A 57539-nucleotide genomic window follows, 5' to 3' on the forward strand; every position below is an offset into this window, starting at 1 on the left:
TGGACCGACGTTATCTCCGCATGCCGCACAGCGAGCGCGGCATGGTCGTCGGCCTGTTCGGCGGGTCGTTCAATCCGCCGCATGAGGGCCATGCGCTCGTCGCCGAAATTGCCATCAAGCGGCTCGGTCTCGACCAGCTCTGGTGGATGGTGACTCCCGGCAACCCGCTGAAAAGCCGCAATCTTCTCGCGCCGCTTGCCGAGCGCATTGCCGAAAGCGAGCGTGTCGCCGCCGATCCGCGCATCAAGGTCACCGCTTTCGAGCAGGCGCTCGGCATCAGCTACACCGCCAATACGCTCGCCCGCGTCAGGGCGCGCAATCCGCATGTGCATTTCATCTGGATCATGGGCGCCGACAGCCTGCAGACCTTCCACAAATGGCAGAAATGGCAGGAGATCGCTCGCACCTTTCCGATCGCGGTGATCGACCGGCCTGGCGCCACGCTCTCCTACCTCTCTTCGAAAATGACGAGGACCTTCGATTTCGCCCGCATCGACGAAGACGACGCGCGTGTTCTCTGGAAGAAGCGAGCGCCGGCCTGGACCTTCATCCACGGGCCACGCTCCGGCCTGAGCTCGACGGCCATCCGCAACGGCGCATTGCCGGGCGCGGTCGGATAGCTGATTTTCAAGGAAATCCGGAAACGAGAAAGCCCGACGGGGGAGGAGATCCGTCGGGCTTATAAACTCGATCGACAACTGGGAGGAGGAGTGTTGCCGATCCTGTCGAACGGCTATGGGAGGAGGAGAAAGCCGTTTCGATGGATGTGTTGTACCATATTCTGCGGGAAGATGAATATCATTTTGTGCAATGCAGCAATGCGGACCATGCAATACTGCGGCTGCGAGCGCTGGAACGCTGCCGTTTTAATCGGCAAGCCCTGAAAACAGCGTCTTTGCCTCTGCGGTCCTCTGGCGGACCGATCGCGATCCGCAGCTCATTGCAGCCCATCTTCTTCTCAGAAAGCAATGCACGAAAAGCTAAGGCCGATTGTCCATCGATACGGTTATATTTTCTTGGATACATCCCTAGCCAAACCGTGAGAGTCGTTATATTCCTTAAAATATTTCGAATCCTGGTGAGTGAATGCATGCAGAACCGCGGCCGATGGATGAACCTGGCAACCGCCGCGATCGCGGCTCTCTGGTTAGGCGCGGCAGCGCTGCCGGCGCCGGCCGCAGCCGCCGAAAAACTGACCGTCTTCGCCGCGGCGAGCCTCAAGAATGCGCTCGACGCCGCCAATGCCGCCTGGACCAGGGAGAGCGGCAAGGAAACCGTCGCCTCCTATGCGGCGAGCGGGGCGCTTGCCAAGCAGATTGAAAACGCCGCCCCGGCCGATATCTTCATTTCGGCCGATGGCGATTGGATGGATTATCTCGCCGAGAAGAAGCTGATCAAAGCCGGCACCCGTTCGGACCTGCTCGGAAACCGAATCGTACTCGTGGCCGAAAAGGACAAGGCAAAGCCAGTAGAGATCAAACAGGGTTTCAATCTCGCCGATTTGCTCGGTGACGGCAGGCTTGCCATGGGTGAGCCGAAATCGGTTCCCGCAGGCAAATACGGCATGGCCGCACTGGAAAAACTCGGCGTCTGGACATCGGTCGAAAGCAAGGTCGCCGGCGCCGAAAGCGTGCGCGCCGCCCTCGCCCTGGTCTCCCGCGGCGAAGCGCCTTACGGCATCGTCTACCAGACCGACGCGGCGGCCGATAAGGGTGTCGCGATCGTCGGCACCTTCCCGGCCGACTCCCACCCACCGATCATCTATCCGGTGGCAATTCTTGCCGACAGCAAGAACCCGGATGCAGCAGCCTATCTCGATTTCCTGAAATCGGACAAGGCAGCCGCTTTCTTCACGGCGCAGGGCTTCACTATCCTGAAGTGATTGAGAAGCTGAGACGATTGCGGAATCAGGGGCGACAGCTTAGCGTCAAGGCTGCTGACCTACTATTTTGGCTGCCCACTTCGTGCGGATGGTTGCCCCTCACCCCAACTCTCTCCCCGCTCGCGGGGAGAGGGGACGTGCCCTGCGAGACGTTAGTGAGGGACGGAGAGGTTGCGGCGACCCCCCTTCGCCCCGCGAGCGGGGTCCGAAGGACGGGTCGAGACCCGTGGCTCTCCCCCCGGCGGTGCCGGCAGGCGGATGAGGGGCAGGCGTCGGGTGATGCCGGATTTTCAAGGGAGACAATCGCAGTTGAACATATTCGGCCTGAGCAACGAAGAATGGACGGCGATCCTGCTCAGCCTGCGCGTCTCGATCGTCGCGATGCTGGCGAGCCTGCCCTTCGGCATCCTCGTTGCCCTGCTCTTGGCCCGCGGCCGCTTCTGGGGCAAGTCGGTGCTGAACGGCATCGTTCACTTGCCGTTGATCCTGCCTCCCGTCGTCACCGGTTTTCTTCTTCTCATCCTCTTCGGCCGCCGCGGTCCGATCGGCAGCCTGCTCGACCAGCATTTCGGCATCGTCTTCTCCTTCCGCTGGACGGGCGCCGCACTTGCCTGCGCCGTCATGGCCTTTCCGCTGATGGTTCGCAGCATCCGCCTGTCGATCGAGGCAGTCGACCGCAAGCTGGAGGAGGCGGCCGGAACGCTCGGCGCCGGCCCTGTCTGGATTTTCCTGACGATCACCCTGCCGCTTACTCTGCCCGGCATCATCGCCGGCATGATCCTCTCCTTCGCCAAGGCGATGGGGGAATTCGGCGCGACAATCACCTTCGTCTCCAATATTCCCGGCGAGACCCAGACCTTGTCGTCCGCGATCTACACCTTTACCCAGGTGCCGGGCGGCGATGCCGGCGCGCTGCGGCTGACGCTGGTCGCCATCGTCATTTCCATGGCTGCCGTGCTCGCCTCCGAATTGCTCGCGCGTCTCGCCGGCCGAAGGATCGATCCGGAATGACCCTGATCGTCCAGGCAAAACAGAGACTCGGCGCCTTTTCGCTCGACGCCGCCTTCACCTCCGAAGGCGGTGTGACTGCATTGTTCGGCCGCTCCGGCTCCGGCAAGACCTCACTGATCCGCATCATCGCCGGTCTCGCCCGGCCGGATGAAGGTCGCGTCGTGCTTGACGGCGAGCGCCTCACCGAAACGACAGCTGGCATCGTCGTCCCGAAACACCGCCGCCGTTTCGGTTATGTCTTTCAGGAGGCACGGCTGTTTCCGCATTTGAGCGTCCGCGCCAATCTTACCTACGGCCGCTGGTTTGCCCCAAAGGCGGCGCGCCGCGAGAATTTCGATCATATCATCGACCTGCTCGGCATCGAGCCGCTGCTGGAACGCAGCCCGGCAAAACTTTCCGGCGGCGAAAAGCAGCGGGTCGCGATCGGCCGCGCCCTTCTCTCCTCGCCCCGGCTGCTTTTGATGGACGAGCCGCTTGCCGCCCTCGACGAGGCGCGCAAGGCCGAGATCCTGCCCTATCTCGAGCGGTTGCGCGATGAGACCGAAATCCCGATCGTCTATGTCAGCCATGCGATTGCCGAGGTGGCGCGGCTGGCAAACCAGGTCGTCGTCATGCACGACGGCAAGGTGCAAGCGACCGGCCCGGCCGTCGACATATTGAGCCGCCCGTCTGCGGCCGCCGACCGGAAAGAGGCCGGCGCGCTGCTCGAAGGCACCGTCGAAAGCTTCGATGCGCGTCACCGCTTGTCGACCGTCACTCTGAAATCCTCTCAACTGCATATTCCGAGCGCAGTGCTTACGCCCGGCAGACCAGTGCGCATCCGCATCCCGTCGCGCGACGTCATGCTGGCGACCGCCAGGCCCGAGGGCCTCAGCGCGCTAAACATTCTCGAAGGCAGGATCGAAGCGATATCGTCGGGCGAGGACGGAACGGTCGAAATCCGGATCGATTGCGCCGGCGACGCCATTCTTTCGCGTATCACCGCACTCTCCTGCGAGCGCCTTAATCTTCGGCCAGGCAAGACCGTCTTCGCCATCATCAAGACCGTTGCCCTGGAAGGCTGATCAGCCGCGCTCGCCAGGCGGCAGATTTCGCTTGGCTTCGAGCCAGGCGAGATCCTCGGCAAGGCTCTCCCGCACCGTCTTTTCCATCCGGCGAAAACGCGCGAGCAATTCTTCGCCGAATGGCGTCAATGCCGCACCGCCGCCCTTCTGTCCGCCGCGTTGCGGCTCCACCACCTGTTCTGAGAACATCCGGTTCATCTCGCTGACGAGCAGCCAGGCTCGGCGATAGGACATGTCCATCGCCCGTCCGGCCGCCGAGATCGATCCGGTCGCGCGGATATGCTCCAGCAGTTCCATCTTGCCGTGACCGAGGCGGTGCTCATTCGGGAAGCTGATTCGCAGGACGGGAACAGGTGCTTTTGCGGCTGGATCGGTCATCGAATCGAAAAATCGAGGAATTTGCGGCACTTTACGCCGCGATACGGAAACTGTACACCGACCGCACAAGCAGCCTGGGCGGCAATATTCTTCAATTCGGGCGCCAGATCGGATTTTCGGCCGCTCTGTACCTTAGCACGTCTTGAAACATTAGTGGTTTGATGCCTATCTTAACCATGATCCGGTCGTGATCGGATCTCGTGTTGTGCATGGTTTGTCATTCCAGGAAAGGGAAAAAACTGACAACAGTACACGCCAAGGGAAAAACGCTCGCCGTTGTCCCGAAGAGTGCGGAACGTGGCGCCGATGCCGCTGCCCGCGCCTTAGAAGCCGTCCTCACCAGCCTTGAGGACTCCAAAGCTGAAGATATCGTCACCATCGACATTGCCGGAAAATCGGCGCTTGGAGACTATATGATCGTCGTCTCCGGTCGCTCGAACAGGCATGTCCTGGCGATCTCGGATCACCTGCTCACCGATCTCAAGGACGAAGGCTTCGGTTCAGCCCGCGTCGAAGGTCAGGAAGGCGGCGACTGGATCCTGATCGACACCGGTGACATCATCGTGCATGTGTTCCGCCCCGAAATCCGCGAGTTCTACAACATCGAAAAGATGTGGGCGGCTCCGGATATGGATGAAGAAACACGGCACTGACAGGCGAACTGGCATCGTCCGGCGTCTGAGATGCGGCATTTGACTGGCCGGGAAGATAAGAAGCCGGCTGCGGTGCATCGTGCGCCTGAAATGCCGTCACGAGCAGGAGCGGGGAAATGCGAATTGGCCTTTTTGCGGTGGGACGGCTGAAGTCCGGCCCCGAAAAGGATCTTGTGGCCCGTTACCTCGATCGTTTCGCCAAGGCCGGCTCTGCTGTCGGTCTCGAATTCACCCGTGTTGCCGAAGTCGGCGAAAGCCGGGCCTCCAATGCGGAGACCCGCAAGCGCGAAGAGGCGGCGATGCTTTTGAAATCGCTAGCCGAGGGCAGTGTTCTCATTCTTCTCGATGAACGCGGCAAGGCGCTCGACAGCGAAGCCTTCGCAAACCTGCTCGGCACCTATCGTGACCAGGGAAAACGCGAGCTGACGATTGCGATCGGCGGAGCCGACGGCCTCGATCCCGCCCTTTACGACCGGGCCGACGCCACACTGTGCCTCGGCAAAATGACCTGGCCGCACCAACTTGTGCGCACGCTGATCGCCGAGCAGCTCTACCGCGCCGTCACCATCTTGTCCGGCCACCCCTATCACCGCGTCTGACCATTCCGGCTCGGTCCATGGCTTTGGCGATGCGTCGCATTGTCACGCAGCCGTGTTTTGCGCAGGCAGGCTTTCTCCTGCAAACTTTCTGGCAAAGCGTGCCAAATCAGCTTAGTCTCCGCGCGATTTGAGAGAGTGCCCGGACACGCATGACGACGATTTCAACCAGGCGACACCGCATGATTCTGCCGGCACTTGCGGCCGGTTTGGGTGTTGCGGTCATACTCGTCTCGACAAGCCCGTTTTCGGTCCGGGCCCAGGATGCCGCCCCGGAAGCGGCGCAATCTTCAGACCCGCCGCCCGCCGAGGCGCCGCCGCCCGATCCGGCCGCCGAACTTGCCGCCAAACGCGATCAGACCCGCGCCGAACTCCAAACCCTCTCGAAGACCATCAGCCTGTCCTCGGACAAGGTGAGCGAACTCCAGCAAAGCATCAGCAATCTGGAAAAGAGCACGCAGAGCATTCGCCAGGCGCTGATCGATTCCGCCGCCCGCCGCAAAGGCCTGGAAAAGCAGATTCTCGAGAGCGAGAAGAAGCTTGCCGATCTCGGCGTCAAGCAGGATGGCATTCGCCGTTCCCTGCATGAGCGCCGCGGCCTGCTAGCCGAGGTGCTGGCGGCACTCCAGCGCATGGGCCGCAATCCGCCGCCGGCTTTGCTCGTCACGCCCGACGACGCGCTTGCTTCCGTGCGCAGCGCCATACTGCTCGGCGCCGTCGTGCCCGGTATCCGCAAGGAAACCGACAAGCTCGCCGCCGATCTCGCAAGCCTGGCTGCGCTGCAGACGGCAAGCGCCGCCGAGAAGACGCAGCTTACGGCGACGATGACCGATAGCATCGAGGAAGAGCGGCGCATGGACCTGCTGCTTGCCGAAAACGATAAGCTCAGCCGCAGCAACGCCGCCGAACTGGAGGCCGAAAGGAAACGCTCGCAGGAACTCGCGGGCAAGGCGACCAGCCTCGAAGGCCTCGTCGCCTCGATGGAATCCGAGATCGCCTCGGTACGCGAAGCGGCCGCCGCCGCCCGCCAGGCCGAGGAAAACCGCAAGCTCTTGACCGACGAGCAGCGGGCTCAGGCGAAGGCGCTGGCCGAGAGCGGCGTGCCCGATAAAAACCGCATTGCGCCCGCATATCCCTTCGCAGAATTGAGGGCGAAATTGGAACTGCCGGTGGCCGGCGATATCCTGCGCCAGTTCGGCGATGCCGATGGCACCGGGCATGAAGCCATGGGAATGACGGTCGCCACCAATCCGGAGACAGTGGTGACGGCGCCTGCCGATGGCCTGGTGGTTTTTGCCGGCGCTTTCCGCAGTTACGGTCAGATGATCATTCTCGACGCGGGCGACGGATATCACCTGGTTCTCTCGGGAATGGATGCGATCAATACCCGTCAGGGAAAATTCGTTTTCTCCGGCGAACCGCTCGCCGTGATGGGAGCGAAAAGAGTGGCGAGCGCAACTGCATTGGCGCTGGAAACGGACCGGCCAACGCTTTACATTGAATTTCGAAAAGACGGTAAACCGGTCGATTCCCGACCGTGGTGGACCGCCAAGGACACTGGAAAGGCACGCAATGATTCGTAGGGCTTCTCTTGTTCTGGTCGGCGCATTGATGGGTGCGACCGCGATGAGCGTCATTTACTCGGCAGGTGTGCCGGCAGAAGCAGCCGGATCCTCGACATACAAGGAACTCTCGGTATTTGGCGACGTCTTCGAACGCGTGCGTGCGCAGTACGTCACGCCGCCGGCCGAAGACAAGCTGATCGAGAATGCCATCAACGGCATGCTGTCCTCGCTCGATCCGCATTCGAGCTACATGAATGCGAAGGACGCCGAAGACATGCGCACCCAGACGAAGGGTGAGTTCGGCGGTCTCGGCATCGAAGTCACGATGGAAGACGAGCTCGTCAAGGTCATCACCCCGATCGATGACACGCCCGCCGCCAAGGCCGGCGTTCTCGCCGGCGACTACATCTCCGAGATCGACGGCCAGTCCGTTCGCGGCCTGAAGCTGGAAGACGCCGTCGAGAAGATGCGCGGCGCCGTCAACACGCCGATCAAGCTGACGCTGATCCGCAAGGGCGCCGACAAGCCGATCGAACTGACGATCGTCCGTGATGTGGTCGCCGTCCAGGCCGTCAAGTCGCGCGTCGAGGACGATGTCGGTTACCTCCGCATCATCTCCTTCACCGAAAAGACCTATCCCGACATGGAGAAGGCGATCAAGAAGATCAAGGACACCGTTCCGGCCGACAAGCTGAAGGGTTACGTCCTTGACCTGCGCCTCAACCCGGGCGGTCTGCTCGACCAGGCGATCAACGTCTCCGACGCGCTGCTGCAGCGTGGCGAGGTCGTTTCGACCCGCGGCCGCAATCCCGATGAAACCCGCCGATTCAATGCCGGTCCGGGCGATCTGACCGATGGCAAGCCGGTCATCGTGCTGATCAACGGCGGTTCGGCGTCCGCATCGGAAATTGTCGCCGGCGCCCTTCAGGATCTGCGCCGTGCCACCGTTCTCGGCACCCGCTCCTTCGGCAAGGGTTCCGTCCAGACGATCATCCCGCTCGGCGAAAACGGCGCGCTGCGCCTGACTACGGCGCTCTATTACACGCCGTCGGGCCGCTCGATCCAGGGCACCGGCATCACCCCCGACATCAAGGTCGAGGAGCCGCTGCCGGAGGAACTTCAGGGCAAGATGGTGACCGAAGGTGAATCCAGCCTGCGCGGCCACATCAAGGGCCAGAGCGAAACCGACGAAGGTTCGGGCTCCGTTGCCTATGTGCCGCCGGACCCGAAGGACGACGTTCAGCTGAACTACGCGCTCGACCTTCTGCGCGGCAAGAAGACCGATCCGGCCTTTCCGCCGAACCCGGACAAGGCCGTCGTCGCCAAGTAATCGATCATTGCAAGGCCGGGCACTCGCCCGGCCTTGACCCTTTCTGCTGTTTCCCGGTTTGGAGCGGGCGAGAAAATTGGGAACGGACCTGCATGCGCCTTTGGGGCGCAACCGCAAAACCGGCAGCCGGCGGCCGGGAGTGCTGCGCCTTGGCCGCATCGCCGCCAGTCTGTGCCTTTTCGCGATAGGCGGCTTCTCTCTCTATACGGCGTTTCGCGGCGACGGGCTCGAACGCAAAAAACCGCCGACAACCGAGCAAGCGGCAGCGCCCTCTTCCAGCACGTCTCAACCGGCACAGACGCCGGCCGGCCAGGCGGCGGATGGCATACCGCGCGCCGAACCGCGTTCGGGCGCCAATGTCGAGCAGATGGTCACCGGTGACGGCTCCATCGTTACCAAGTACAGCCCCCGTCCCCGCGACGGCAGCGGGCCGGTATTGGTCGATGCCATGCAGATCGGCCAGGATCCGCGCATGGCGGCGCTGCCGAACGAGACACTGCTTGAGGATTCGGCCTATGGCAGGCTGCCGATCGTCGGCCCCGACGGCCGACGGCCGATGGATCAGTATGCCCGTCCCTCGTCCGGCGCCCGCGGTGTGCGCGTTGCCATTGTCGTCAGCGGCCTTGGGCTCAGCCAGACGGGAACGCAGCGCGCCATCGCCGAATTGCCCGAGGAGATCACGCTGGCCTTTGCCGCAAGCGGCAACAGCCTCCAGCGCTGGATGCAGGAGGCTCGCCGCGGCGGCCATGAAATCCTCCTGCAGGTGCCGCTGGAACCCTTTGATTATCCGGCCAACGATCCAGGACCGGAGACCCTGCTCACCTCCAAGCCGGTCGCCCGCAACATCGAGAACCTGCACAAGGCGATGGGCGAGATCACCAACTACACCGGCATCATGAACTATCTCGGCGGCCGTTTCCTTTCCGACCCTGCCGCCATGGAACCCGTGATGCGCGATATCGGCAAGCGTGGCCTGCTCTTCCTCGATGACGGGACGTCGGCGCAGTCGAAAACGGCTGATGTCGCCAAGGGGACCGAACTGCCCTATGCCTTTGCCGATCTGCAGCTCGACGGCCAGCTTGACGTCAACGCCATCCTGAAGAAACTCGACGAGCTCGAACGCATCGCTCGCAAGAACGGCCAGGCGATCGGCATCGCCTCGGCTTTTGACGAAAGCGTCGACGCCATTGCCAAGTGGAGCGAAGAGGCTTCGATGCGCGGCATCGAGATCGTCGGCGTCGCGTCGCTTTCCAACGACCCCAGAAACCCCTGAGATGATGTCCTCAACGGAGAAGAAGATGAGCCAGGCGACCGTGAAAGCCGAGGATCTGCCCTATCGCCCATGCGTCGGCGTGATGATCCTGAACCGCGATGGCCTGGTCTGGGCCGGCCGGCGTATCCCTGACGGCAATTCCGAATATGACGGCTCGCCGCAGCTCTGGCAGATGCCACAGGGAGGCATCGACAAGGGCGAGGATCCGTTGGACGCCGCCTATCGCGAGCTCTATGAGGAAACCGGCATCAGCACGGTGACGCTGCTCGCCGAAGCAAGCAATTGGATCAATTACGATCTGCCGCCGGCGCTGATCGGCATCGGGCTGAAAGGGAAGTTTCGCGGCCAGACGCAACGCTGGTTCGCCTTCCGCTTCGAGGGCGACGAGAGCGAGATCGCCATCAATCCGCCGCCCGGCGGCCACGATCCCGAATTCGATGCCTGGGAATGGAAGCCGATGCAGGCACTGCCAGGCCTGATCGTTCCTTTCAAACGCGCTGTCTACGACCAGGTGATCGCCGAGTTCCAGCATCTGGCGGCGTTGCAATCGGAAGGCTGATCATGCCGGGATGCTTCCGTTTTGTGCGCGGCGAGCGCAGGAGTGCCGGCCGCTCTGAAGCGGCCGACATCCAATAGGAGCTTATTCGGCTTCGTCAGCGGAATCGGCGTTGAGCTGGCCGTATTTGCTTTCACCGATTTTTTCGAGCAGATCGAGCTGCGTTTCGAGGAAGTCGATATGGCCTTCTTCATCGGCCAGCAGCTCTTCGAACAGCTTCATCGAGACGTAATCGCCGGCGTCATAACAGATATCGCGCGACTTCTTGTAGGCCGTGCGGGCGTCGTACTCGCCGGCGAGATCGGCTTCGAGGACCTCCTTGACGTTCTGGCCGATGCGCAGAGGGGCCAGAGTCTGCAAATTGGGATGGCCTTCGAGGAAGATGATGCGGGCGACGAGCCGGTCGGCATGATGCATCTCTTCGATGGATTCGGCGCGTTCCTTCTTGGCGAGCTTGGTGTAGCCCCAATCCTCGAGAAGACGATAGTGAACCCAATATTGGTTGACCGCCCCGAGTTCGAGGAACAGTGCCTCGTTAAGCCGCTCGATGACCTTTTTGTCGCCTTTCAATGTCCGCTCTCCTGTTTTCCTCATGGAATTGCTTCAAGCGCGACATGAAATCAAATATTTCAGCTTCCGTCGAGTGGCGGCGGGCGTGATAATCCTCGGTTGTACGGATAATGATGTCGACCACATTTGGGAAGCAGCCGCAGCAACGGCCTCGCTTTTCCATCGCATGATAGACCTTCGCAGGCACGATAAGCTGCCAACAATCTTCGTCGAGAAGGTTGATGATAACCTCCCGGATTTCCTTGTCGGTTATGTAATTGCAGCTGCAGACAAGCACGTCTTCATTTCCAAACATGACACTGACTATCGTGTTTTCTGCTAAAGAAGATGGCGGCTGTCAAGAAAAAATTCGAATCCGACGGCATCGATTGGAAGCGATGGGCGCGGCCTGTTGCAGATTGACTGAAACTGTGCGGCGATCGCACGATGAGGCATGCCCCGGTCGATCCGACTGCTCAATGAAAGTTCCGCCCGCGCGGCATGACCCCGGCGGTTTCCGCCGCACCGGCATGGCGGTCCGCGGCACCCGCCTGCCTTTCCAATTCCACACTTTCCTGCGCATTCGCAAGCCTTCTCTGTCGTGGATCGACCCCTGGCCTCAGCACCTCGTCGGCGCGCTCGCAGGCGCCGAAGCGTCGGGCCTCGCGTTGTAGGATGCCAAGTGCCGGCGTCATATCCTCGATATGCTCGACGACCGTATGGATTACGCCGCTATGGCTTTGCAGCCTGCCTCGGATTTTCACGAGCCGGGCGCCCATGACGACCGCCCGGTATTTGTCGAATATCTTGCTCCAGACAATAGCGTTGGCAACGCCGGTCTCATCCTCCAGCGTCATGAAGATTACGCCCTTGGCCGAACCCGGGCGCTGGCGCACCAGCACCAGACCGGCGATAGTCACCCTCTTTCCGTTCGGCACCGTCAGGAGATCGACATTGCGCGTGATGCCCATCTTTCGGAATTCCTCCCGCAGGAAAGACACCGGATGCGCCTTCAGCGACAATGACAGATAACGATAGTCCTCGATCACCTGCTCGCCCGGCGGCATATCAGGCAGACTGGTCTTCGGTTCGACCTGCAGATCGATATGGTTCACCCGATCGAACAGAGGCAATTTTTCAGGAGCGTATTTCGTATCCAATGCCCTTGCAGCCCAAAGCGCCTCACGTCTCGACAGGCCGATCGAGCCGAAGGCATCGGCATCCGCCAGCCTTTCGATATCGGCTTTGTCGAGACCGGACCGCAGCCAGAGATCACGAACCGAGCCATAACCATCGCCCCTGTTGGCGAGAAGGCTCTCCAGCGCTTTCTCGGACAGACCCTTGACCTGCCGAAAGCCGAGGCGAACGGCTCGCTTTGCCTTGATGATGGCTCGCATATCGGCATGCCGCCTATCGACGGCAGTTCTGTCGAATACCGCCTCTTCGAGATGGCAATCCCAATTGGATCTGTTGATGTCGACGGGTCGGACCTCGACCCCGTGTTCCCTGGCATCACGAACAAGCTGCGCCGGCGCGTAAAAGCCCATCGGCTGCGAATTGAGCATGGCAGCGCAAAAGACGTCGGGATAATAGGCCTTGATCCAGGACGAGGCATAGACCAGCAGGGCGAAGGAAGCCGCATGGCTTTCCGGAAAGCCATATTCGCCGAAGCCTTCGATCTGGCTGAAGCAGCGTTCGGCGAAATCCCTCGGATAGCCTCTGCTGGTCATGCCATTGATCAGATCATCCTTGAACGCGTTGACCTTTCCCAACCGCTTGAAGGTCGCCATCGAGCGGCGCAGGCGGTCGGCCTTGGCAGGCGAGAATCCCGCCGCCGTAATCGCGATCTGCATCGCCTGTTCCTGAAACAGCGGGACGCCAAGCGTCCGCTTGAGGATCGGGATCATCTCGTCTTTCGGATAGTCGATCTTGAAACCGGGAGAATGCGACTGCTCCCGTCGCGTCAGGTAGGGATGGACCATATTGCCCTGAATTGGTCCCGGACGGACGATCGCCACTTCGATCACGAGATCGTAGAATCGTCGCGGCTTCAGCCGGGGCAGCATGCTCATCTGCGCCCTGCTTTCGATCTGAAAGACGCCCAGCGTGTCGGCCCGGCACATCATGTCATAAACCGGTACGCCCTCGTCTCCGTGTTCCCTATTGCCGAGATCGGCAAGGGTTTTCTTCACGTCGTAATGCAGTTCGAGCAGCGAGAAAGCTTTCCTGAGACAGGTCAGCATTCCGAGCGCCAGAACATCGACCTTCAGGATCTTGACATTGTCGAGATCGTCCTTGTCCCATTCGATCATGTAGCGATCCGGCATCGCCGTCTTCATGATCGGCACGACTTCATCGAGCCGGTCCCGGGTGATGACGAAGCCGCCGACATGCTGGGTCAGGTGACGCGGAAATCCGAGGAGCTCGGACGCATAGCGCAGAACGTTTAATGTCACCGGGTCCGAAATATCGAGCCCCGCCGCCTTGGCATCCCGCTCCGACAGATTATCCTCCGACCAGCCCCAGACCAGGCTGCTGATCGCCGCTTGGACGTCCTCCGAAAGCCCGAAGGCCTTGGAGACCTCGCGGCCGGCGGAACGGGTGCGATAGGTGGTGACACCGGCCGTCAGCCCGGCATGCTCCTTGGTATATTTTCTGTAGATGTGCTGGATGACGTCTTCGCGTCGGTCGTGCTCGAAATCCACATCGATGTCAGGCGGCTCGTCACGATCCATCGAGATGAAGCGGTCGAAAAGCAACGTGCTTTTGGTCGGATCGACTTCCGTGATCTCGAGGCAATAGCAGATGACCGAGTTGGCTGCAGAACCGCGGCCCTGGCACAGGATCTTCAATTCATAACGTGCATGCTGGATAAGCTTGTGGACCGTCAGGAAATAGGGCTCGTATTTCTTCTCCCGGATGAGATTGAGTTCATAGTCGATCTGGGTCTGGATTTGAGCAGGAACGCCATCCGGATAGCGCTTCACAGCGCCCTCCTTCGTCAGACGCTCGAGGGTTTCATAAGGCGTCTCGCCGGGATCGTTTTCCGACGGGTAATTGTGTTTCAGCTCATCGAGCGAAAACGAAAGCCTGCCGAAAAATGTCCCGGTATTGGCAATCGCCTCCGGATAGTCGCGAAACAGCCGGGCCATTTCACGTGGGTCCTTGAGATAACGCTCGGCATTCGGAGCAAGAAGAAATCCTGCCTCGGCGATCGGCACATGCTCCCGGATCGAGATGACGATATCGGAAAGGGGGCGGCGATCCGTATGGTGATAGAGCGGCTGGTTGGTCGCGATGACAGGAATGCGGTGGCGGGCGGCGATCACGGAAAGTGCCGCGAAAACCTGCCTGTCGCGGCCATCATAGGCAGGCGCCAGCGCCACGTGAAACGCCTTGCCGAAACGGTTCCGGAACCGGGCGAGACAGGCTTCCAATTCCTGCTGGGCGACAGGCTCGATGGCAGCCGCCTGGCCGGGAACGAGGGCAAGCATCATCTTGTCTCCCCATTCCATGATATCCGCCTCGTAAAGCAGGCAGGATCCCTTCTCCGCTCTCAAATTTCCCGCACTCAGCAAACGGCAGAGATGCGCCCACCCTTGCCTGTTCTCAGGATAAGCAAGGATATCAGGCGTTCCGTCCGAAAAAACGAGACGGGCGCCCGGCTGAATCCGGATCGGATCGAGAACCTTCTCTTCCTCTCTGCCGTCGAGGTTCTTCTCGTGCCTTCTTCTGAATTTCTCTTCGATCTCCTGCGCCTGCGCATGCGCCCGAACGACGCCGGCTACCGAATTCCGGTCGGCGATTCCAAGACCGGAAAGTTTCAGCGCAGCGGCCTGCACCACCATTTCCTCGGGCTTCGAAGCACCCTCCAGAAAGGAGAAATTGGTGCGGGCGCCGATCTCGAAAAATGCAGGTGCCGCACTCATGCGAAAATCCCGTGCATGAACCAGCGCGGCGGCGGCTCTTCACCGTAAAAGCCTTCGCGATAAATCCAGAAACGATGCCCGGCATTATCCTCGACACGGAAATAGTCACGCGTTTTGGCGTCGGCGCCATCGATCCACCACTCCATGGCAAGCCGTTCCGGGCCTTCGCTGCGCAGAACCTGATGCTGCATACGGCGCCACCGGAAACTTTGCGGCGGCCCTTCCGGAACTTCGGCAAGCAAGGCCTCCACCGGTTCCGGTCTGGCAAAAAGCCTCAGGGGCCGCTCGCTGCGAGCTGGGGAAAGACGGCATCCCTCGCTCCTGCGATGCGCCGGAAAACTTTCCATGAACGGGCTTGCAATAGCGGCACGCTCCGGCACGTGGCTTTCGCGGAGCTGAAAGCTTTGGAGACAGTCCGCGCCAAGGCGGGCCGCGACGCGGTCGACGAAAGCTGCAAGCGAGACCTCTCTTTGCCGGCCGCCGTCGAAGTCACCCTGTGTGCCTTCGAAGGGCTCATGGCGCACGACATTCAACCGCAGGATCTCGAAACCATATCCGGCATCGAGATCATCATGAATTGCCTGCAGACGCTGGGAAAAAAGATCCGCGATCCGCTTCGGCTCTCTGAGCGGCCGTGAAGCGCCGACCGAAATCCGGAAAACCCGGCCATCGACCCGAAACAGCACGAGTTCGAAGACGCGGCCACCGGCGCCGCGAGCTTCCAGGGAGGGTTTCAGCGACACGGCGATCTGGCCGGCAAGGGCAAGAATATCCTCTTCGGTGCCGATCGGCTCGGCCAGCCGCCGCTCGGCCGAAAGGCTCGCAACCGGCAGGCGCGGCGAAACCGGTTCCTCGTCATGTCCGAGCGCCTGATCGAGCCGCAAAAGCAGGCTCGCTCCAAAACGGCGGGTCAACGGCGCCCGCGGCGCATTCATGACATCGCCGATATATTTCAGCCCGAGCTTCTTCAGCGATGCCACGGTGTCTTCGTTCAATCGAAGCGCGGCGACCGGCAGCGGCGCCAGCACATCCTCCATTTCCTCGTCTTCGATGACGCCGCCATTGCCGAAACGAGCGATGGCCGAGGAAAGGCCGGGGGAAGAGGAGATCGAACCCTGGACGTCGAGCCCCATATGGAAAAGCCTGAGGAGAATATCCTTCAGCAACGCTCTCTCGCCGCCGAAAAGATGGGCACAGCCGCTAATGTCGAGAAACAGCCCGTCCCGTCCGTCGATCGCCACCAGCGGCGTATAGCGGTCGCACCAGTCGGCGATGGCTTCGAGCAGCCGCGCATCGGCGGCCGAATCCTCCTCAACGATATCGAGTTTCGGATGCATGGCGCGCGCTTCCGCGACACCCTGACCCTTCTTCAGGCCAAGCGCCTCCGCGGCCTCGTCCAGCGCCGTCAGCCGCATGGCATTTTCGTACTTTCCGGCGCAGACGATCGGCGCAGCCTCAGGACGCCCTCTCGAACGCCAGGAAAGACCCCATTTTCTGCGGGCGATCCTGTCCGTCGAAAGATGCGGAAAGCTGAGCGCCAGGATGCGCTGACCGTTCGTCTGGAGTAAGAGCGCGCCTTGGCTTGTCGATGGGGAAAAACTGACGTTCATGGGGGTTCCACTCCAGAAGAAGGGAGAGCGGAGCCGGGTTGCGGCTCTTCTCCAGGCTGAGATGAAAAACCGGATTGCCGATACTGCCGGCAAGTCTCGATCCATCCGGCAGAGCCCGCATGCCGGAGGGCGCGGGTTCGGCAAGCAGCCGGAAGGCGGCGCTGCTCGCCTCCTCCTCTCCGGCCTGCCGAAGCAGGAAGAGGGGCCGGCCGGCCGCCTTGGCGCGAAGACCGAGCCGCCGGCTCTCGGTCAGGCCGAAATGCGCAGGATTGCCCCTGATCTCCAGGATGACCACCGAAAAGGCGCCGCTTTCCACCGCGGTTTCCGCAAGCCAGAGCGCCTCGTCGAGCTTGCGCGGCAAAGCCTGCAGGAAACACTCGGGCCGCAGGCCGAAATCCTGCAGACCCACTGCATAGGGAAGACCGGCTTCCATCGTCGAGATCGTATCGCCGATCCAGAGTATTGGCGAACAATCGCTCGCCTCCTCCACTCGCTGTAGCAGCGCTGCGGCCGCAAGGGCGAACCCACTGGCAGCTCCCGCATCCCGGAAAAGCGTCGAACGGATTTCCGTTATCGCATCGAGCGGCAGCCCGCCTTCCATCGCTTCGTCGAGCGATGTCACGCCAAACGGCAGGCGCTGTGCGCGCCCATTCCGTTCCGCATCCTGCCGCCCGGCCTCACCCGAAGCCAGGGCTTCCCGCTCCGCTGCCGCAAGCGCAGGCGCAGGCTTTCCTTCCAGCTTGGCAATGGTTTCGCGGAGCGCAAAAAGCCGCTCGCGCGCCAGGGCGTTCTGCGCCATGGCGTTTACTCCATCCGTCTTGTTCCTGTTATGTTCTTATGGATTCCAGAGAGCTGAAGAAGAGTCAACAACCATTTTCTATGAATTTATTCCTGCCTTTGATTCCGCACTCGAAAATCGGCGGCAAAGGTTCTATATGGGCCCGCAAAGGAAGGAATATTCATGGCCCGCATAGACCAGAGCGATGATTGGCAGGACCGCCATGCGCCGACGATCAGCACCTTCGAGTCGCTGGCCATGGAGGCTTACAGCCATCTACCGGATGAATTCCGCCAGCTAACGACCAATCTCACGATCGAGATCGAGGATTTCCCCGATGACGACGTTTTCGAGGACATGGCGCTGGAAACCCCTTTCGATCTGCTCGGCCTTTTCGAGGGCAGGGGAATTTCCGAACGTTTCACCGTGGAAACCGGCGAGATGCCGAACCGCATCCGTCTCTACCGCCGCCCCATCCTCGATTATTGGGCCGAGAACGACGAGACGCTCGGCGATATTATCACTCACGTCCTGATCCACGAGATCGGCCACCATTTCGGGCTGAGCGACGAGGATATGGAGCGGATCGAGGCCAGCGCCGAGGAAGCTGCCGAGCGCTGAAACCGTGCGTTCGGCAGAAGGTCCTATTGCTCGGAGAGCTTCATCTCCGGATCATAATCCTTGCCTTCGACAGTCTTGACGACGGCCTGTCCGCACTGCATCGCGCCGGTTGCGGCATTGAAGGCATAGGTCGGCGAACCCTCCAGCGACCAGCCCTTGTTGAGGGCGGCGGTAACCTTGTGGCAGAAGGAAGCGTCGTCGGGGCCGGTCAGGAAGCGGTAGAGTTTCATCAGGCGTGCTTTCTTGCAGAAATCAGACGCGCTTTATGAACCAGAGCTTCGGCCTGGACAAGATGCAGCCGCTCGATCATCCGCCCGTTCGCATTGATGACGTTGAGGCCCCTGGCCGCCGGATCAGCAAAGGCTGATATGATTGCCTGCGCCTCGGCAATCTCCTCCGCGCTCGGGCCGAAATGCCGGTTGGCGGCCGCAATCTGCGCGGGGTGGATCAGCATCTTGCCGGCAAAACCGATGGCGCGTCCCTGCCCGCATTCGACGTCGAAACCTTCGCCATCCCGGAAATCGTTGAAGACGCTGTCGAGCGCATCGAGCCCATAGGCCTTGACCGCCAGAATGATCTGCATCAGCCAAGGCACGAGAAAGCTTCGCCCCGGCTGCGGCAGGACGCCGGTTTCCTTGCGCAGATCATTGAGGCCGACGACGACGCAATCGAGCCGCGCCCCCGGTATGCAGCCGGCTTCGGCGATCGCCCCGACATTCAGCACGCCACGCGGCGTCTCGATCATGGCCCAGATGCGCAGCTCCTCCGGCGCATTCGCATCGGCAAGCAGATCGCCGATGTCGGTGACATCCTGGGGGCCATCCACTTTCGGCAGGAGAACGGCGTCGGGCAAAAGCGCTTTGACCAGATCGAGATCCGCCGCCCCGAATGCGGATGACAGAGAATTGATGCGGATGATCCTTTCCTTGCCCGCAAGCGGCGGCCCGGCAAAAAAAGCCCGCAGATTTTCCCGCGCCTGACCCTTGTTCTCGGGCGCGACGGAATCCTCCAGATCAAAAATAACCGCATCACAATCAAGGGAACGGCTCTTTTCGAGCGCCCGGAGATTGATGGCCGGGACACTCAGCACCGAGCGGCGCAGACTTGAGGAACGCAGAGGTGTAGTTTGCTTCATCAGCCATTAGTGCCAAGCTTCGCAAAGCCCGGCAAGACAACAAAAAGCCATGCTTGCCTTGCAGAGAGGAAAAGGAAGGACCACATTCCTTTCTGTAGAAAGGTCTCAAACCCATGCAGAACATTCGCTCCATCTTCTTCATGCTGGCCGGCGCCACCTTTTTTGTCGCCATGCTGCTTCTCACCTTCTCGGTGACGCTTGCCGTCGGCGGCATCCTGACCGTGCTCATGGTCGGACGCGCGCTTTCGATGAAGATGAAGCCTGCTCCGGTGCGCGCCAAGGCAAACAACGGCAAGCCGGAGATGCGCATCTGGAACGACGGTCGCGGCACGATCATCGATCTCTGAGGCCTGCTTTCAAAAAAATCGCCGACACTGTCGCATCATGCTTCCATGATACGTCTTTGAAGCAGCCGGGCATTCTGCCGGCGCTCAAAAACGATGGAGGACGAGCATGGATACGACGGAAAACAAGCCGGCCAAGTTGCCGCCGGTGAAGAATGGCCTGCTGCCCTATCTGACCGTCGATGGCGCGGTGAAGGCCGCGGAATTCTACAAGAAGGCCTTCGGTGCCGAAGAGGCCCACAGGGTGCCGGTCGATGAAAGCGGCCGGACGATGCATATTCATCTCTATATCAATGGCAGCTCCCTCATGCTGGCGGATGCCTATCCCGAATACGGCCATCCCTTCAAAGGTCATGAAGGCTTCGCCATCCAGCTTGTCATCGACGATATCGATTTCTGGTGGGATCGTGCCGTGGCCGCCGGCGCCGAAGTCGTCATGCCGGTCGAACTGATGTTCTGGGGTGACCGTTACGGCCAGCTTCGCGACCCGTTCGGCGTCCTCTGGGGTTTGAACGCGCCCGCCAAATAACGCGGCGCGTACCGTTGCCAGGCCACGCGAAACGCCGCGTGGCCACCATTTGAAAGCATGTCGCGCAAAAGTGTGCAGCGGTTTTGCGAGAACGACATGCGGCAGACCAGACCTAAAGCGTAGCAAGCGAATCTGAAAGATCGCGGTACGCTTTAGAAAGATTCTCCTTCATTTCGGCAAAAAACTGGACTAGATGCACATTCAGGAAAGTACATTTGCTGAAATGGAGCATGGGTCATGGATAAATTCGTGAAGCTCACGGGCGTTGCAGCCCCCCTGCCGGTCGTCAACATCGACACCGACATGATCATTCCGAAGGACTATCTGAAGACCATCAAGCGCACCGGTCTCGGCAAGGGCCTTTTCGCCGAAGCCCGCTACAATGAAGACGGCTCCGAAAATCCCGATTTCGTGCTGAACAAGCCGGCCTACCGCGATGCCAAGATCCTGGTCGCCGGCGACAATTTCGGCTGCGGCTCCTCGCGCGAACACGCTCCCTGGGCGCTGCTCGATTTCGGCATCCGCTGCGTGATCTCGACGAGCTTCGCCGACATTTTCTACAACAACTGCTTCAAGAACGGCATCCTGCCGATCAAGGTGAGCCAAGAAGATCTCGATAAGCTGATGGACGACGCCTCGCGCGGCTCCAACGCCATCCTGACCGTCGATCTTGAGAACCTCGAGATCACCGGCCCCGATGGCGGCTCGATCAAGTTCGATCTCGACGAGTTCAAGCGCCACTGCCTGCTGAACGGCCTCGACGATATCGGCCTGACCCTGGAAAAGGGCAAGGCGATCGACGAATTCGAAAAGAAGAACGCCGCTTCGCATCCCTGGGCCGCTTAACCCTGACGAACTGCCGATCGATCAAGCCGGGCTTTCGCCCGGCTTTTTCTTTATAGCGGCGCGCATCTCACGCGCGCAAAGGACGCTGTAACTGCCGCAGCTCAGAGAAATTTCTCTTTCCAGAGCCTCAGCTTTTCCAGCGACACGCCGATGCCGCCGCAGACTTCGATCAGCGGATTGTCGAAGCGGGCAAGCAGCCCGGCATGCACATCGGCAACGGCAAGGGCAGCACCGCAGGCCGGCTCGACTAGGATGCGCTGCGCATCGGCAAATTTCAGACAGGCGGCAACGGCGTCGGCGTCGCTGACGAGAACGCTTTCGATCGGATGCCGTTTCGGCAGGTCGAAGACATGCGGGGCCACCTGCCGCGCGCCGAGCGATGTGGCGATCGAGGTGATTGCGGGCAGGGCGATGCGCTCATTTGCCTTGAGGCTCTCATGCAGCGAAGCTGCCCCTTCGGTTTCGACGGCAATCACAGGCACGTCGGGCAGCCCGTTTCGCTTCAGCCCCTCGACAATGCCGGCAAGCAGCCCGCCGCCGCCGACGCTGGTGACGACACAGTCAAATTTTGCACCCTTCGCCACCACTTCGTCGATCAGCGTCGCATGGCCATCCCACAGAAGCGGATGGTCGAAAGGATGCACATAACTTGCCTTGCGGCTGCGGGCGAGTTCGACCGCGTGGGCATTGGCTTCGTCGAAAACAACTCCGTGCACGAGGACATTGGCGCCGGTTGCGGCAATCGTCTGCCGGACATCGGCCGCCGTCGTCTCCGGCACGACGATCGTGACCGGCACGCCGAGCGCCCGGCCGGCATAGGCCGCGGCAATACCGGCATTGCCGCCGGAAGCACAGAAGATCTCGCGCGCGCCATTGTCCACCTCGTGCCGGCAAAGCCGGCCGACGCCGCGCAGCTTGAAGCTGCCGGAGGGCTGCAGTGCATCGAGCTTCAGCCAGAGCGGCTTGCCGCTGGCGCTGTAATCAGGCGCTGTTCGAGCCAGAGGCGTGTCGAGATGAAGAGGCGCTGAAGGCATGGAAACATTCCGGAAATAAATGCTGGAGCCCACCGTTCTATTCCAGTTGAAGGCGTCGGAGCAACCGTCGGCGCTGAGAGAGCGAAGCGTACCGATTCACCCGTTCTCTCGCTTGAAATGCCCATTTCCGGGGTCTAAGAAGCCGCAGCTTGTTTTTCCAGGAGGGCTCCATGACAGCGCGCAATCTTTTCCTGCTGCCGGGTGACGGCATCGGTCCCGAGGCCATGGGCGAGGTCCGCAAGATCATCGCCTATATGAACGAGGCGATGAATGCCGGTTTCGTCACCGACGAAGGCCTTGTCGGCGGCTCCGCCTATGATGCCCATGGCGCGGCGATCTCGGAAGCCGACATGCAGAAGGCGCTTGCCGCCGACGCCGTTCTGTTCGGCGCCGTCGGCGGCCCGAAATGGGATAGCGTGCCTTATGAGGTGCGCCCGGAAGCCGGCCTGCTCCGCCTGCGCAAGGACCTGCAGCTCTTCGCCAACCTGCGCCCCGCCATCTGCTATCCGGCCCTGGCCTCAGCCTCGTCGCTGAAGCCGGAACTGGTCGAAGGCCTCGATATCCTGATCATTCGCGAGTTGACGGGCGGCGTCTATTTCGGCGAACCGAAGGAGATCATCGACCTCGGCAACGGCCAGAAGCGCGGCATCGACACGCAGGTCTACGATACCTACGAGATCGAACGCATCGCCGGCGTCGCTTTCGAAATGGCCCGCACAAGGCAGAACCGCGTCTGCTCCATGGAAAAGCGCAACGTCATGAAGTCGGGCGTGCTGTGGAACCAGGTCGTGACCGAAACGCATAAGGCGAAATATTCCGACGTTCAGCTCGAACATATGCTGGCCGATGCCGGCGGCATGCAGCTCGTGCGACAGCCCAAGCAGTTCGACGTCATCGTCACCGACAATCTTTTCGGCGACATGCTTTCCGACGTCGCCGCCATGTTGACCGGTTCACTCGGCATGCTGCCCTCGGCTTCGCTCGGCGCGCCGGATGGTAAAACCGGCAAGCGCAAGGCGCTCTACGAGCCGGTGCACGGTTCGGCCCCCGACATCGCCGGCAAGGGCATTGCCAATCCAATCGCCATGATCGCCTCCTTCGCCATGTGCCTGCGTTACTCCTTCAACCTGGTGAAGGAAGCCGACGATCTGGAAAAGGCGATCGCCAACGTGCTCGACAAGGGCATCCGCACCGGCGACATCATGGCCGATGGCGCAAGGCAAGTCGGCACCGCCGAGATGGGCGATGCGATCCTCGCCGAGTTCAAGGCGCTTTCCGTCTGATATATTTCACGTGAAACAGTTTCCCGCCCTTCGCATCACGCATGCGGAGGGCTTTTTCATGTGAGGCCGAGCAGCCGCAGCCGGGTCGGCCGAAATATCCGAAACGGACTATTCTCAGCCACAATCTCGTGTATTTTTGCGCCGAATTTTAACCCGGCAAAATCGAACGGACGACAGGATGCGGGCATTTTGGGCTTCCCTTGATAGGCGCTGGCGCCGCGGCAGCGTTGGCATGCCGCCCTTGCGCTGGCAGGCCTGCCTCTTCGTCACCATCAATGCCGTGGCTCTTTCCATGCTGCTCTTCGATGCCCCGGTCGGCGCCAGCGAACGCCCTGCGGCGGTGAAGCAGCTCGGCCAGCTGCTGACCGGCTTCGGCGATTCTGCCTGGCTGATCTGCATCAGCATTCTGCTCTTCTTTCAGGGCAGGGCGGGTTACAAGCTTTTGAAGAGCGCGCGCTCCAAGGCGCAGGCACTTTATGTCAGCTGGATCGGCGCCTATCTCTTCACCACGGTCGTCTTCTCCGGACTTCTCGCCAATCTCCTGAAACGGGCGATTGGAAGGGCGCGTCCCGACCATTTCCACGATTACGGCATGTTTTCTTTCACACCCTTTTCGGGCCATGCCGCTTTCGAAAGCTTTCCGTCCGGCCATTCCACCACGGTCGGCGCCTTCTTTGCCGCTTTTGCGCTTCTGTTTCCGCGCTACCGCATTCTCTTCATCGCCTGCGCCATCTGGCTTGCCATGACGCGCGTCATGGTCGGTGCGCACTATCCAAGCGACGTTATCGCCGGCCTCGCACTCGGCGGCTGGTTCTCGCTACTGACGGCAATCGTCTTTGCCCGCTGCGGCCTGCTCTTCAAACTGGCGCCGGATGGCTGGCCGCTCGCCAAGCGCCTGTTCCCCGACGTGAAAAAGCCCGGCGTCTTGTGAGCGCCGGGCCGTTTTCTCGAGCATGTCAGACGCGAACGCGTCATCAATCCAATGCGTGGATATCCCTGTTCTTCGTTTCCGGCAGGAAGATCACGCCGATGACAAGGGTGATCGCCGCAAAGACGATCGGATACCAGAGGCCGTAATAGATATCGCCTGCGGCAGCGCTCATCGCGAAGGCCGTCGCCGGCAGCAGGCCGCCGAACCAGCCGTTGCCGATGTGATAGGGCAGCGACATGCCGGTGTAGCGGATGCGGGTCGGGAAGAGCTCGACCAGAAGTGCCGCGATCGGGCCATAGACCATCGTCACATAGATCACGAGGACGAACAGGATGGCGATCGTGCCGATCCAGTTGACGCGATTCGGGTCGGCGACCATGGCGAAGGTGCCGCCATTGGCGATGTTGTAGACCGCCATATCGGTGACGCCATTGGCTTCGTCCGCCGTCAGCAGCTTGCCTTCGACCAGCTTGGCTGCCGGCATGGTTTCCTTCTCGCCGGTGCGTACGGCCTCGGCATTGAGCGCAAGTTCCGGATTGGCGGCGATAAAGGCATCGAGCTTGGCATCCGGCACCTTGGCGACGCCGCGCTTCAGCGGGTAGCCGGCATCGTGAAGAGCAATGTTGACGCCCTTTTCAAAAGCGGCGGTCATGCCCTTCGCCTTGTCGCCGGCGGCAGCGGCGTCGAAGCTCGGGACCGTCGCGTTACCGACCTTCACCGTCGCCGGCTGTCCGGCGGGGCCGGGCACGACGTCATAAGGCACCGAGTTCTTGGTCAGGAACGCCGTCGCCACGTCGCAGGAGCTGGTGAACTTCGCCGTGCCCGTCGGGTTGAACTGGAACTTGCAGTCCGCCGGATCGGCCGTAACTGTTGCACGGATCGAGGCCTGCGCTTCGGCAAGTGCCGGGTTTGCCGTCCAGGTCATCGCCTTGAACAGCGGATTATAGGTCACCGCCGCGATGAGAAGGCCCGCCATGATGATCGGCTTGCGGCCGATCTTGTCGGAAAGGCCGCCGAAGATGACGAAGAATGGCGTGCCGAGGAAGAGCGCAACAGCGACCATGACATTGGCCGAGAAGAGGTCGACCTTCAGCACGTTCTGCAGGAAGAACAGCGCATAGAACTGGCCGCCATACCAGACGACCGCCTGGCCCATGGTGGCGCCGAGAAGCGCGATGAGTGCGATCTTGGCGTTCTTCCACTGCCCGAAAGCTTCGGTCAGCGGCGCCTTGGAGCCCTTGCCTTCCGCCTTCATGCGCTGGAATGCCGGCGATTCATTCATCTTCAGGCGAATCCAGACCGAAATGCCGAGCAGGACGACCGAGACCAGGAACGGTATACGCCAGCCCCAGGCGGCGAATTGAGCCGGAGCCATCAGCGACTGAACGAGAATGATGACGATCAGCGACAGGAACAGGCCGAGCGTTGCCGTCGTCTGAATCCATGAGGTGAAATAGCCGCGACGGCCGTTCGGCGCATGTTCGGCGACATAGGTCGCCGCACCGCCATATTCGCCGCCGAGCGCCAGACCCTGCAGCAGACGCAACCCGATCAGAATGATCGGGGCGGCGATGCCGATGCTGGCGGCACCCGGCAGGATACCGACGAGGAAGGTCGACATGCCCATGATCAGGATCGTCACCAGGAAGGTATATTTGCGGCCGACGAGATCGCCGAGACGGCCGAACACCAGGGCGCCGAACGGACGCACCAGAAAGCCGGCGGCAAAGGCGAGCAGCGTAAAGATATTGCGCGTTGCCTCGGGATATTGGGTGAAGTAGGTCGCGCCGATATAGGTGGCGAGCGAGCCGTAGAGATAGAAATCATACCATTCGAAAACGGTGCCGAGCGAAGAGGCGAAGATGACCTTCTTCTCTTCGCCCGTCATCGGACCGGCCTTCGCGCCGTCGATGCTTGCGACATTTGCCATTGTCTGTCCTCCACAGAGTGATAAGCAACGCGCGCAGCCTACTCTCCTCAAAGCATACCCCTGGCCGCGACACGCCTGACGAGAGTGTGCCAGAAAAGACAGGCCGCAAAGAGAGATGCTTTGGGATTATGACTTTAGTCTAACGAGGCCGCGTTCCGTCACGCGCATCGGGGCGTTGCTCAGCCCTCCTGCCCGGGATGACATTGGCGGCGGGACGGTTTCGGCCGGTTTGCGAAAGGGAACCTGCTACGCCCTCAGCGCCTGCGCCGGCGATTGCCGGTAGGCAAGCACCGCCGGCAACGCGGCGAGAACGCCGGCAAAGGCAAGCAACACTCCCATAAGCCCGGCATCTTCCCGGGCGAAGCCAACCGGCATGGCGATGCCGCTGGTCTGGGAGAGCATGCCGGACAAGGTCAGCGCCGCGGCGAAACCGAGTGCAAATCCAAGTGCTATGCCGACCGCCACCAGGAAGAAGAATTCCAGGAAGACGATTCCGAAGATCGCGCCGCGCGGGGCTCCGAAGGCTCTGAGCGCGCCGATCTGACGACGGCGCTGGCCGATATGGATGACCGTGACCAGCACCAGCGAGGCCGCGACGAGAGCTTGCGCGCCGGAAGCGACCGCGACAAGGATCTGCTTGGCGTCGCCGAGCGTGGCGTAAAGATTGGTCAGGACCTCGCCGGGGAAGACGGCGATGGTATTGCCGTTGCGATAGTCCTGTCGAAGCTTATAGGCATCGGCGATCGTTTTCGGTTTGACGAGGATAGCCGGAAGGCCTGGAGCATCTGCGGCCCAGGTCTCTTTCAGCACGGCTTCCGGATCGAGCTTCCCATGATGATCATGCGCGTCATGATCGGCGCCGGCATGATCACGATCGTGTCCGCCCTCCTCGGCGCCTTCCGCATGCTCCTCGGCGTCCAGCCCGTGAATGTGCCAGACCGCCTGAATGGGAACGAGAATCGCCCGGTCCCAGGCAGTATCCGTCGGCTGCAGGCGGCCGACGACATGATAGGCGAGTTCGGTATGGGTTTCGCCCCCTTCTTCCGCCGAACCATGCATCGGCTTGATTTCATCGCCGAGCGAAAGCCTGACCGCGGAGCCGATCACTGCCTCTCCTTCGTGCGTGAAAGCCTTGCCTTCGGCAAAGTCACCGGACAGCTTGTTCGACATTTTTGCCGTCGTGCCGACGATCGGGTAGCCGGAGAAGGAATCGCCGAAGCCGATCGGCGCCGCCCAGTCGACTCGGGGGTCGGCGGCAAGTCTCGCCAGCACCTCGCCCGGCATCAACGGCAGGGGCGAGGGCTGCAGGAAGACGGAGGAGAGCACGAGTTGCGTCTCGCTGCCGCCGGCGCCGATGACGAGGTCGAACTTATCGGCGGCGCGGGCACTGCCGAGGCGAAGCGCCCGCTCCTGCAGGACCAAGGAGACGCCGAGCGCGGTCGCAAGCGCCACCAACAGCACGACAACCAGCGATCCCGCCCACAGGCGGCGAAGATCGGCGCAAATGAAGCGGATCATGCAGCCTCCCCCGCAACGGCAATGGCATCCTCGCTGATCCGGCCGGAACTGAGCGTGATGCGCCGGTCGAGACGGCCGGCGAGCCGCTGGTCGTGGGAAACGACGATCAGCGTGCTGCCTTCGGCATTGGCAAGCTCGAGGAGGAGATCGCCGACGGCCTCACCGCTTTCGGCGTCAAGGCTCGCGGTCGGCTCATCGGCAATGATGACACCGGGCTTGCGCAGCAGCGCCCGGGCGATCGCCACGCGCTGCATCTCGCCGCGCGACATGGTCTCGATCTTCTGGCCGGGCCGGGACAGGTTGACGGTGTTCAAAAGCACATGCGCCCGCTCGATGACGGCGGCCGTCGCGGCGCCGGCAAGCCGGGCAGGCAGAAGCACGTTCTCGAGTGCCGACAGGCCGGGGAAAAGATGGAATTCCTGCATGACCAGGCCGATATTGACGGCGCGGAACCGGTCGCGCCGGCTTTCCGAAAAAGCGGCGATATCCTCACCGTTCCAGCGGATCTGGCCCTGCCGCGTCCGCTCCAGACCGGTGACGACATTGACGAAGGTGCTCTTGCCGGAGCCTGATGCTCCTGTAATCGCGACCCTGCTGCCGGCCACGATCGACAGGCGGCCGATCGCCAGCGCCGGCGAGGAGAGGCCCGGAAAGGTAACGTCAAGGTTTTCGATATCGAGTGCGAGCATGTCGGTTCAAACAGCGAAATATTCGGCTTGGCGGATCCGCAGCAGGCTGACGAAGCCGGTTTCCGGATCCGTCCAGGAGCCGTATTCCAGCGTGCCGCGCACTTCGATTGTCTGGCGCGGCTGCACGAAGGTCTGTTTTTCCGAGAGATAAACCACGACGATATTGTCGGGCCAGTCCGCATCCGAAGAGCAGAAGGGGCAGAGCGACATCGGCACTTCGGTGAGTACAAAGAACTGCGCCTCGGCCTTCAGCGGCGGCGCCATGAAGCCCTTCATGCTGATTTCCTGGCCGGCAACGCGCTTCACCTTGTCGGAGAATTCGAGGCCGAGCACGCCGAACTTACCATAGAGCTCGCCGAAGGAGAGCGAAGGATCGGCAGCGCGAACGACGGAGGCGGTAAAGGGAAGCGCAACAGCGGCGCCGATCAGCCGGCGGCGGCTGAGATGCAGCGAAGAGAATATGTCCATGGCGACCTCCAGGAAGCAGATCCCGGCCGCTGAACGGCCGGGACCATGATCGGCAAAAGAGGCAAGGCCGGCAACGGCCCTGCAAGATCGGCTTAAAATCAGTTCGTCTGCTTGGCGCCGAGAGCGAAGGTGTCGGCGAGCACGCGATAGACGTCGCTCTGTTCCATGTAACCATGGAAGCCTTCGGCACCCGGACCCGCCGACTGCAGGACGACGTCATCGACGGCATGAACGCCGCTCTCGCTGCTCTTCGGAAGATTGCCCTGTACGAAGACGGCGCCGGGAACATCCTTATACTGTTCGTTGGCGACATACTCCTTCTTCTCGTTCTGGACGGCCGGAACGAAAGGACCGTCGAGCTTCGGACGGAAGGTCTCGTAGTGATCGGGGCCGTTGTTGGCGCTCAGGAACAGGCGGCGGCTGACGTCGATCTTGTCGGGATAACCGTCGCCATTTTCATCCTTGTAGTTCGGGAAGCCGGCCTCGGCGTAGGTGCCGACCTTTTCGCGCATTTCCGTGCCGGGCTTCTCGTCGTCGACAGTGCCGATGATCGATACGCCGTGCGTGTGGTCGCCGGTGACGACGATCAGAGTGTCCGGATGGGCCTTCTGGAATTCGCGGGCAACGCCGATCGCCTTGTCGAATTCGATGGTGTCGATAACCGCACGGTCCCAATCCAGCGGATGGGACATCTTGTCGATCGAGGAGCCTTCGACCATCAGGAAGAAGCCGTCAGCATTCTTCGAGAGGCGGTCGAGCGCAACCTTGGTCATCTCGACGAGACCCGGCTGGTTCGGGAATTTGTCGACGGTGCCCTTCTTCAGGAACTCGCGATCGAGCGTGACGTCCATATTGCCGGTGTGGAAAAGGCCGAGCAGGTTGCCTTCAGCCGACGCATTGGCGGCCAACTCGTTCTTGTCGGTCGCAAGCTTGTAGCCGGCATCCTGGAACAGCTTGATGTAATCCTGATTGTCCTTCCGCTTGGAGCCGGCGACTTCCTTGCCGAGGAAATAGGCCGAGCCGCCGCCAAGGATGACTTCCGGCTTCACCTCGAGCAGCATGCCGACGATGTCGGCCTTTTCGTTGCGGCTGCGGGTATGGGAAACGACCGCAGCTGGCGTCGCATCCTCGATCTCGGACGTCGCGACAATGCCGATCGACTTCTTGGTCGTGCGGCGAACGGCCTCGCCAAAGGTTTCGACGCGCGGGTCGTCGAGTGCGGCCGGTGTCCGGTCCGCATAGACGCCGAGCGCGTTGACGGCCGTCTTGTGCCCAGTCATGAAGGCCGACATGGTGTTGGCCGAGTCCGTGGCAATGGCATTCGTCGCTGACGTGCCGATAAAAGCCATATGATCGAGATCGTCCATATTCAGGCGGCCGTTCGCTTTGCCCTCGGTCATGCCCTTGGACATGATGCGGGCGGCGGTGCGATGCGCGACGGAAAGGCCGTCGCCGAGCAGGAAGATAATGTTCTTGGCCTTCGGCTGAGCGGCGGTTTCGTAAACGTCCCAGGTGACCGATTTCGTCTCGTCGCCGGCGGAGACCTCGATCTTGTAGGCGCCGGGTTCCGAGATCTTCAAGCCGCGGAGCAGAAGAGCGGAACCGAGGGCCTTGTCTTCCTTGCCTTTTTCCAGCTCGATGAACTGCGCTTCGCCCCCAAGGACAGTCTTGTAATCCTTACCGTTGACCGTGACCTTCACATCTTCCGGCTTGATCTGCTTGTTGAGCTCGACCTTGAAATCGAATGGGGAGCCGGCAAGGATCGTCGCGCGATCAAGCGGATAGACTGTCGTCGCCTGAGCGGCGCCCGCGAGGATGGTGGTGGCCGCAAAGGCGGCGAGAAGCATACGCATGGAAAACCCCCGTTTTCGTTGCAGACATTGACAACCGGGCTGGGATATCTCCCGGGCATGACAGCGGCATGACAAAACGTCCGGGCTTGCGGCCGCCCCTTTTGACCTGCTGTCTGCTCACGCAAAAACCTTGACTCCTGTGGAAAACCTTCTAAGAGCAACAGCGGAAAAGGAATCTCCATGGTTCGCGACGAACACGCCATTGCCGCACGCGATGACCGGGCACGGGTTGCCGGGGTGGATATTGCCGTTCCGGTTTCTTCCAAAACCAAGGCCAAAACGACGACGAAAACCGTCTGACGTCTCTGGCCTGCCGCTCTCTCCCCGGCTCGGCTGGGGACAGGAAGACGCGTCCGTCGCGCCTTTCCCCTCACCGGACAAGAGGAGAGAAGAGAAAGAGAGCTTGAGAAATGGGTTTTAAAGTAGCAGTTGCGGGAGCGACCGGAAATGTTGGCCGGGAGATGCTCAACATCCTCTCCGAACGCGGCTTCCCCGCCGATGAGGTCGTGGCGCTCGCCTCGGCACGTTCGCAGGGCACCGAAGTGTCCTACGGCGACCGGACGCTGAAGGTTTCCAATCTGGAGAATTACGATTTCTCCGATACCGACATCTGCCTGATGTCGGCCGGCGGCGAGGTCTCCAAGAAGTTCTCGCCCAAGATCGGCCAGCAGGGCTGCGTCGTCATCGACAATTCCTCGGCCTGGCGCTATGACGCCGACGTGCCGCTGATCGTGCCGGAAGTGAACCCGGACGCCGTCACGCAGTTCACCAAGCGCAACATCATTGCCAATCCGAATTGCTCGACCGCACAGCTGGTGGTGGCGCTGAAGCCGCTGCACGACTTCGCCAAGATCAAGCGCGTCGTCGTCTCCACCTATCAGTCGGTCTCCGGCGCCGGCAAGGACGGCATGGACGAGCTCTTCAACCAGACGCGCGCGGTCTTCGTTGCCGATCCGATCGAGAACAAGAAGTTCACCAAGCGCATCGCCTTCAACGTCATCCCGCACATCGATAGCTTCATGGAAGACGGCTACACCAAGGAAGAATGGAAGGTGCTGGCCGAGACGAAGAAGATGCTCGATCCGAAGATCAAGGTGACCTGCACGGCGGTCCGTGTGCCCGTCTTCATCGGTCATTCGGAATCGGTCAACATCGAATTCGAAAACGAGATCACCGCCGATCAGGCTCGCGATATCTTGCGCGATGCCCCGGGCTGCCTTGTCATCGACAAGCGCGAGAACGGCGGCTACATCACGCCTTATGAATCCGCCGGCGAAGATGCGACCTACATCTCGCGCATTCGCGAGGACGCCACCGTAGAAAACGGCCTCAATATGTGGGTTGTTTCCGACAATCTGCGCAAGGGCGCGGCGCTGAACGCCATCCAGATCGCCGAGCTGCTCGTCAATCGCGGCCTGGTCAAGCCGCGCAAGCAGGCAGCCTGATACCATTTGTAAACCGTAAGATGTTAAAGCCCTGCCCGTTGAGCGGGGCTTTTTCCGGGGCAAATACGACTGTATAAGCGCTCGCTAAACGATGATCGTGACAAAATCGCGAGTGGCTGGCATTCTCTTGCCCGCTTAAAAACTATGCAGATCGAGAGCGGGGTTTCTCAATGCGCATGACAAAGTTGTTTCTGGCGGCCGCTGCGGCAATGGGCGTCCTCCAAGCGGTACCGGCGTTCGCGCAAGGACCGCAATGTGGCAATACTAGCGCCGGCTTCGACGCCTGGGTCGCCGATTTCAAGCAGACGGCAGCTGCCAACGGCGTCAGCCAATCGGTGCTCAGCCGCGCCTTCGCCAACGTCAATTACAACAAGCCGACGATCGCCGCCGACCGCGGCCAGAAAAGCTTCAAGCTCTCCTTCGACGCCTTCATGCAGAAGCGCGGCGGTGCCGCCGTCATTTCCCGCGGTCGGTCGATGAAAGCGGCCAACCAGGCCCTTTTTGCCTCGATCGAACGCCGCTTCGGCGTTCCCGCCGGTCCGCTGATCGCAATCTGGGGCATGGAGACCGGTTTTGGCAGCTATATGGGCAACCAGCATACGCTCTCGGCTGTGTCGACCCTTGCCTATGACTGCCGTCGTTCCGACTATTTCACCGATCAGCTCTATGCTGCGCTCCAGCTGGTCTCCGAGGGTTATCTGAGCCCGCAGGCCAAGGGTGCCGCCCATGGTGAAATCGGCCAGACGCAGTTTCTGCCGCGCAACGTCGTGCGCTTCGGCGCCGACGGCGATGGCGACGGCCGGGTCGACATGGTCGGCTCCCGCGCCGATGCGCTGGCCTCGACCGCAAATTTCCTCAAGGGCCACGGCTGGCGTGCCGGCGCCGGCTATCAGCCGGGAGAGCCAAATTTCGCTGCGATCCAGGGCTGGAACGCCGCCACCGTCTATCAGCAGGCGATCGCCTATATCGGCCAGCAGATCGACGGCGGCAGATAAGCCTTCATTGACAATGATACCGAGCTTTTCCGGTCTAACCCGGAAAAGCTCTGGGAACGCCGCTGCGAAGGCGGCGTTTTTCATATGCGGGAATCAAAACCGCCGCCCGATGCCGTCTTGCGTCGTTCCTCCTGCGGCGGAGCCGGCACCACCGGCCCCGACACCACGCAATTGCGGCCGGAAGCCTTGGCGGCGTAGAGCGCCAGATCGGCGCGTTTGACCAGATCCTCGAAATTCCGGTTGGCGGCGTCGTTTGCCCGGCCGGCGCATCCGAAGCTCGCCGTGACCTTGAGGAGATCGCCGCTCGCAAGAGGGATTTCCGCCGCCTCGATCGCCTGTCGCACGCGCTCGGCGACGATGGCGGCCTCGTCGGGCGTCGAATCCGGCAAAAGCGCCAGGAACTCCTCGCCGCCATGCCGCACCAAGAGATCGAAGGAACGAAAATTCTGGCGCGCGACGCCGGCGACGTGCCGCAGCACGGCATCGCCGGCATCGTGCCGTGAATATCGTTGATCTTCTTGAAATGATCGAGATCGAAGAGGACGACGGAAATCCAGTGCGAGCCGTGCTCGGCCTGCGTAAGGAGCGCGGAGGCGGCGACCTCGAAGCCGCGCCTGTTGTAGAGCCCCGTCAGAAGATCGGTTTGAGCAGCGTTGCGCAACTCACCCACTAGCGTCTCCCGGTCCCGAGCGAGCTTGTCGATCAGCCGAAGTCCTCTTGCCGCCAGCATCATCACCAGCGTTGCGAGAATCAACAGGCCTGCGCACAGCGCCAGAATCTGTATCAGGTGTATGTGCGAGAGCGTGGAAAACTGCTCGCCGGTCTCGTGAATATCACTCGCAGCCTCGACCATCTTTTGCTGAAGGAAAGCCATGCGTTCGCGCTGTGCGGCCGCCCAGGCGTCGCCCATTGCGCGCGACGGCCGCGACCCGGCGAGAATGGCATCGGTGATCGCATTCGCCTTCAGTTGGTCGCCGCGACCGAGATAGGCAACGATGTCGCGCACGATCGGCGCGGTCGAATGGAAGACCATGTGATCCATGCCGGCACCGAGCATGGTCTTGCCTTGAATGAACAATTCGATCGGAAATCTGGCAGAAACATCTTGATTGAGATAACGAGTGCCGATTCCGGTAATCAATCTTTCGCCGTAGTAGGTCAGCAGGATGCCCATCAGCTGGTTGGATTTTTCAAGCAGCACCGGGTCGCTGATCAGCGGTGAAAGTGCGTCGACGACCGCAAGCTGCTTGAGAGCCGCATACCAGTAGATGGAACCGGGATTGCTGCCGGAATAACGGCCCTGATCGACGGCGCTTCGCGCGGCGACGATGCGGCTATAGGCAAGGCTGAGGGCCGACAATTCACCTGCAAGCCCTTGATCGAGCGTATCGCGAGGCGGCAAGCTGGCATAGAAAGCGCGGCGTTCTCGATCCAGCGTCAGTCGGCTTTGCTGCATGTCGACAGCAGTCCCCCTGCTGGGATGCGCGAGATGGCGGCGAGTGGCATCGATTTCGCTCAGGATTTCCGTGGCCGCGATCGAACCGCCACGCGCAAGTACGTCGGCGAACTGCCGGTCTTTCTCGAGATCTCTATATTGCAGGATCGAAGTTCGAAGGACGAAGACGCCTTCAATGAGCATGAAGACGAAGGGCAGCAGGATGGCGGCCAGGATAACCTTTTTGATGGTTTCAAACTTCATTGCCAATCGCTACGTGGTCAAATGCCGGTCATGTGCAGCCGATTAGAAGCTTAACAGCAATCCTTAAAAAAGTGATAAACCGGTACGCTCCTAGATTTCGGGACGGATGAAATCGCGTGTTTCGGCGTCCATGACCCAGAGCTCGCCGGTCGAGATATCGAACCAGGCGCCATGAAGGTGCATTTTTCCTGCGTCCTCGAGCGCCTTTATTTCCGGGAAGGTTCTGAGATTGTTGAGCGAATTGCGTATAGAGACACGCTCCAGCGCCGTCTGCCGCTCGGCCTCCGTCATCACGTCATTGCTCTGGATCTGCTCGGCTGCGGGTTTGACCAGCGACATCCACCGGCCGATGAAATCGCCGGGCGATAACGGCTCGGCATTCGGATCGAGTGCCGCCCGAATGCCGCCGCAGCGGCCATGGCCCATCACCACGATGTCCGAAACCTTCAGCGCCTGCACCGCAAATTCAAGAGCGGCCGATGTCGAATGGAAATGACCGTCCGGCTCGTAGGGCGGCACCATATTGGCAACGTTGCGGATGACGAAAAGCTCGCCCGGGCCGGCATCGAAGATCAGCTCGGGAGCCGCACGCGAGTCCGAACAGGCAATGACCAGCGTGCTCGGATTCTGGCCGTTTTCGGCAAGTTGCCGATACCTGTCGCGGGCGTCGGCATAACGCCCGTTCATAAAGTTGCGATAACCGTTCAGAAGGGTGTTTGGAAAACGCTGCATGCCTCTGGATTAGCGCGGGCGGAAGACAAGATCAACTGCTGCACCGCAAAATGCGCACATTGACAAATGCGTCAATTTTTCCGCCGCTGCGCCGGGTGTACGAGCCGGCGCATCTGCACCATGGCCATCGGCGACGACAGGCTGGACGCATCGCTGGCCAGCATCAACTCGTTGCTGCCGCGCTTGACCGCACGCGCAAGCACTTCGAACACGCTGGCGGTGGCAAGCTGCAACGCCTTTTCATCCTCGAGGCCGGACAGCAGGCGCGACAGAAAAACGGCGGCCAGCAGGTCACCGAGACCATTCGGCGGATTGTCGACGACGCGGTGCTCGGCAAGAAGCGCGTGACGGCCGGAAAGGTAGAGGTTGCCGGTGCCACCCGCCATCATCGGCACCGCCGAGGTGACGAGCATGCGCGACGGCCCGAGCGCCAGCGCCGCCTCCATGATTGCGCTGTTGTCATCGAGCGCTGCTCCCGACAGCCAGGCGAGCTCGTACCGGTTCGGCGTTGCGAGCGAGGCCAGCGGAATGAGATGATCACGAATGGCCTCGGCCGTCGCTTCCGGCACGTAGAGGCCGCCGAGATCGCCCATCACCGGATCACAGACATAAAGCAGTTCGGGATTGTTTTGCCGGAGCGCAGCGATCAGCCGACCGACCGATCGTGCCTGGGCAGCATTGCCGAAATAGCCCGAAAGCACCGCCCTGACTTCACCGATCCAGGGCGCACGGATCAGGTCGTCGATCGCCGCGTCGAAATCGGCTTCCGCAAATGTCAGCCGCGTCGAACGGCCATGGCCGGGATGCCACGGCAGGACGATGGTCGGCAGTGCCCAGACCGGATGGCCGAGCGTCTCCAGCGCAAACACCGCCGCCCGGTTGCCAACAGAGCCACGCACGACATGGCTGGAAATAACGATGACTGCGCCCGCTGCATTTTCCGACATGAAATCGAGGTCCGAATGATGATGGCGTTTGATGATCTTTTTGACGCCGGGCTGTCAACCATTCTTCACGTGAGCATGGAAATGTGCCGCGAAAGCAAAGCCGGAAGAGAGGCCTTGCCAATGCGTTTTGGCCTCGAAAGCGAAAAAATCTCTGCCAATTTCCCATTTCCGCCGGCAAAAAAGCATCAAAACAATGCCTGAGGCCTCTCTTTTAGGGATTTTTTCGAGAAATCTTCTGCTAGCTTGCGAAAAATCAGTCCATTGCGGGGAGGCGATTCATGGCTGCCAGAAACAATCCGAAACGGGAGAAGCAGATCGAAACGGCGCGCAAGATCGCCAAGGCGATGAGCGAGGCGCATCTCGATCCGGAAATTCTCTTCGGCCGGGCGAGCAATGACGATCTGGAACTCTATACGCCCGACATGCTGGCACGTTCTGCCGTGCATTCGGCAAAGGAACTTGCCGCCTGGAACGGCAAGGCGCCCCGCGTCAGCATCGACACAATTGCCGAGGTGACGCCTGGCGGCACCGCCGTTTCGGTGCTGTCGGTGACTGACCGGAACATGCCTTTCCTTTATGAATCGGTCATGGGCGAAGTGACGAGCACCTACCGCGATCTGTTCATGGCGGTGCATCCCATCCTCGTCATGGAAAAGGGCAAAGCCCCCGCACTCTATTCCGCCGACCACCCGAGCGATCCCGCCGCGCGCGTCAGCCATATCCAGCTCCATATTGCCCCGTTGAACACCACCCAGGCAGCCGATCTCGTCAAACGCGTCCAGACCGTGCTCGAACAGGTCCGCCTGTCGGTTTCCGATTGGAAACCGATGCTTGCCAAGCTCGATGGGGTGATCGCCGAGCTTTCGGCCAATGGCGCCGGCCGCAGGAAGGCCGAACATGCCGAGGCGGTGGCCTTCCTGACCTGGCTGCGCGACGAGAATTTCACCTTCCTCGGCATGCGTGAATATATTTATTCGGGCAAGGGCGCCGACGCCAAGGTCGAGCGCGACAAGGGCGCCGGCCTCGGCATCCTCTCCAACCCAGACGTTCTCGTGCTGCGCACCGGCAAGGACGCCGTGACCACCACGCCGGAGATCCTTGCCTTCCTCGACGGCCCCGACTTCCTGATCGTCACCAAGGCGAATGTAAAATCGATCGTCCATCGCCGCGCCTATATGGATTATGTCGGCGTCAAACGTTTCGACGCCGAGGGCAACGTGACCGGGGAACTCCGCATCGTCGGTCTTTTCACCTCGACGGCCTATACCTCGCTCGCCTCCGAAATCCCGCTGCTGCGGTCGAAGATCGAAAAGGTGAAGGAGCATTTCGGCTTCGACCCGATGAGCCATTCCGGCCGCATGCTCGACAACACGCTGGAATCCTACCCGCGCGACGACCTTTTCCAGATCGACACGACGCTGCTTGCAAGCTTTGCCGAGCAGATCAACGATCTCGCCGACCGGCCGCGCGTGCGCGTCCTGCCGCGCATCGACCATTTCGACCGCTTCGTCTCGGTGATCGTCTATGTTCCGCGTGAGGAATATGACTCGATCGTGCGCGAGCGGATCGGCACCTATCTGAAGACGGTCTATGACGGCCGTGTCTCCGCCTATTACCCGGCTTTTCCCGAAGGCGGCGTCGCGCGCGTGCACTTCATCATCGGCCGTTCCGGCGGCAAGACGCCGCGCATTCCGCAGGCAAGGCTCGAGCAGACGATCCGCGAAATCACCGCCCGCTGGGACGACCGTTTCGAAGTGCTCGCCGGACCAAAGTCGCCGAGGCTATCGGTCGATCAGGCCTTCCAGGATTCTTTCACCCCTGAAGAAACCGTGGCCGACCTTGCCGATATCGGCGCCTGCGCCGCCGGCGAGCCGCTCCGCATCCAGTTTTATCATCGCCAGGAAGAACAGGGTGGTATCCTCTCGCTGAAAATCTTCCATGCCGGCGGTCAGCTGGCCTTGTCGCGCCGCGTGCCGCTTCTCGAGAACCTCGGCTTCAATGTCGTCAGCGAACGCACCTTCGACATCGGGGTGCAGGTCGCCGATGGCGCAACCCAACTCGTCGTGCTGCACGACATGGAGCTCGAGACCCGCACCGGCGGCGAAATCGATCTGCACCGGTATGGTGCCGCCCTCGAGGAAGCCTTCGTCGCCGCCTTCGCCGGCACGATCGACAATGACAGCTTCAACCGGCTGATCCTTTCGGCCGGGCTCTCGGCGCGCGAAGCCAATGTGTTGCGCGCCTATGCCCGTTATCTCCGCCAGGCCGGCATCGCCTATTCGCAGGATTACATCGCAACGACGCTCGACAAATATCCTGGCGTGGCCGCGGCGATCTTCCGGCTGTTCCACGACACGCTCGATCCAAAGCTTTCCGACAAAGCCCGCGTCAAGAAGATCGCCGACCTGCACCAGGCGATCGAGGCCGATCTTGCCAACGTGCCGAGCCTGGACGACGACCGTATCCTGCGCCGCTACGTCAACATCGTCGACGCGACGCTGCGCACCAACTATTTCCAGAAGAACCCGGACGGGTCGCCGAAAGCCATGCTGGCCTTCAAGCTCGATCCGCACCTGGTCGACGGGCTGCCGCAACCGAAACCCTTCCGCGAGATGTTCGTCTACGGCGTCGAGGTCGAAGGTGTGCACCTGCGCTTCGGCAAGGTGGCGCGCGGCGGCCTGCGCTGGTCGGACCGCGCCGAGGATTATCGCACCGAGGTGCTCGGCCTGGTCAAGGCGCAACAGGTGAAAAACGCCGTCATCGTGCCGGTCGGCGCCAAGGGCGGTTTTTATCCGAAAAGGCTGCCGGTGGGCGGCAGCCGCGACGAGATCTTCAATGCCGGCCGCGAGGCTTACAAAACCTATATCCGCACGCTGCTTTCTATTACCGATAACATCTCCGGCGCCGAGATCGTGCCGCCGACGGATACGATCAGGCTCGATGGTGACGACCCCTATTTCGTCGTCGCCGCCGACAAGGGCACAGCGACCTTCTCCGACACCGCCAATGCTCTGGCGCAGGAGGCCGGCTTCTGGCTGGACGACGCCTTCGCCTCCGGCGGCTCGGCCGGCTATGATCACAAGAAGATGGGCATCACCGCCCGTGGCGCCTGGGAAACCGTGAAACGCCATTTCCGCGAAATGGACATCGACATCCAGACGACACCTTTTACCGTCGCGGGCGTCGGCGACATGTCGGGCGACGTCTTCGGCAACGGCATGCTGCTCTCTCCGAAGATCCGGCTGATCGCCGCCTTCGATCACCGCGACATCATCATCGACCCCGATCCCGATATGGAAAAGACGCTGGCCGAGCGGCAGCGCCTCTTCAATCTGCCGCGCTCAAGCTGGCAGGACTTCGATAAAAACGTCCTTTCGAAGGGCGCGATGATCATTTCGCGCTCGGCGAAATCGGTGACGCTGACGCCGGAAGCGGTGAGCGCGATCGGCATCGACAAAGCCGTGGCCACGCCCTTCGAGATCATGACGGCGATCCTGAAGAGCCCGGTCGACCTGCTCTGGTTCGGCGGCATCGGCACCTATGTGAAGGCGGCGTCCGAAACCGATACCGAAGTCGGCGACCGCGCCAATGACCCGATCCGCATCACCGCGGCGGAGGTGGGCGCCAAGGTGATCGGCGAAGGCGCCAACCTCGGCGTCACCCAGAAGGGCCGCATCGCCTATGGCCTCAAGGGCGGGCGCTGCAACTCCGACGCCATCGACAATTCGGCCGGCGTCAACACCTCGGACGTCGAGGTCAACATCAAGATCGCGCTGGCGGCCGCCATGCATGACGGGCGGCTGACGCGGGCAAAACGCGACCAGCTTCTGTCGTCGATGACCGCCGAAGTGGCGGCCCTGGTCCTGCGCAACAATTATCTCCAGTCGCTGGCGATCTCGCTCATCGAACGCAAGGGCACGGCAAACGGCCTGGAACTCGCCCGCTTCATGAGCGTGCTCGAAGCCGCCGGCCAGCTGAACCGCAAGGTCGAGACCTTGCCGGATGACCAGACGCTGGCCGAACGTTACACGGCCGGCAAGCCGCTGACGCGGCCGGAAATCGGCGTGTTGCTGTCCTACGCCAAGATCGTGCTCTTCGATGCGCTCGCCGCGAGCGACCTGCCCGACGACCCTTATTTTGCCACGACGCTGTCGAATTACTTCCCCGTCAAAATGCAGAAGTCGAACGCCGGCGATATATCAGGCCATCGGCTGCGGCGCGAAATCATCGCGACCGTGCTTGCCAATGAAGCGATCAACCGCGGTGGGCCGAGCTTTACCGTCGCGATGATGGACGCGACGGCGGCTTCGGCGCCGGAGGTCGTACGCGCCGCGATCGTCGCGCGCGACGGTTTCGACCTCCCCAGGCTCTGGGCCGAGACCGATGCGCTCGACGGCAAGATATTCGGCGAAGTGCAGAACCGCATTTACGAGGAAATCAGCCACAGTTTTGTCGTTCTCACGCGCCTGCTGTTGAAAACCGCAATGACCAAAGCCGATATGGCAGAGGTGATTAGCCGGCTTCAGGCTGCCCTGAAGAAGTTGAGGCCTGCCTTCGCCGAACAGGCCGCCGGCGATGCTGCCGCACGCCAGGCGGAATATGCCGAGGCCGGCGTGCCCGAAAAGCTGGCGGCCGAAATCGCCAACCTCCAGAGCTTCGCGCTGGTGCCGGAGATCATGCAGATTGCCGAGCGCACCGGCGAGCCGCTGGTGCGCGCCGCCGAAAATTATTTTGCGGTATCGAAAACCTTTCGGATCGCCCGGCTGCTGGCGGCCGGCGGCCGGATTCTCACCTCCGACCATTACGAAAATCTGGCGCTTGCCCGCAGCATCGACCAGATCGCCAGCGCCCGGCGCGACATCGTCATCTCGGCGCTTTCCGATCACGGCAAGGAGAAGCTGCCCGTCCAGGCGTGGCATGCGCAGGATCGCGTCCGCATCAACCGCATCGTCGAGGAGCTTTCGAGCCTCAGCGACAGCGGCGATCCCAATCTTGCGCGCATCACTGTTGCCGCAGGCATCCTGACCGATCTTGCGCGCGACCGGGCGAGGTGAGACAGTCCGCGAAAAAGGAGCGGATGTTGAATCGCATAGACTGGACAGGAACGCAGCCGCCGAAAGCCACGGAGAAGGGCATCTGGGGGTGGATGTTCTTCGATTGGGCGGCCCAGCCTTTCTTCACGGTGGTCACCACCTTTATCTTCGGGCCCTATTTCGTCTCCCGCCTAACCGATGACCCGGTGTCGGCGCAGACGACATGGAGCAACATGGCGACGATCTCGTCCGTAATCATTGCCCTGCTCTCGCCCGTTCTCGGCTCGATCGCCGACCAGTCCGGCGCGCGCAAACCCTGGATCGGCTTCTTCGCGATCATCAAGATCGTCAGCCTCTTCTGCCTGTGGTTTGCAGCCCCCGGTTCGCCGATCCTCTATCCGGTGATCTTCATGATCCTCGCCTCGGTTTCAGCCGAGTTTTCGATCGTCTTCAACGATTCGATGATGCCGCGGCTTGTCGGCAAGCATGAGGTGGGCAAGCTCTCCAACACCGCCTGGGGGCTCGGTTACCTCGGCGGCATGATCGTGCTGATTGCGGTCGTCACGCTTCTGGCGGCAAGCCCGGAAAGCGGCAAGACGGTTCTCGGCCTCGATCCGCTTTTCGGCCTCGATCCCAAGACCGGTCAGGACGCACGCATCACCGGGCCGATCTCGGCCGTCTGGTACCTGATTTTCATCCTGCCGATGTTCTTCTTCACACCCGACGTCGGCAGAGGCCTGCCCTTCGGCACCGCAATCCGCGCCGGCCTGCGGGACCTGAGAAACACGCTCGGCGAACTCAAGGAACGCCGCGGCATCCTGAAATTCCTCATCGCCCGAATGATCTATCAGGACGGCGTCAACGGCCTGTTGATCCTCGGCGGCGTTTTCGCCGCCGGCATGTTCGGCTGGGCGACGATCGAGATCGGCCTCTACGGCATCATCCTGAACGTCGTCGCGATCTTCGGCTGCCTGATCGCCGGCCGGATCGACAAGGGCGTCGGTTCCAAGGTAACCGTCGTCATCAGCCTCACCATGCTGCTTCTGGCCACCATCGGCATCATCTCGACCGGGCCGGGTTACACCCTGTTTGGCCTGATACCGCTGCCGACCGCCGATTCCGGCGGCCTCTTCGGCACCGCCGCGGAAAAGGCCTATATCCTCTATGGCCTGCTGATCGGGCTTGCCTTCGGGCCGGTGCAGGCCTCGTCGCGCTCCTATCTCGCGCGTAGCGTCAGCCTCGAGGAAGCCGGCCGCTATTTCGGCATCTACGCGCTTTCGGGGCGTGCCACGAGTTTCATGGCGACGCTGCTTTTCTCGCTGGTGACCTATCTGAGCGGCTCACCGCGGCTCGGAATGGCGACGCTGATCCTCTTCCTCGCCAGCGGGCTGGTGCTGCTGATCCGCACGCCCTATCCGGCCGATCGCGCCTGACAATTCTCCGGCACCCGTCAGTGCCGGAAGTGGCGCATGCCGGTGAAGACCATCGCGACGCCGTGTTCGTTGGCGGCGTCGATGACCTCCTGGTCTCGCATCGAACCGCCCGGCTGGATAACCGCTGTCGCCCCTGCGGCGATCATCGACAGAAGGCCATCGGCAAATGGCAGGAAGGCTTCGGAAGCAACCGCCGAGCCCTGCGTCATCGGCGCCGGGAGACCGAGTGCCTTGGCGGCCTCTTCGGCCTTCAGCGCCGCGATGCGGGCGGAATCCACCCGGCTCATCTGGCCGGCGCCGATTCCGGCCGTCTGGCCGTCCTTGGCATAGACCACGGCGTTCGATTTGACATGTTTGCCGACCTTGAAGGCAAACTTCATATCATCAAGCTCCTGCGCCGTCGGCACGCGCTTGGTGACGACCTTGAGCTCCAGATCCTCGACCATGCCGTTGTCGCGGTTCTGGACGAGCAAACCGCCGGAAACGGTCTTTGCCGTCAGTCCCGGGGCGCGCGGATCGGGCAGGCCACCGGCCGACAGCAGCCGCAGGTTCGGCTTGCGAGCGACGATCGCCTTGGCCTCCTCCGTAACGTCGGGCGCAATGATCACCTCGGTGAAGAGCTTGACGATCTCCTCGGCCGTTTCGGCGTCCAATATCCGGTTGAGGGCGATAATACCGCCGAAGGCGGAAACCGAATCACAGGCGAGCGCCCGCTGATAGGCTTCCAGGAGGCTCGAGCCGGTGGCGACGCCGCAGGGATTGGCATGTTTGATGATCGCGCAGGCGGGCGCCTTTTCCGGCAGGAATTCGGCGACGAGTTCGTAGGCGGCATCGGTGTCGTTGATATTGTTATAGGAGAGCTGCTTGCCCTGCAGCAGCACGGCCGTCGAAACACCCGGGCGCTTCTCGCCCGTGGCGTAGAAGGCGGCCTTCTGGTGCGGATTTTCGCCGTAGCGCATCTCTTCCTTCAGCACGCCGCCGATGACGCGGTGGCGCGGCGTGTCGATCGCCAGCGCTTCGGCAAACCAGTTGGAAATCATGGCATCATAGGCCGCGGTACGGGCATAGGCCTTGGCCGCCATGCGCTGGCGGAAGGCATAGGCGGTCTTGCCGTCATCCGCCGAAAGCTGCTCCTTGAACTCGGCATAATCCTCGGGATCGGTCAGGATGGTCACATAGGCATGGTTCTTGGCCGATGCACGGATCATCGCCGGACCGCCGATGTCGATATTTTCGACGGTTGTCGGATAATCGCCGTCGGCCGCGCGCACCTCTTCGAAAGGGTAGAGGTTGATGACGGCAAGATCGATGCCCTCGATGCCGTGCTTTTTCATCGCCTCCTGATGCTCGCTATCGTCGCGGATCGCCAGCAGGCCGCCATGCACCGTCGGATGCAGCGTCTTGACGCGCCCGTCCATGATCTCGGGAAAGCCGGTGATCTCGGAGACATCGGTGACGGCGAAACCGGCAGCGGCGATCGCCTTATAGGTGCCGCCGGTCGACAGCAGACGCACGCCTCTTTCGGACAATGCCCGGGCGAGCTCGACGATGCCGGTCTTGTCGAACACGGAGAGGAGCGCGGTCTTGATTTCGACCTTGTCCGGGGCGGGGATCTTTTTGGAAATGACGGCCATGAACCTTCTCCGTTCGGGCTTCGGGAGATGTCCGCTAGAGCATGAGGCCGAAAAGTGTGAGCGGCTTTCGGACGACATCCTGCCTTAGGGACGTTTTCTTGCTGTCGCCGCGTTAGCACAGCTTTGACGCCACGCAAACAGCGCTGATGCTCTGCCTTTCGATTTAGTCCCGGATTCGAATTTGGCGAGCCGGCGTTCCCGTCTAAGCCTTACGGGAGAGGAACCAGCGGATCTCCGTCTTCTCGGCCAGATCGAAATCGATCTCGATCTGGTCAGAGCCGCAAATGCCGGAGCTGTCGGCAAAGAAGATGTCTTCGGAAATCAGCACTTCGTTGCCGGGCGCGGAAAACAGCCAGCTTTCGCCGTCCGGCGCCGTCAGCAGCACGGATTCTCCATCGCTCTGCTGCAGAACGATGGACGGATGAATATGAAAACGGGCGACGGCCTTCAGGGCCTCGTCACTTTCATATCCTTCACGCCGGATGAGCCGGTCGTGACCTGTCACCATCGAACCTGCGGCATTGAGCGTCAGCTCACGCTCGTGGAGCACGCCGAACGTCCTGAGATAACCGTCATGGCTGAGCTTGATACTGTCGCGCCCATCCTCCGTTTCCAAACGTTCGACAGTGACGGTTTTCACCGGTTCGGTGATCGCGTGATTGAGGAAAGGCGAGTGTGAAAAACGGCTGGATGAGGTGTCGTTGAGGATGACGGTCGAATGCGCCGCGGTCGTGCGCGCCATCTGCACATAGCGGTGTCCGGCGAATTTCGGCGAGCCGGAATTGACGATGAAGCGATGGCGGCCGGACGACATTTCGAAGGAAAGGCTGCCGGCATGCGCGGTCCGCACTGCGCCGCCCGAAGGCGGCGTGCCGGTATCGGCGATGATAACCGTCTTGCCCCCGGAAAGCCGCTGATAGCGCGACTGCGGCAAAGCCTTGAATGGCTGGCCGGCGGTCTCGTCATATCTGAGCACCGACATCAGCTCATTGGCGAGCGTGGAGGTTGCGCCGTTGAAAAGCGCCAGGTCCCCGTCCTGATGCCGGAAGAACCGCAAAGCCGGATACATGCGGTCGATGCCGGAGATCAGCTTCTGCGGCAGGTCATGGCCGAGATTGACGTAAGTCTGCCGCAGCGGCAGCAGGTCGAGCAGCAGTTCCAGGCCGATGCGCGGGTTGCGCGAGATATGGCCGCCGTCCGGCAGAATCTGGCTATCGAACTGACGGTCGAGCGCCTGCGCCGCTCTTCGAAGCGTGGAGGCGCGGGCCGGCATGGCGACGGAGGCCATGGCGAGCGCGATGCGCAGCCGGAACAGCTCCAGGCCGCCGAGCGTATAGGGCGCCATGCGATGCAGGAACCTGACCTGGAAAGCCAGCGACTTCATGAAACGGCGATAGAAGCCGCGGTCGGCATTCTGCAGCACAACAGGCGAATGCGACAGCCAGGCGATGACGCGCTGAGCGGTGACGTCGGTCTCCCAGGCAATTCCTTCCATACGGCCGGCATGGATGGAAAGCCAGCTGTCGACGATGGCGCGGGCAGCAGCCGCGCTGCGTTCCGTCTTGTGCGCCCGCATGTGCCGCAGCCAACCGAAGCTGTGCAGGCGCGTCGCAAAAGGCCGCGAGGGCAGGGTGAAGATGAAGGGCGATTTGCCGTTCGTTTCCAGCATGCGCCCGGCCAGAAGGAAACGTCCATTGAGAATTTCGTCGGCCACATGCGAATCGATGCCGCGAAGATCGGTCGGAGCGACGATCAGACGCTCGGGCGGTTTGATCGAATGGCGAATGAGCTTCAGGCGCAGCAATGCGACGCGGCGCAAGGCGCGCCGCCAAGCTTCCCGAACATACATGCTCGCAAAACGCCGACCGGACTGCATATTCTATTGTCTATTGACCCTCGTAGTTAAGAATAGGTGAAAAGCAGCCGATTTCATCGCCCACAATGAATTAATTCGTGACAAAATTCGAATATACGAAAATTAGTGCATGTCATTCGAGGACATTCCGGAGTTTCGCAAAGAATGACGGACGTGCTGCCCTCGCAGGGGTGCGGATTTGGCGACGCGTTTGAGCTCAATCAGACCGCTCGCCGCAGCACCGCCGCGTAGAAGCCATCGAGGCCGGAGGCGATGCCTTCGGGCATCTTCAGCATGGTCGGAAGCGTACGGAATTCGCCGAGCGGCGTGATCGCCGCTTCGAGACCGGGCCAGTCGCCGGCGCTGATCGGCACGCGCTCGATTGCGTCCGTATCGGAAAGAACGCGGGCAACGACCTCCTCGCCTTCGGCGGGATCGAGCGAGCAGTTCGAAAACACCAGCGTGCCGCCGGGCTTCAGCAAAGTCAGCGCATGAAGCAGCAGCCGCTCCTGCAGCGCCGCCAGCCTCGCGATATCATCCGGCCCCTTGGTCCACAGCACGTCGGGGTGCCGGCGCGTCGTGCCGGTGGAAGAGCAGGGGGCGTCGAGCAGGATCGCATCGAAACCTTCTGCCGGCTTGAACGTCGTCAGGTCTGCCGCGACCGTTTCCGCCTTCAGGCCAAGCCGGTCGAGATTCGACCGCAGCCGTCTTAGCCGGCTTTCCGACTGATCGAGGGCGGTCACCGCGCCGCCGGCGAGGATGAGCTGCGCTGTCTTGCCGCCGGGTGCCGCACAGAGATCGGCTGCACGTTTGCCCGAGAGATCACCGAAAAGCCTGGCCGGAATGCTTGCCGCCGCATCCTGCACCCACCAGGCACCGTCGTCGAAGCCCTCCAGTGAAGGAATTCCGCCGTCAAAGGCGGCAAGCCGGACTCCGCCCGTCGGCAGGGTAACGCCGTTCAGCTTCTTCGCCCAGGCTTCGGCGTCGGATTTGACGGTCAAATCGATCGCAGCAGGTTCGAGCTGTGATCGCGAGATCGCCAGCGCCGCGTCGCGGCCATAGGCCCTCTCCAGCCGTGTGAGGAACCAGCCCGGCATCGGCGGAACCTTGCCGATCTCCTCCAGCACCTCGTCCTTTTCGCGGCCGAGCCGGCGCAGGACCGCGTTGACCAGCTTGGCGAAGCGGCGATTGCGTGGATCGAGGTTGGCCTGCTCGACGGCAAGATCGACGGCCGAATGATCCGGCACGTCGAGATAGAGGATCTGCGCAGCCGCGATTGCCAGAACATGGTGCAAGGCCCGCGCACCCTCCGGCAGCGGCGATTCCAGCAGCAAGGCAATTGCGGCGTCGATGCGCGGCAGATGGCGCAGCGTCGTGTTCAGAATGGCGCGGACAAGGGCGCGATCGCTTTCACCAAGCGCCTTATAGGCCGGATTGCCATGTTCATGATCGAGAGCGCCGTCGAGCGGCAGCTTGCGGTCGACGACGGCAGCCAGAATTTTTGCGGCCGCCGCCCGGGCCTGCAGGCCGGGCTTGGCTGGCGCCGATCGACCGGCGGAAGGTTTCTGTTTCCGGAATGGCTTTTTCGTGCCGTCTGAATTCAAGACCACGGACCTTTTGGCGGTTGCGAACCACCGCGACCCGTATTCGGAACAGAGCGCGATTTGCGCGACGGATTAGCAGCACGCACCGGTCCCGTCGAGACATTCATGCCGCTTTGCGCCATCTCCTGCAGCGCGGCAATGCGGTTTTCCGTGTCTGGATGCGTCGAAAACAGATTGTCCATGCGCTCGCCGGAAAGCGGATTGATGATGAACATATGCGCCGTCGCCGGATTGCGCTCGGCATCCTCGTTCGGCACATGGGCCGCGCCACGGGCGATCTTTCCAAGTGCGGAGGCGAGCCAGAGCGGATTGCCGCAGATTTCGGCGCCGCGCCGGTCGGCCGAATATTCACGCGTGCGGCTGATCGCCATCTGCACCAGCATGGCGGCGAGCGGTGCGACGATCATCGCGACGAGAACGCCGATGAAACCGAGAGGATTATTGTTGTTGTCGCGGTTTCCGCCGAAGAAGAATGCGAAGTTGCCGAGCATCGAGATCGCGCCGGCAAGCGTTGCCGTGATTGTCATGGTCAACGTGTCGCGGTTCTGAATATGGGCGAGCTCATGCGCCATCACGCCGGCGACCTCCTCGGGAGACAAGGCAGCGAGAAGGCCGGTCGAGGCGGCGACGGCGGCATTTTCGGGATTGCGGCCGGTGGCGAAGGCATTCGGCTGCGGGCTGTCGTAGAGATAGACCTTCGGCATCGGCAGGCCGGCATTGCGGGCGAGATCGCGCACGATCGCAAAGAATTCCGGCGCATTGCGCTCATCGATCTCATGCGCGCGATAGGCCGCAAGCACCATGCGATCGGAGTTCCAATAGGAGAAGAAATTCATGCCGGCGGCAATGAGAAAGGCGATCATCATGCCGCCCCGACCGCCGATCAGAAAGCCGACGAACATGAAAAGCGCCGTCATGAAGGCAAGCAACATGGCAGTGCGAACGAGGTTCATTGCGAATCTCCAACTCCGATTTCGGCGTCACAAGCTTTCATTCCCGGCGACCGCGCATTATGATTTGGTTATTCACCCGCCATTTTCAATATTTCCGGCAGGAGAAGGTCATGCAGGAAGCCGATAACGACAATAGCCAAACGCCGACGGTGGAGGAATCGGAGCCGCCGCGCAAAGTGCTGTCCCCGGCGGCCCAACGTGCGCTCGCCGAGGCTGAGGAACGACGGAAGAACCAGAAGCCGCTGGAGCTTCCAGCTGAGATCGGCGGCCGCGGCGGAGCCGAGCCCGCCCGCTTCGGTGATTACGAGATCAACGGCCGGGCAATCGATTTTTAAGCAAGGATTGTTCGGCCCGAATCCGGGCCTCGTGCGGGCCATCCAAATTCAGCCAGCCAAAACAAAGTGAGCCGCCCCGGGACTCGGATGGCCGGAGCGGCTCTTTATATCAGGCGGTCACCTTGTTCTGCCGGTTGGCGATCAGATCGTCGACGACAGCCGGATCGGCAAGCGTCGAAGTGTCTCCCAGAGCGCCGAAATCGTCTTCGGCGATCTTGCGCAGGATGCGGCGCATGATCTTGCCGGAGCGGGTTTTCGGCAGGCCGGGCGCGAACTGGATCTTGTCCGGCGCGGCGATCGGTCCGATTTCGGTACGCACATGTTTCACCAGTTCCTGGCGAAGCGTGTCGGTGCCTTCGTGGCCGGCCATCAGCGTCACGTAGCAATAGATGCCCTGACCCTTGATCGAGTGCGGGTAGCCGACGACCGCGGCCTCCGACACCAGATTATGCGAGACGAGGGCGGACTCCACCTCCGCCGTTCCGAGCCGGTGGCCGGAGACGTTGAGTACGTCGTCGACACGGCCGGTGATCCAGTAATAGCCGTCTTCGTCGCGCCGGCAGCCGTCGCCGGTGAAATACTTGCCCTTGTAGGTGGAGAAATAAGTCTGGATGAAGCGGTCGTGATCGCCATAGACGGTGCGCATCTGGCCCGGCCAGCTGTCGGTGATGCAGAGATTGCCGTCGGCGGCCCCTTCCAGCACCTTGCCCTCATTGTCGACCAGCTGCGGCTTGACGCCGAAGAACGGCACCGTCGCCGAACCCGGCTTCAGATCGGTCGCGCCCGGCAGCGGCGTGATCATATGGCCGCCGGTTTCCGTCTGCCACCAGGTATCGATCACAGGGCAGCGCTTGTCGCCGACGACATTGTAATACCATTCCCAGGCTTCCGGATTGATCGGCTCGCCGACCGTGCCGAGCAGGCGCAGCGACGAGCGGGAGGAGCGCGTGACGAATTCGTCGCCGGCGCCCATCAGCGAGCGGATTGCCGTCGGCGCCGTATAGAAGATGTTGACCTTATGCTTGTCGATCACTTCCCAGAAACGGCCCTGATCCGGGAAATTCGGCACGCCCTCGAACATCAGCGTCGTCGCGCAGTTCGCCAGCGGCCCATAGACGATATAGGAATGGCCGGTAACCCAGCCGACATCGGCCGTGCACCAGTAGACGTCACCGTGATGATAGTCGAAGACATATTCATGCGTCATCGCCGCATAGACGAGGTAACCGCCGGTCGTGTGCAGCACGCCCTTCGGCTTGCCGGTGGAGCCTGACGTATAGAGAATGAACAGCGGATCTTCCGCCTTCATCTTCACCGGCGGGCATTCCGGTTTCACGCTGGCGATTTCCTGATGATACCAGAGGTCGCGGCCGGGCGCCCAGCCGGTCTTGCCGCCGGTGCGGCGCACGACCAGCACCTTGCTGACAGTGACATGCTGGCGGGCGGCGATGTGGATCGCCGTATCGGTGTTGTCCTTCAGCGGCACCGGCTTGCCGCCGCGCAGACCTTCGTCGCAGGTGATGACGAAGGTGGATTCACAGTCGACGATGCGCCCGGCCAGCGCCTCCGGCGAGAAACCGCCGAAGACGACCGAATGCACCGCGCCGATGCGGGCGCAGGCGAGCATGGCGTAAGCCGCCTCGGGGATCATCGGCATATAGATGGTGACGCGATCGCCCTTCTTGACGCCGTGCTTCTTCAACACATTCGCCATCCGGCAGACGTGCTCGTAGAGCTCGTTATAGGTGATCTTCTTATCGATATAGGGGTTGTCGCCTTCCCAGATGATCGCCACCTGGTCGCCGTTCGTCTTCAGATGGCGGTCGATGCAATTATAGGAAACGTTGGTCTGCCCGTCCTCGAACCATTTGATCGAGACCTTGCCGGTAAAGGAGGTGTTCTTGACCTTGGTATAGGGCTTGAACCAGTCGATCCGCTTGCCGTGCTTGCCCCAGAACTTGTCCGGATTTTCAATGCTTTCCTCGTACCATTTCAGGTACTTTTCCTTATCGATCAGGGCGCGCGCCTTCACCGGCTTCGTGACCGGATAGATCTTCTCCGACATGGAACTCCTCCTCATGGGACATGCGACGGACCGCGAGCTATACAGGGCCCGAACTTCAAATCACGGCAATTCATAGCAGTTCGCATCGCGACGGCAATTAGACAAAGGTCATTTCATTTCGGAAGAATTGCAATTCTGCGACAGTCCGGTTATATAGCGGCATATTTCCCGGACATTGTGGTGACAATCCACGGACCGCGACCGGCGCGGACGATAGAAGGACTATATCCATGGCTCAAACATTGCTCATGCCGAAGGCGACTGCCATCTGGCTTGTCGACAACACGGCGCTGTCTTTCGATCAGATCGCGCAGTTCTGCAAACTGCACCCGCTCGAAGTCAAGGCGATTGCCGACGGCGAAGCGGCGCAGGGCATCAAGGGCCTCGACCCGATCTCCACGGGACAGCTCTCCCGCGACGAGATCGCCCGTGCCGAAGCCAACCCGAACCACAAGCTTAAGCTTTCCGAACCGAAGGTGCGCGTGCCGGAATCCAAGCGCCGCGGCCCGCGTTATACGCCGGTCTCAAAGCGTCAGGACCGCCCGAACGCCATTCTCTGGCTCGTGCGCAATCATCCGGAGTTGAAGGACGCGCAGATTTCCCGCCTCGTCGGCACGACGAAATCGACGATCGAGCAGATTCGCGAGCGCACCCACTGGAACTCCGCCAACCTGGCGCCGATGGATCCGGTCACGCTCGGCCTCTGCAGCCAGATCGACCTCGACATGGAAGTGGAAAAGGCTTCCAAGGGTCGTCCGCTGCCGACCGCCGCCGAGCTGGGCGCAACGCTGCAATCGGCGCAGGAAACCGAGCGCCTGACCCCGAGTTACGAGCGCGAAGAGGAAAAGGAAATCGACGCCGACGCCGTCTTCCGCAAGCTGAGCTCGCTGCGCTCGGCCCCGAAGGACGAAGACGAGGACGACCAGTACTGAGATATCAGCCGTCTCATGCAAAAACCCTGCCGAAACCGGCGGGGTTTTTCATTGGCGTTGACCACCTGTAGAGCATCTTGCTCAAGGCCGACTAATATGCGGGTTTTCCGGCAGCCTTTCCGCTGATTTCACATCGGCAGGGAGCCAAAACCCCGTTTGCGCAGTGCCTCTTCGATCTCTTCCAGGATCGCCGGATCATCGATGGTTGCCGGCATTTTCCAGGGTATGCCGTCAGCGATTTTCTGCATGGTTCCGCGCAGGATTTTGCCGGAGCGCGTTTTCGGCAGGCGATTAACGGTGATGGCCGTTTTGAAGGCCGCGACCGGGCCGATCGACTGGCGGATCATCGCCACGACCTCTGATTCGATCGCCGCCGTTTCACGGGAAACATCGCGTTTCAGAACCAGGAAACCACAGGGCGCCTGACCCATCAGTACATCGGTCACGCCGATGACCGCGCACTCTGCGACATCGGGATGGCGTGCGCAGACCTCCTCCATCGCTCCCGTCGAAAGCCGATGACCGGCGCAGTTGATGATGTCATCAGTGCGCGACATGATGAAGAGATAACCGTCCTCGTCGACATAGCCGGCATCGGCGGTCTTGTAGTAACCAGGAAATTCATCGAGATAAACCGACCGGAAACGATCGTCGGCGTTCCAGAGGGTCGGCAGGCAACTCGGCGGCAAGGGCAGCTTGATGACAATGTTGCCAAGCGTTCCCGCCTCGACCGGGTGACCGGCATCGTCGAGCACCGCGATGTCATAACCGGGCATCGGCAATGTCGGTGAGCCATGCTTGACGGGGAGGGCGCCAAGACCGAGCGGATTGGCGGCGATCGGCCAGCCGGTCTCCGTCTGCCACCAGTGATCGATGACCGGCACGCCGAGCATGCGCTCCGCCCATTTCAGCGTCTCCGGGTCCGCTCTCTCACCGGCTAGAAACAGTGCCCGGAAATCCGGCATCGTATATTGGCGCAGCAGTTCGCCCTCGCCATCCTCCCGCCGGATGACGCGGAATGCGGTCGGTGCCGTAAAAAGCACACGCACCTTATATTCCGAGACGATCCGCCAGAAGACGCCGGCATCCGGGGTGCCGACCGGCTTTCCCTCGTAGATCAGCGTGGTCACGCCTGCGATCAGCGGTGCATAAACGATGTAGGAGTGACCAACGACCCAGCCGATATCGGACGCTGTCCAAAAGACCTCGCCCGGCTTCAGCCCGTAGATATTGCGCATCGACCAGTTGAGGGCGACCATATGGCCGCCGTTGTCGCGCACCACGCCCTTCGGCTGGCCTGTCGTGCCGGAGGTGTAGAGGATGTAGAGCGGATCGGTCGACTTGACGGGAACACAGGCCGCCTCGGCGCCGCGATGGCGCGCCACCGCCGCCTCGAAATCCTGGTCGCGGCCACCGGCGAGTTCTGCCTGAAGCTGCGGCCGCTGCAGCACCAAGCAGCGCTCCGGCTTCATCCGAGCAAGCTCGATCGCCTGATCGACCAGCGGCTTATAGGCGACGGTGCGGCCGGGCTCGAGGCCGCAGCTCGCGGTGATCACCAGCTTGGCGCCGCTGTCGTCGATGCGCGCCGCAAGCTCGCTGGCGGCAAAGCCGCCGAAAACGACGGAATGGACGGCACCGATGCGAGCGCAGGCGAGCATGGAAAACACCGCCTCCGGCACCATCGGCATATAAAGGATCACGCGGTCGCCTTTGCCGATGCCAAGCTCGAGCAGCGCCGCGGCGATCGCCTTCACCTCGCCAAGCGCCTCGTCATAGGTGAAGCGGCGTTTCTCGCCGGTCATGGCGCTGTCGAAGAGGATCGCCATCTCGCCGCCGCGTCCAGCCGCGGCATGCCGGTCCAGGCAATTGTAGCAAGTATTGGTCTCAGCCTCTGAAAACCAGCGGCCATAGACGCCTTCACGGGGTGAAAAGATCCGCTCCGGAGGCTTGAACCAGTCGATATCGGCGGCGGCTTCGCGCCAGAAGCCTTCGGGATCCTGTTTCCAGGCCGCATAGACCTGACGATAGCCGTTTTGCATCTGCTCCTCCCCAGGACATGCAAGCCTCGATATCAATTTAGGCTGGGCCGGGGAGGACGGAAAGCCCGACGAAAGCAGATATTAGCGCGCGCCGAAAATCGCCGATCCCACCCGTACGCTGGTGGCGCCGAAGGCGATCGCCGTCTCGTAATCGCCCGACATGCCCATGGAAAGTTTTTCGACGCCGCATTTCAGTGCAAGCTTTGCCAGCAGGGCGAAATGCGGCCCCGGGTTTTCGCCGGCGGGCGGAATGCACATCAGCCCATCGATGGCCAGGCTGAGCTCATCGCGGCAGAGGGCAACGAAACCAGGCGTGTCCTCGGGAGCGATGCCGGCCTTCTGCGGTTCCAGCCCGGTGTTGACCTGGACGTAGAGCCGCGGCGTCCTGCCTTGCCGCTTCATCTCTTCGGCAAGAGCACGGGCGATCTTTTCGCGGTCCACCGTCTCGATGACATCGAAAAGCGCCACCGCATCCGCCGCCTTGTTCGATTGCAGCGGCCCGATCAGGTGCAGTTCGATATCAGGGTACTCGGCCTTCAGATCAGGCCATTTTCCCTGGCTTTCCTGTACCCGGTTCTCACCGAACACCCGCTGCCCCGCCTCGATGGCCGGGCGGATCGCATCCGCCTCGAACGTCTTCGATACGGCGACGAGCTGAACGGAACCAGCCGGACGGCCTGCCTGGCGCTCCCCAGCCGCGACCCGCGACCGCACGTCATTCAACCGCTCTTGAAGGTCCATCGTTCTGCCTCGACATATCAGCGTGAAAAGAATTGGCAATGAACTAGCCAGCCATTCCGTGCTTGCCAAGACCCGCGCTGGTGAAATCGCTTCGGCGGCATGAAGATCGGACGCTTGCAACGCCTGCAAAACTTGACGCTACGGTGGTTTCATGGTGAAGGTCTCGGCCAACTCCCCTGATTTTCCGGAATTTTGAATACCATGGCCACCGAACGTTATAATCCGCGCGACGCCGAGCCCCGCTGGCAGCAGAAATGGAACGAAGACAAGGTCTTCGAGACCGACAATTCGGATCCGCGCGAAAAATATTATGTCCTCGAAATGTTCCCCTATCCCTCGGGGCGCATTCATATGGGCCATGTCCGCAATTACGCCATGGGCGACGTGGTTGCCCGTTACAAGCGTGCCCGCGGCTATAATGTGCTGCATCCGATGGGCTGGGACGCCTTCGGCATGCCGGCGGAAAACGCCGCTATGGAGCGCGGCGTGCACCCGGCATCCTGGACCTACCAGAACATCGCTTCGATGAAGGCGCAGCTGAAGGCTATGGGGCTGTCGCTGGACTGGAGCCGCGAATTCGCCACTTGCGACGCCGACTATTACCAGCACCAGCAGCACCTGTTCCTGGACTTCCTGGAAAAGGGCCTGGTCTACCGCAAGCAGTCGAAGGTGAACTGGGATCCGGTCGACAATACTGTTCTTGCCAACGAACAGGTGATCGACGGCCGCGGCTGGCGTTCCGGTGCACTGGTCGAACAGCGCGAGCTGACTCAATGGTTCTTCAAGATCACCGATTTCAGCCAGGACCTGCTGGACGCGCTGGATACGCTCGACCAGTGGCCGGAAAAAGTGCGCCTGATGCAGAAGAACTGGATCGGCCGTTCAGAAGGCCTGACGGTCCGGTGGGAGATCGTGCCGGAAACGGCGCCCGCCGGCGAGACCGAAATCACGGTCTATACGACACGGCCGGACACCTTGTTCGGCGCCTCCTTCCTGGCGATCGCCGCCGATCATCCGCTGGCCAAGGATGCCGCCGCGAAGAATGTTGAGATCGAAGCCTTCTGCGAGGAGTGCCGCCGCGCCGGCACCTCGCTTGCCGCGCTCGAAACCGCCGAAAAGAAGGGCATGAATACCGGCATCCGCGTCAGGCATCCGCTCGATCCCTCCTGGGAACTGCCGGTCTACATCGCCAATTTCGTGCTGATGGATTACGGCACGGGCGCGATCTTCGGCTGCCCGTCGGGGGACCAGCGCGACCTCGATTTTGCGCGGAAATATGGACTGCCGGTTGTGCCGGTCGTCATGCCGAGGGATGGTGACGCCGCAAGCTTTTCCGTTGGCGACACCGCCTATGACGGCGACGGCGTGATGATCAATTCGCGTTTCCTCGACGGCAAGACGACGGATGAAGCCTTCAATATCGTCGCCGACCGGCTGTCGGCAACTTCCCTCGGCAATGCGCCTCAGGGCGAGCGGATGATCAATTTCCGCTTGCGCGACTGGGGCATTTCGCGCCAGCGCTATTGGGGCTGCCCGATCCCGGTCATCCATTGCGACGCCTGCGGCGTCGTGCCGGTGCCGAAGAAGGATCTGCCGGTCAAGCTGCCCGAGGACGTCACCTTCGACCAGCCCGGCAATCCGCTCGACCGCCATCCGACCTGGCGTCACGTCGCCTGCCCGAACTGCGGCAAGGACGCTCGCCGCGAGACGGATACGATGGACACCTTCGTCGATTCAAGCTGGTATTTCACCCGCTTTACCGCGCCATGGGAAGCCAAACCGACCGATCCTGAGGCGGCTAATCGCTGGCTGCCGGTCGACCAATATATCGGCGGCATTGAGCATGCGATCCTGCATCTGCTCTATTCCCGTTTCTTCACCCGCGCCATGCGCGAGACCGGCCATGTCACCGCCACCGAGCCTTTCAAGGGCCTTTTCACCCAGGGCATGGTGGTCCATGAGACCTACAGCCGCGGCTCCGGCGCCAGCCGGGAATGGGTGGCGCCCGCCGATATCCGCATCGAAGAGATCGACGGTAAACGCCGCGCCCAGCTGCTGACGACCGGCGAGGAGGTCGCCATCGGCTCGATCGAGAAGATGTCGAAATCGAAGAAGAACGTCGTCGATCCCGACGATATCATCGCCTCCTATGGCGCCGATACCGCCCGCTTCTTCGTTCTGTCCGATTCGCCGCCGGAACGCGACGTCATCTGGTCGGAAGCCGGCGTCGAAGGCGCCCATCGTTTCACCCAGCGCCTGTGGCGGCTGATTTCCGAAGCGGCCGGCGGCCTGTCGACCGTAACACCCGCACCGGCAAGCGAAGGGGAGGCTCTGGCAGTCTCGCAGGCGGCGCACAAGACGCTGAAGGCCGTTCAGAACGACTATGACAAGCTCTGGTTCAACAAGGCCGTCGCCCGCATCTATGAGCTCGTCAATGCACTTGCTGCGCCGCTGACGAGGGTCGCTGCGGGTGAAGGCGATATCGCCTATCGCGCCGCCGTGCGTGACGCTGCCGAGATCCTGATCCAGCTCGTCGCGCCGATGACGCCGCATCTTGCCGAGGAATGCTGGGCGACGCTCGGCAATGCCGGGCTGCTCGCCCGCACGGACTGGCCGCGTTACATGGAAGCGCTGGTCATGGAAAATGACGTCGTTCTTCCCGTGCAGATCAACGGCAAGAAGCGCGCTGAATTGACAATTTCTCGCGATGCAGATCAGAATGCCGTCACCAACGCCGTGCTG

General features: G+C 61.5%; 46 protein-coding genes and 3 pseudogenes (1 of these 49 running past the window's edge). 25 read left to right on the forward strand and 24 right to left on the reverse strand.

The annotated features are described in order from the left end of the window. Nucleotides 1-20: 20 nt before the first annotated feature. From Tal182_RS21945 to modC, 4 genes are all read left to right on the forward strand, one after another. Complete coding sequence (locus tag Tal182_RS21945) at nt 21-620, forward strand: nicotinate-nucleotide adenylyltransferase (protein ID WP_245344862.1); 600 nt, start codon at nt 21-23, stop codon at nt 618-620. A 470-nt stretch (nt 621-1090) separates the two neighbouring features. Then, on the forward strand, nt 1091-1882 hold the full coding sequence (gene modA / locus Tal182_RS21950; protein WP_085860729.1) for a molybdate ABC transporter substrate-binding protein: 792 nt from the start codon (nt 1091-1093) through the stop codon (nt 1880-1882). 309 nt (nt 1883-2191) lie between these two features. Continuing rightward, nucleotides 2192-2893: a molybdate ABC transporter permease subunit gene (modB, locus tag Tal182_RS21955; protein WP_064805723.1), complete on the forward strand. Its 702-nt coding sequence runs from the start codon at nt 2192-2194 to the stop codon at nt 2891-2893. Continuing rightward, entirely contained in the window at nt 2890-3957 is a 1068-nt protein-coding gene (modC, locus tag Tal182_RS21960; protein ID WP_085860730.1) for a molybdenum ABC transporter ATP-binding protein, read from the forward strand. The genes modB and modC overlap by 4 nt, the downstream gene beginning before the upstream one ends. Here modC and Tal182_RS21965 read toward each other — a convergent pair whose 3' ends face one another. Further along, nucleotides 3958-4335, reverse strand: coding sequence for a winged helix-turn-helix domain-containing protein (locus Tal182_RS21965; protein ID WP_064811579.1), 378 nt, complete (start codon nt 4333-4335; stop codon nt 3958-3960). Nucleotides 4336-4544: 209 nt separating this feature from the next. On the opposite strand from Tal182_RS21965, the gene rsfS reads away from it, so the two are divergent. The 6 genes from rsfS (at nt 4545) to Tal182_RS21995 (ending at nt 10311) form a co-directional block, all read left to right on the forward strand. Next, complete coding sequence (gene rsfS / locus Tal182_RS21970; protein ID WP_042119120.1) at nt 4545-4988, forward strand: ribosome silencing factor; 444 nt, start codon at nt 4545-4547, stop codon at nt 4986-4988. A gap of 116 nt (nt 4989-5104) precedes the next feature. Then, nucleotides 5105-5587 carry a 23S rRNA (pseudouridine(1915)-N(3))-methyltransferase RlmH gene (gene rlmH, locus Tal182_RS21975; RefSeq protein ID WP_064805729.1) on the forward strand — a complete coding sequence of 161 codons (483 nt, stop codon included), beginning with the start codon at nt 5105-5107 and terminating at the stop codon, nt 5585-5587. A 179-nt stretch (nt 5588-5766) separates the two neighbouring features. Further along, nucleotides 5767-7167 carry a murein hydrolase activator EnvC gene (locus Tal182_RS21980; RefSeq protein WP_085860731.1) on the forward strand — a complete coding sequence of 467 codons (1401 nt, stop codon included), beginning with the start codon at nt 5767-5769 and terminating at the stop codon, nt 7165-7167. Then, nucleotides 7157-8479, forward strand: coding sequence for a S41 family peptidase (locus Tal182_RS21985; protein ID WP_003543943.1), 1323 nt, complete (start codon nt 7157-7159; stop codon nt 8477-8479). The genes Tal182_RS21980 and Tal182_RS21985 overlap by 11 nt, the downstream gene beginning before the upstream one ends. Before the next feature lie 76 nt (nt 8480-8555). After that, nucleotides 8556-9752 (forward strand): divergent polysaccharide deacetylase family protein, encoded by a 1197-nt coding sequence (locus Tal182_RS21990; protein ID WP_085860732.1) that lies wholly within the window; start codon nt 8556-8558, stop codon nt 9750-9752. Nucleotides 9753-9777: 25 nt separating this feature from the next. Then, complete coding sequence (locus Tal182_RS21995; RefSeq protein ID WP_085861023.1) at nt 9778-10311, forward strand: RNA pyrophosphohydrolase; 534 nt, start codon at nt 9778-9780, stop codon at nt 10309-10311. 81 nt (nt 10312-10392) lie between these two features. Here Tal182_RS21995 and bfr read toward each other — a convergent pair whose 3' ends face one another. From bfr to Tal182_RS32805, 5 genes and pseudogenes are all read right to left on the reverse strand, one after another. Then, nucleotides 10393-10878, reverse strand: a complete 486-nt coding sequence (bfr, locus tag Tal182_RS22000) for a bacterioferritin (RefSeq protein WP_064805736.1) — start codon at nt 10876-10878, stop codon at nt 10393-10395. Further along, nucleotides 10844-11243 (reverse strand): annotated as a pseudogene (locus Tal182_RS22005) ((2Fe-2S)-binding protein). The gene bfr and the pseudogene Tal182_RS22005 overlap by 35 nt, the downstream one beginning before the upstream one ends. Before the next feature lie 90 nt (nt 11244-11333). Next, complete coding sequence (locus Tal182_RS22010) at nt 11334-14786, reverse strand: error-prone DNA polymerase (RefSeq protein ID WP_085860733.1); 3453 nt, start codon at nt 14784-14786, stop codon at nt 11334-11336. Further along, nucleotides 14783-16201, reverse strand: a complete 1419-nt coding sequence (locus Tal182_RS22015) for a DNA polymerase Y family protein (RefSeq protein ID WP_064811584.1) — start codon at nt 16199-16201, stop codon at nt 14783-14785. Before Tal182_RS22015 ends, Tal182_RS22010 begins: the two co-directional genes overlap by 4 nt. Nucleotides 16202-16241: 40 nt before the next feature. Further along, a complete protein-coding gene (locus tag Tal182_RS32805; RefSeq protein ID WP_245344800.1) occupies nt 16242-17195 on the reverse strand; it encodes a hypothetical protein in 954 nt (317 codons plus the stop codon). Between the two features lie 162 nt (nt 17196-17357). On the opposite strand from Tal182_RS32805, the gene Tal182_RS22020 reads away from it, so the two are divergent. Continuing rightward, on the forward strand, nt 17358-17795 hold the full coding sequence (locus Tal182_RS22020) for a metallopeptidase family protein (RefSeq protein ID WP_064811585.1): 438 nt from the start codon (nt 17358-17360) through the stop codon (nt 17793-17795). A gap of 23 nt (nt 17796-17818) precedes the next feature. Here the strand turns inward: Tal182_RS22020 and Tal182_RS22025 are convergent, their stop codons facing one another. Together Tal182_RS22025 and Tal182_RS22030 are read right to left on the reverse strand one after the other, a co-directional pair. Beyond that, a complete protein-coding gene (locus tag Tal182_RS22025; RefSeq protein ID WP_009996762.1) occupies nt 17819-18025 on the reverse strand; it encodes a DUF1737 domain-containing protein in 207 nt (68 codons plus the stop codon). Then, the gene (locus Tal182_RS22030; RefSeq protein WP_085860735.1) at nt 18025-18930 is read right to left on the reverse strand and encodes a CoA ester lyase; all 906 of its coding nucleotides are present in this window, start codon (nt 18928-18930) and stop codon (nt 18025-18027) included. The genes Tal182_RS22025 and Tal182_RS22030 overlap by 1 nt, the downstream gene beginning before the upstream one ends. A gap of 113 nt (nt 18931-19043) precedes the next feature. Between Tal182_RS22030 and Tal182_RS22035 the strand changes: the two genes are divergently transcribed. From Tal182_RS22035 to leuD, 3 genes are all read left to right on the forward strand, one after another. After that, nucleotides 19044-19277 carry a hypothetical protein gene (locus Tal182_RS22035; RefSeq protein WP_064708240.1) on the forward strand — a complete coding sequence of 78 codons (234 nt, stop codon included), beginning with the start codon at nt 19044-19046 and terminating at the stop codon, nt 19275-19277. A gap of 106 nt (nt 19278-19383) precedes the next feature. Beyond that, the gene (locus Tal182_RS22040) at nt 19384-19803 is read left to right on the forward strand and encodes a glyoxalase/bleomycin resistance/extradiol dioxygenase family protein (RefSeq protein ID WP_085860736.1); all 420 of its coding nucleotides are present in this window, start codon (nt 19384-19386) and stop codon (nt 19801-19803) included. 237 nt (nt 19804-20040) lie between these two features. Next, nucleotides 20041-20649 (forward strand): 3-isopropylmalate dehydratase small subunit, encoded by a 609-nt coding sequence (gene leuD, locus Tal182_RS22045; RefSeq protein ID WP_064708129.1) that lies wholly within the window; start codon nt 20041-20043, stop codon nt 20647-20649. Nucleotides 20650-20750: 101 nt separating this feature from the next. Here the strand turns inward: leuD and Tal182_RS22050 are convergent, their stop codons facing one another. Next, a complete protein-coding gene (locus Tal182_RS22050) occupies nt 20751-21683 on the reverse strand; it encodes a pyridoxal-phosphate dependent enzyme (RefSeq protein ID WP_085861024.1) in 933 nt (310 codons plus the stop codon). 170 nt (nt 21684-21853) lie between these two features. Here Tal182_RS22050 and leuB point away from each other — a divergent pair, with 170 nt between their 5' ends. Then, nucleotides 21854-22966, forward strand: coding sequence for a 3-isopropylmalate dehydrogenase (leuB, locus tag Tal182_RS22055; protein WP_085860737.1), 1113 nt, complete (start codon nt 21854-21856; stop codon nt 22964-22966). Between the two features lie 178 nt (nt 22967-23144). After that, nucleotides 23145-23897 (forward strand): lipid A 1-phosphatase LpxE, encoded by a 753-nt coding sequence (lpxE, locus tag Tal182_RS22060; RefSeq protein WP_189637618.1) that lies wholly within the window; start codon nt 23145-23147, stop codon nt 23895-23897. 43 nt (nt 23898-23940) lie between these two features. On the opposite strand, the gene Tal182_RS22065 is transcribed toward lpxE, so the two are convergent. The 5 genes from Tal182_RS22065 to Tal182_RS22085 form a co-directional block, all read right to left on the reverse strand. Then, on the reverse strand, nt 23941-25827 hold the full coding sequence (locus Tal182_RS22065; RefSeq protein ID WP_085860738.1) for an MFS transporter: 1887 nt from the start codon (nt 25825-25827) through the stop codon (nt 23941-23943). A gap of 246 nt (nt 25828-26073) precedes the next feature. Continuing rightward, the gene (locus tag Tal182_RS22070) at nt 26074-27345 is read right to left on the reverse strand and encodes an FtsX-like permease family protein (protein ID WP_085860739.1); all 1272 of its coding nucleotides are present in this window, start codon (nt 27343-27345) and stop codon (nt 26074-26076) included. Continuing rightward, entirely contained in the window at nt 27342-28034 is a 693-nt protein-coding gene (locus tag Tal182_RS22075) for an ATP-binding cassette domain-containing protein (protein WP_064811589.1), read from the reverse strand. The genes Tal182_RS22070 and Tal182_RS22075 overlap by 4 nt, the downstream gene beginning before the upstream one ends. 6 nt (nt 28035-28040) lie before the next feature. Next, the gene (locus tag Tal182_RS22080) at nt 28041-28502 is read right to left on the reverse strand and encodes a hypothetical protein (protein ID WP_085860740.1); all 462 of its coding nucleotides are present in this window, start codon (nt 28500-28502) and stop codon (nt 28041-28043) included. Nucleotides 28503-28600: 98 nt separating this feature from the next. Then, nucleotides 28601-30355, reverse strand: coding sequence for an alkaline phosphatase (locus Tal182_RS22085; protein WP_085860741.1), 1755 nt, complete (start codon nt 30353-30355; stop codon nt 28601-28603). 120 nt (nt 30356-30475) lie between these two features. Between Tal182_RS22085 and Tal182_RS32530 the strand changes: the two are divergent. The 3 genes and pseudogenes from Tal182_RS32530 to Tal182_RS22095 all read left to right on the forward strand — a co-directional run. After that, nucleotides 30476-30655 (forward strand): annotated as a pseudogene (locus Tal182_RS32530) (hypothetical protein); the annotation flags it as partial. Between the two features lie 110 nt (nt 30656-30765). Then, nucleotides 30766-31800, forward strand: coding sequence for an aspartate-semialdehyde dehydrogenase (locus tag Tal182_RS22090; RefSeq protein ID WP_020922622.1), 1035 nt, complete (start codon nt 30766-30768; stop codon nt 31798-31800). Between the two features lie 170 nt (nt 31801-31970). Beyond that, complete coding sequence (locus tag Tal182_RS22095; protein ID WP_085860742.1) at nt 31971-32795, forward strand: lytic murein transglycosylase; 825 nt, start codon at nt 31971-31973, stop codon at nt 32793-32795. Nucleotides 32796-32875: 80 nt separating this feature from the next. On the opposite strand, the pseudogene Tal182_RS22100 reads toward Tal182_RS22095, so the two are convergent. From Tal182_RS22100 to pdxY, 3 genes and pseudogenes are all read right to left on the reverse strand, one after another. After that, nucleotides 32876-34494, reverse strand: a pseudogene (locus Tal182_RS22100) (GGDEF domain-containing protein). 90 nt (nt 34495-34584) lie between these two features. Continuing rightward, nucleotides 34585-35226, reverse strand: a complete 642-nt coding sequence (locus tag Tal182_RS22105) for a carbonic anhydrase (RefSeq protein ID WP_064805767.1) — start codon at nt 35224-35226, stop codon at nt 34585-34587. Nucleotides 35227-35297: 71 nt separating this feature from the next. After that, a complete protein-coding gene (gene pdxY, locus Tal182_RS22110) occupies nt 35298-36173 on the reverse strand; it encodes a pyridoxal kinase PdxY (protein ID WP_085860743.1) in 876 nt (291 codons plus the stop codon). A gap of 15 nt (nt 36174-36188) precedes the next feature. Between pdxY and Tal182_RS22115 the strand changes: the two genes are divergently transcribed. The 3 genes from Tal182_RS22115 to Tal182_RS22125 all read left to right on the forward strand — a co-directional run bounded on the left by Tal182_RS22115 (nt 36189) and on the right by Tal182_RS22125 (nt 42639). Continuing rightward, nucleotides 36189-36374: a hypothetical protein gene (locus Tal182_RS22115; protein ID WP_064811594.1), complete on the forward strand. Its 186-nt coding sequence runs from the start codon at nt 36189-36191 to the stop codon at nt 36372-36374. Nucleotides 36375-36451: 77 nt separating this feature from the next. Beyond that, nucleotides 36452-41227: an NAD-glutamate dehydrogenase gene (locus tag Tal182_RS22120; RefSeq protein WP_085860744.1), complete on the forward strand. Its 4776-nt coding sequence runs from the start codon at nt 36452-36454 to the stop codon at nt 41225-41227. A gap of 23 nt (nt 41228-41250) precedes the next feature. Further along, complete coding sequence (locus Tal182_RS22125) at nt 41251-42639, forward strand: MFS transporter (protein WP_085860745.1); 1389 nt, start codon at nt 41251-41253, stop codon at nt 42637-42639. A gap of 17 nt (nt 42640-42656) precedes the next feature. On the opposite strand, the gene purH is transcribed toward Tal182_RS22125, so the two are convergent. The 4 genes from purH to htpX form a co-directional block, all read right to left on the reverse strand. Beyond that, nucleotides 42657-44273: a bifunctional phosphoribosylaminoimidazolecarboxamide formyltransferase/IMP cyclohydrolase gene (purH, locus tag Tal182_RS22130; RefSeq protein WP_085860746.1), complete on the reverse strand. Its 1617-nt coding sequence runs from the start codon at nt 44271-44273 to the stop codon at nt 42657-42659. A 202-nt stretch (nt 44274-44475) separates the two neighbouring features. Beyond that, complete coding sequence (locus tag Tal182_RS22135; RefSeq protein WP_085860747.1) at nt 44476-46149, reverse strand: heparinase II/III family protein; 1674 nt, start codon at nt 46147-46149, stop codon at nt 44476-44478. Nucleotides 46150-46349: 200 nt separating this feature from the next. Next, nucleotides 46350-47738 carry an RsmB/NOP family class I SAM-dependent RNA methyltransferase gene (locus Tal182_RS22140; protein WP_085860748.1) on the reverse strand — a complete coding sequence of 463 codons (1389 nt, stop codon included), beginning with the start codon at nt 47736-47738 and terminating at the stop codon, nt 46350-46352. Further along, on the reverse strand, nt 47729-48685 hold the full coding sequence (htpX, locus tag Tal182_RS22145; protein WP_085860749.1) for a zinc metalloprotease HtpX: 957 nt from the start codon (nt 48683-48685) through the stop codon (nt 47729-47731). Before htpX ends, Tal182_RS22140 begins: the two co-directional genes overlap by 10 nt. A 110-nt stretch (nt 48686-48795) precedes the next feature. Here htpX and Tal182_RS22150 point away from each other — a divergent pair, with 110 nt between their 5' ends. Continuing rightward, on the forward strand, nt 48796-49020 hold the full coding sequence (locus Tal182_RS22150) for a DUF1674 domain-containing protein (protein ID WP_085861025.1): 225 nt from the start codon (nt 48796-48798) through the stop codon (nt 49018-49020). A gap of 109 nt (nt 49021-49129) precedes the next feature. On the opposite strand, the gene acs is transcribed toward Tal182_RS22150, so the two are convergent. Next, a complete protein-coding gene (gene acs / locus Tal182_RS22155; RefSeq protein WP_085860750.1) occupies nt 49130-51085 on the reverse strand; it encodes an acetate--CoA ligase in 1956 nt (651 codons plus the stop codon). 230 nt (nt 51086-51315) lie between these two features. Here acs and Tal182_RS22160 point away from each other — a divergent pair, with 230 nt between their 5' ends. After that, nucleotides 51316-52017 (forward strand): DUF1013 domain-containing protein, encoded by a 702-nt coding sequence (locus Tal182_RS22160; RefSeq protein ID WP_010019544.1) that lies wholly within the window; start codon nt 51316-51318, stop codon nt 52015-52017. Between the two features lie 128 nt (nt 52018-52145). Here the strand turns inward: Tal182_RS22160 and Tal182_RS22165 are convergent, their stop codons facing one another. Next, a complete protein-coding gene (locus Tal182_RS22165) occupies nt 52146-54056 on the reverse strand; it encodes a propionyl-CoA synthetase (RefSeq protein WP_085860751.1) in 1911 nt (636 codons plus the stop codon). An 81-nt stretch (nt 54057-54137) separates the two neighbouring features. After that, the gene (locus Tal182_RS22170; RefSeq protein ID WP_064811601.1) at nt 54138-54797 is read right to left on the reverse strand and encodes a YggS family pyridoxal phosphate-dependent enzyme; all 660 of its coding nucleotides are present in this window, start codon (nt 54795-54797) and stop codon (nt 54138-54140) included. Between the two features lie 201 nt (nt 54798-54998). On the opposite strand from Tal182_RS22170, the gene leuS reads away from it, so the two are divergent. Next, a protein-coding gene (gene leuS / locus Tal182_RS22175) for a leucine--tRNA ligase (protein WP_085860752.1) crosses the window boundary here: on the forward strand, nt 54999-57539 show its 5' portion. It continues 90 nt past the right edge of the window; only the first 2541 of its 2631 coding nucleotides appear in the window; it begins with the start codon at nt 54999-55001; its stop codon lies beyond the right edge, outside the window.

It is taken from the genome of Rhizobium sp. TAL182, assembly GCF_002117725.1.
GTDB classification, from domain to species: Bacteria; Pseudomonadota; Alphaproteobacteria; order Rhizobiales; family Rhizobiaceae; genus Rhizobium; species Rhizobium esperanzae.

What these genes read in the sequence shown, in the direction of transcription:
- Tal182_RS21945 (WP_245344862.1), top strand. Translation starts at nt 21, where the DNA reads ATGCCGCACAGCGAGCGCGGCATGGTCGTCGGCCTGTTCGGCGGGTCG.
- modA (WP_085860729.1), top strand. Translation starts at nt 1,091, where the DNA reads ATGCAGAACCGCGGCCGATGGATGAACCTGGCAACCGCCGCGATCGCG.
- modC (WP_085860730.1), top strand. Translation starts at nt 2,890, where the DNA reads ATGACCCTGATCGTCCAGGCAAAACAGAGACTCGGCGCCTTTTCGCTC.
- Tal182_RS21965 (WP_064811579.1), bottom strand. Translation starts at nt 4,335, where the DNA reads ATGACCGATCCAGCCGCAAAAGCACCTGTTCCCGTCCTGCGAATCAGC.
- rsfS (WP_042119120.1), top strand. Translation starts at nt 4,545, where the DNA reads ATGGTTTGTCATTCCAGGAAAGGGAAAAAACTGACAACAGTACACGCC.
- rlmH (WP_064805729.1), top strand. Translation starts at nt 5,105, where the DNA reads ATGCGAATTGGCCTTTTTGCGGTGGGACGGCTGAAGTCCGGCCCCGAA.
- Tal182_RS21980 (WP_085860731.1), top strand. Translation starts at nt 5,767, where the DNA reads ATGATTCTGCCGGCACTTGCGGCCGGTTTGGGTGTTGCGGTCATACTC.
- Tal182_RS21985 (WP_003543943.1), top strand. Translation starts at nt 7,157, where the DNA reads ATGATTCGTAGGGCTTCTCTTGTTCTGGTCGGCGCATTGATGGGTGCG.
- Tal182_RS21995 (WP_085861023.1), top strand. Translation starts at nt 9,778, where the DNA reads ATGAGCCAGGCGACCGTGAAAGCCGAGGATCTGCCCTATCGCCCATGC.
- Tal182_RS22010 (WP_085860733.1), bottom strand. Translation starts at nt 14,786, where the DNA reads ATGAGTGCGGCACCTGCATTTTTCGAGATCGGCGCCCGCACCAATTTC.
- Tal182_RS22015 (WP_064811584.1), bottom strand. Translation starts at nt 16,201, where the DNA reads ATGCGGCTGACGGCGCTGGACGAGGCCGCGGAGGCGCTTGGCCTGAAG.
- Tal182_RS32805 (WP_245344800.1), bottom strand. Translation starts at nt 17,195, where the DNA reads ATGGCGCAGAACGCCCTGGCGCGCGAGCGGCTTTTTGCGCTCCGCGAA.
- Tal182_RS22020 (WP_064811585.1), top strand. Translation starts at nt 17,358, where the DNA reads ATGGCCCGCATAGACCAGAGCGATGATTGGCAGGACCGCCATGCGCCG.
- Tal182_RS22025 (WP_009996762.1), bottom strand. Translation starts at nt 18,025, where the DNA reads ATGAAACTCTACCGCTTCCTGACCGGCCCCGACGACGCTTCCTTCTGC.
- Tal182_RS22030 (WP_085860735.1), bottom strand. Translation starts at nt 18,930, where the DNA reads ATGAAGCAAACTACACCTCTGCGTTCCTCAAGTCTGCGCCGCTCGGTG.
- Tal182_RS22035 (WP_064708240.1), top strand. Translation starts at nt 19,044, where the DNA reads ATGCAGAACATTCGCTCCATCTTCTTCATGCTGGCCGGCGCCACCTTT.
- Tal182_RS22040 (WP_085860736.1), top strand. Translation starts at nt 19,384, where the DNA reads ATGGATACGACGGAAAACAAGCCGGCCAAGTTGCCGCCGGTGAAGAAT.
- leuD (WP_064708129.1), top strand. Translation starts at nt 20,041, where the DNA reads ATGGATAAATTCGTGAAGCTCACGGGCGTTGCAGCCCCCCTGCCGGTC.
- Tal182_RS22050 (WP_085861024.1), bottom strand. Translation starts at nt 21,683, where the DNA reads ATGCCTTCAGCGCCTCTTCATCTCGACACGCCTCTGGCTCGAACAGCG.
- leuB (WP_085860737.1), top strand. Translation starts at nt 21,854, where the DNA reads ATGACAGCGCGCAATCTTTTCCTGCTGCCGGGTGACGGCATCGGTCCC.
- lpxE (WP_189637618.1), top strand. Translation starts at nt 23,145, where the DNA reads ATGCGGGCATTTTGGGCTTCCCTTGATAGGCGCTGGCGCCGCGGCAGC.
- Tal182_RS22065 (WP_085860738.1), bottom strand. Translation starts at nt 25,827, where the DNA reads ATGGCAAATGTCGCAAGCATCGACGGCGCGAAGGCCGGTCCGATGACG.
- Tal182_RS22070 (WP_085860739.1), bottom strand. Translation starts at nt 27,345, where the DNA reads ATGATCCGCTTCATTTGCGCCGATCTTCGCCGCCTGTGGGCGGGATCG.
- Tal182_RS22075 (WP_064811589.1), bottom strand. Translation starts at nt 28,034, where the DNA reads ATGCTCGCACTCGATATCGAAAACCTTGACGTTACCTTTCCGGGCCTC.
- Tal182_RS22080 (WP_085860740.1), bottom strand. Translation starts at nt 28,502, where the DNA reads ATGGACATATTCTCTTCGCTGCATCTCAGCCGCCGCCGGCTGATCGGC.
- Tal182_RS22085 (WP_085860741.1), bottom strand. Translation starts at nt 30,355, where the DNA reads ATGCGTATGCTTCTCGCCGCCTTTGCGGCCACCACCATCCTCGCGGGC.
- Tal182_RS22090 (WP_020922622.1), top strand. Translation starts at nt 30,766, where the DNA reads ATGGGTTTTAAAGTAGCAGTTGCGGGAGCGACCGGAAATGTTGGCCGG.
- Tal182_RS22095 (WP_085860742.1), top strand. Translation starts at nt 31,971, where the DNA reads ATGCGCATGACAAAGTTGTTTCTGGCGGCCGCTGCGGCAATGGGCGTC.
- Tal182_RS22105 (WP_064805767.1), bottom strand. Translation starts at nt 35,226, where the DNA reads ATGCAGCGTTTTCCAAACACCCTTCTGAACGGTTATCGCAACTTTATG.
- pdxY (WP_085860743.1), bottom strand. Translation starts at nt 36,173, where the DNA reads ATGTCGGAAAATGCAGCGGGCGCAGTCATCGTTATTTCCAGCCATGTC.
- Tal182_RS22115 (WP_064811594.1), top strand. Translation starts at nt 36,189, where the DNA reads ATGATGATGGCGTTTGATGATCTTTTTGACGCCGGGCTGTCAACCATT.
- Tal182_RS22120 (WP_085860744.1), top strand. Translation starts at nt 36,452, where the DNA reads ATGGCTGCCAGAAACAATCCGAAACGGGAGAAGCAGATCGAAACGGCG.
- Tal182_RS22125 (WP_085860745.1), top strand. Translation starts at nt 41,251, where the DNA reads ATGTTGAATCGCATAGACTGGACAGGAACGCAGCCGCCGAAAGCCACG.
- purH (WP_085860746.1), bottom strand. Translation starts at nt 44,273, where the DNA reads ATGGCCGTCATTTCCAAAAAGATCCCCGCCCCGGACAAGGTCGAAATC.
- Tal182_RS22135 (WP_085860747.1), bottom strand. Translation starts at nt 46,149, where the DNA reads ATGCAGTCCGGTCGGCGTTTTGCGAGCATGTATGTTCGGGAAGCTTGG.
- htpX (WP_085860749.1), bottom strand. Translation starts at nt 48,685, where the DNA reads ATGAACCTCGTTCGCACTGCCATGTTGCTTGCCTTCATGACGGCGCTT.
- Tal182_RS22150 (WP_085861025.1), top strand. Translation starts at nt 48,796, where the DNA reads ATGCAGGAAGCCGATAACGACAATAGCCAAACGCCGACGGTGGAGGAA.
- acs (WP_085860750.1), bottom strand. Translation starts at nt 51,085, where the DNA reads ATGTCGGAGAAGATCTATCCGGTCACGAAGCCGGTGAAGGCGCGCGCC.
- Tal182_RS22160 (WP_010019544.1), top strand. Translation starts at nt 51,316, where the DNA reads ATGGCTCAAACATTGCTCATGCCGAAGGCGACTGCCATCTGGCTTGTC.
- Tal182_RS22165 (WP_085860751.1), bottom strand. Translation starts at nt 54,056, where the DNA reads ATGCAAAACGGCTATCGTCAGGTCTATGCGGCCTGGAAACAGGATCCC.
- Tal182_RS22170 (WP_064811601.1), bottom strand. Translation starts at nt 54,797, where the DNA reads ATGGACCTTCAAGAGCGGTTGAATGACGTGCGGTCGCGGGTCGCGGCT.